We start from the raw sequence: 55,534 nt of genomic DNA on the forward strand, positions 1-55,534 counted from the left end.
TGAGCACCGCGGCACCGGCTATTTCATCAGCCGGGGGGCCCTGTCGGCGCGGCGCGCCGAGGGCCTCTGGGACTGGCCGCTGCAGATGGCGGAAAAGAGCTGGTGCCGTCCGAGCCTGTTCCGCGACGCGTTCCTGAATGCCCTGCAGCTTTTCGGGATCGCCCGCGATGCCGGCCTGACCCGCTCCTTCGCCCTGGGCTACGGCATCCGGGCGGTTGAAGCGCCGGTCGCGGAGACGTTCGTCACCCTGGCCGATGTGCTCAAGCCCCGCGCCGTCCCCGAGACGGTCCGCGTCGCCGTCCCGCGCCCGGCACGGGCGCTCGCTGCGGCCGGCGCCTGAGGCGTCCGGTCATTTGACCGCGCCTGTCTTCGCCGGATAGCCCTCTTCGCGAGATTGCGGGAGAGATGATCATGGCGAATGCTGATAATGCCGGGCTCGACGGCCTGATCACGTCACCGCTTTCGCGGCGCGGCTTCGTGATGACCAGCCTGATCAGCGGCCTGACCGTCGCGACCACGCGCGTCGAGGCGCAGGTGATCCACACCGATGCGTCCGGGATCGAGGCCGGGGAGGTCAAGATCCCCGCCGCCGACGGTCCGATGCCGGCCTACCGGGCTGTGCCGGAAGGCGCAGGTCCGTTCCCGATCGTGCTGGTGATCGAGGAGATCTTCGGGGTCCACGAGTACATCAAGGACATCTGCCGGCGGCTCGCCAAGGCCGGCTACTGCGCGGTCGCGCCCGAGCTCTACGCGCGGCAGGGCGATCTCTCGACCATGACCGATCCCAAGGTCATCATCCGGGACGTCATCTCCAAGACACCCGACGCCCAGTGGATCGGCGACCTCGACGCCACCGCCGCCTGGGCGGCTTCGGCCGCGAAGGGCGATTCCGGCCGGCTCGGCGTGATGGGCTGGTGCCGGGGCGGGCGGGACGCGTGGCTCTACGCGGCGCATCGTCGCGACCTGAAGGCGGCCGTGGCCTGGTACGGGCCGCTCGGCGGCGAGCGGAGCGACATCCAGCCCCGCACCGCCGGGGATGTGGCGGGTGAGATCCACGCGCCCCTGCTCGCCCTCTATGGGGGCGCCGATGCCGGCATCTCGCCAGCGACCGTCGAAGAGGCCCGGGACAAGGCGAAGGAAGCCGGCAAGAGCGTCGAACTGGTGATCTACCCCGAGGCGCCGCATGGTTTCCACGCGGATTACCGGCCGAGCTATCGCAAGGACGCGGCCGAGGACGGCTGGAACCGGGCACTTGCCTTCCTGAAAGCCCACGGCGTCGGCTGAACCGAGGGGTTTCCCGGGTCTTGGTCGGATGTTCCTCGGTCGCTGTGCTTCCCGGGACACGGCCACAACTTGCTGAATATGCCAGGGTCGCGGGAGGATCTGTGCCTGCGCGGGTCCGGCCGACCGCGGCGATCGGGCTGTTGAACCGATCGTCGCGACCGCCGTTCAGCCCCTGTAGAGTGTCCCGGCCCATGAGCGACTCGGTACAGCCCGGACAGAAGCCCGTCATCCTCGTCGTGGAGGACCAACCCGACGAGCGCTTCCTCGCGGCCACGCTGCTGGAGGATACCGGCTTCACCGTGATCGAGGCCGAGGCCGCCGACCGGGCGCTGGCGATCCTCAACGACCGGGCCGACGAGGTCAGCGTCGTCTTCTCCGATGTGCGCACGCCCGGGCCGATCGGCGGCTTCGAGCTGGCCCGGATCATCGGCGTGACCTGGCCGCGGGTGCGGGTGCTGCTCACTTCCGGCGATGCCGGCGACCAGCCGAGCGATCTGCGCATGTCGGCGACGTTCATTCCGAAGCCCTGGCGGGCCGAGGATATCCTGGCCTGGGTGGAGCAGGCCGCCGGGCGGCCATCGGGCGCGACCGGGCCTGCGGTGATCGGTCCGGGTGGTCAATTAATTACACCGGGCGTGGAAACCTGAGGCCAACTCCGGGTTGTACGCCACTCTCGGAGCGCGCCGCGCCCCGTCCCGTGTCACGCCGTCGGCCCCGACAACATCATGCGCATCGTCGCCATCAACCATGCCGAGTCGCTCTGGCGCCGTCCCTGGGACGACACGCCCGACACGCAGGTCGTCGATACGCTGAGCGACGAGCTGCGGGCCCATTACGGCCCGGCGGCCGACGAGGTCCCGGCCGAGATCCTGGCGCTGGCCCTGCGCCTCGACGGGATGGATTCCGAACGGGTCTTCGCCGCCTGACGCCGCCCCTGAGTCGCCAAGGCGGGGGAATCTGCTATTCAGCGGGCTCTGACCTGCCGGCGCATCGCGTCTCTCAGTCGAGCCCCTCATGCGTCTCACCGTTCTTCGCGGATCGCTTGCCGTTGGCCTGATCCTGGCGCTCGCCGGATTCCAGACCGCGCAGGCCGCCGCGCCCCCGCCGCAGCCCGCGGATGGCCCCGGCGGCGTCGGTGACCGCAAGGCCACGATCGTGAAGCGCCTGGTCGGCCGCGGGACGGGCAGCCTGTTCGCATTCCATGCGGCCGGCGCGGCGCCGGAAGCCGGCCGGCCCGTGGCCGTGTTCCTGCACGGGTGGGGCGTGGTCAATCCGCAGAGCTACGGCGGCTGGATCGACCACCTGACCCGCCAGGGCTGGCTCGTGCTCTACCCCCGTTTCCAGGACGTGAACCGGACGCGTCCGGCCGACGCCCCTGGCATCGCCGAGACTCTGGTCAAGGCCGCGCTCGCCGACCTTGCCTCCGATGCCGACGCCAAGCCCGATCTCGGCCGTGTGGCGCTGATCGGGCATCTGGCGGGCGCGCCCATCGCCTTCGACATGGCCGCCGACGCCAAGCAGCAGGGCCTGCCGGTGCCGAAGCTGATCTTCGCCGCGGCGCCGGGCGGCATTGCCAGCGGGCCGAAATCCCGCGGCATCGCGCTGACCGAGCTGTCCGGGATCGACCCGTCGACGCTGCTGATCGCCATGGTCGGGGACAAGGACACGCGCGCGGCCGACCTCGCGGCCAAGCGCCTGCTGCGCGAGGCCAGCGCCGTGCCGATCGAGCGCAAGCTGTTCGTGCGCGCCCTCTCGGACGATCACGGTTTCCCGGCCCTGACCGCGACGCTCGCGGCCCCGGCCGGCCTCGACAGCGCCTATGATGGCGGGGCGATCAAGCCGGGACCGGAGCCGAAGGACGCGGCCAAGGACGCTCCGAAGCCGCCGCCGTTCCGCTGGTCCGCCGACATGGCGCTCACTGGCGAGCAGCAGACGCTGGTGTCCCAGATCAATATCGCCCGGGTCGATGCGCTGGATTACCTCGGCTTCTGGAAGACGTTCGACATCGCCGCCGCGGCAGCCTTCGCCGGCTCGGACGCGAACGCCATGAAGGGCAACCCCCGGCTCGCCGACATGGAGCGCTGGAGCGACGGCTGGCCGGTCAAGCGGCTCGCCGTCGAGACACCGCGCCTGGCGCCCCCCGTCCAGGCCGCCCAGCCCGCTGTGGCCGCCCGCAAGCGCTGATCGCCCCGCGCGGCGGGCTTCCCCTTGGCGCAGCGCTTGCTAGTCTCCCTGTGTTCGACACGGGGGATGATGCCATGCCCGAGTTCGTCGCCAGCCTGCTCGCCGCAGCGGCCTTCTGCCTGACCCTGCTCGCGCTGAATGCGCTGACGCGCCTGCTGATCCAGGCACATGGGGCGCCGCCGGATCTGGGTGAATCCGGCTTCCTGCAGATCGGCGGCGCCCTGGTGGCCGCCCGGGTGGCCTACCGCCGGGCGCCGCATCGGCAGATGGACTGAGCGTCAGCGCAGAAAATCCCCAAAGGCCCGCGGGCCGTTGCCGGTGGGGATGGTCTTCAGCACCGTGAGCGAGCGTGCGTCGAGGACGCTGAGCGTGTTGTCGCCCCAGTTGGCGACGTAGAGCTGGCCGTCCGCATCGGCCGCGATCCCCTCCGGATGGTCGCCGACATCGATATCGGCGATCGGCTTGAGGGTCGCGAGGTCGAAGGCCGTGACGCTCCCGGCATATTGGTCGGTGACGAAGCCGCGTCCCGCCGACAGAGCGATCACGTAGGGCCGCCGTCCAGTGGGGATCCGGCTGATCTCGCGGCCTGCGGCGAGGTCGATCACCGAGACATCGTCGCTCGTGACGTTCGCCGTGTAGGCGCGCCCGGCGGCGGCGTCGAGGGTGATGCCGAACGGGTGCTGGCCGACCGGGATTGTCTTCGTTTCCGTGCGGGCCTTGGCATCGACCACAGAGACCGTGTCAGCCTCCCGGTTGGCGACGTAGAGGGTCGCCCCGTCGGGGGAGACGGCGATGCCGGAGGGCGAGGCGCCGACTGCGATCTCGCCGTCGGGAACCAGCGTGCCATCGCGCTCGGTCAGCACGAACAGCCGGTGGCCGTACCAATCCGCCACGTAGACCGTGCCACCCTTGGGATCGGCAGCGACGCCGAGCGGTCCGCCCGGCAGTGGTACCTCCGCCACGACACGCCCGGCATCGAGGTCGAGTACGGCCAGGCCGTGCCCCTCGGGCCGCGTGACGTAGGCCCGCTTGCGGTCCGGCGACAGGGCGATGCCGGCCGGCGCGCCGTCCACCGGGATGCTGCGCAGAACCTTGCCGGCGGCGAGATCGACCACCTCGACCACGCCGCCGAGCTGGGCCGTCACGATCGCTTCCCGCGCCGGTTCGGCGCGGGCGAGCGTGGCGGCGAGGACGAGGCCGGCGGCGAGTGCCGTCCGACCTCTGCCCACGTGAAGACGCAGGTTTGTGCCGCAGAACCGCGGGGCCATGCGGCGCAACCTGCGCGGGCTCACGAGCCCTTCTCGACCTTGGCCTTCAGGTTGGCGAGGCTCGCCTTGATCCAGTCGCCGACGCCCTTCTCGGAGGCTTCGTCGTTCAGCTCGGGCGGCGGATCGTTGTTCATGTAGCCGCGGTAGAACGCCGCCTTCCATTCGACCTTGGACTTGGCATCGCCCGCCGGCTCGACCGTGATCGAAGCGGAATAGTCGTTGGCCGGCAGGTCCTTCACGTCGACCTTGTCGATATAGTAGGAGAACAGCTTCTCGTCCGGCTTGAATTTGTTGCTGGTCTCCTGGATCTGATCGCCGTTCTTGAGCGTCAGGGTCCGCTTGAACTTGTTCGGGACGTCGCCGGTCACCTCGGTCTTGGTGACGTTCTGGATCCAGTCGGCATTCTTCACATCGCCGATGACGGCCCAGACCTTATCGGCCGGCGCGTTGATCTCGATCGACTCGGAAATCTTGCGCCGGGTCGGGCCGTGGGCCTGCGCGGTCGCCGCCACCAGGGCAGCCGTGGCCGCCAGGGCCAGGGTTATTTTCTTCATCGTGTCCTGCTCCTCCCGCCTCCAGGGCGCATTCCGGTGATGGGGATACCGGTTCCGCGCCGCAGAGCGTGTCACAAGTAAGTGTCAGATCCGCATCCGACGGAACGGATACGGATCTAGCGGTCGTCCCGATCGAGGATGCGCGCCTCGGGGCCGAGGGCCGCCGCGACCTTGTCCTCGATCCAGCCCCAGGCTTCGCGCTCGCGCGGGCCCGCGGTCTTGGCGATGGCGATGGCGAGGTAGGCCATCTCCGTCAACACCTTGTCCGGCTCAAGCATGTGGAGCCGGGTCGAAAGGATCGCCGCCTCCAGCACCGCGGCCTGGGCGCGATTGTAGCCGATGAACGGCGCGTGGGCGGCGGAATGGACCATGCGGCCGCGGAAGCGCGGCCTCGTCTCGTGATCGTCCACGGACGCGACCTCGAACTCCGCGTGGCCGAAACTGTCGGCGAGCCGCCGGCCGGGAATGGCCGCGCACGCCACGGTCGGCCATTCGCGCCGCCCCGTCACTGCGCCGGCGATCACCCGGATGTCCCGCGGGCTCGACGCCGCGAAGCACGGGTTGGCCTCGAGATTGGCGATGGTCGGCGAGGGCCGGAACGGCGCCAGCACGTAGCCGTCCGCCTCGCCGATCAGCCCGAAGGGGACGAGGTGCAGCTCGCCGGACGGCGCGAGCGTGGTGACGATCGTCTCAAGGATCAGCGGCATGGCTCAGGCCCTGTCCACCGGCACGAGCCGGCCGCAGACCAGCTTGGTCGCTGGCTGAGCGGGCTCGGGCATAACGTCGACCCGCGCCTCGGAATCCGAAATCGTCTCGGGCGCGTCGGCATCCGCCTCGGGCTTCACCAGCCGGGCGTCGCGGGTGCCGGGCGGCGGCGCATCGGGGCCGGAATGGCGGGTGTGCCCGGCCTTCTTGAAGGCCGTGGAATCCTCGACCTCGGCGTCGGCCGCGCAGCCCCAGTCGAGGGGCTCGTCCTGGACATAGCGCTTGCCGAGCCGCCAGGCGGTCTCGGCCTTGGCGAGCTCGGCCCCGAGATAGAAGGCGTGGGCGCCGTCGCTCGCCACGTCGAGATCGGGGAAGAAGGCCATCGCGTCGGTGCCGACCCTGTGGACGTCGCGGTTGTAGACATGGATCCCGTCCTCGGCGACGGCGATCCGGTAATTCGGGTCGCGGACCTCGGCGGCGGCCTGGGCGACTTCCGCGGCGGTCTGCACGAACGGGCGCTTGTCGTGAAGGGCGAGCAGCGCCCGGCCGTAACCCTTGGGCAGAGCGGAATCGGCCTTCGCCGCGTACATTACCCGCCGGGCGGCGTCGTGCTCCTCGACGGTGCGGCGCGTGTGGTTGGAGACCTGGACGATCAGCACATTGCCGATCGACAATTCCGAGCACATCCCGACCAGAAGGGCGGTGACGCCCAGCGAATCCGCCTCGGTCAGCTCCGTCAGGTTGCCGGTGCCCATCATCATCTGGATGTCGGGCCAGCGGGCGCGGGTGTCGCGGTAGCGGCTGATCGAATCGACGAAGCCGTGGTGGATCGGCTCCAGGATCGGATCCGCCAGGAACGGACGCCCGGCCTTCAGCATCCGCTCGATCGCCCGGTCGAGGGAGGGCAGGTCGTCCGGGCGCAGGGGCACCAGGATCGGTACGGCATCGGTCTCGAAGGCCAGATCCAGCGTGTCGACGTTCAGGCTGAGCAGGTAGTCGGCCCCGGCGCGGGCGCCCCGGGCCAGCTCGTCCTGGGAGAAGGAATCGACGCTGACCTTCAGGCCGGCGCCCTTCAGGGCCACCACCGACTCTTCCAGGTGCGGGAAGGTCGTGTCCGGCAGGCCGCCGAGATCGATCACGTCGGCGCCGCGGCGGGCGAGGTCGAGGCCCTTGGCCAGGATCTCGTCGGGGGTCATCTTCGAGGCGTCGACGATCTCGGAGAAGATCCGCAGGTCGTGCTTCGACAGATCGACCTTGCGGCCGGCAAGCCCCAGCCAGGCCGGCAGGTCGACCACCTCGTCGGGCCCACGCTCCACCGGCAGGTGGAAATGCTCGGCCAGGCGTCCGGTATCGGCCCGGCAGCGGCCGGGCAGGACGATCCGGGTCGCGCCCGCGGGCATCTCGACCCGGCGGCGGATGATCTCCTCGGTCATCAGCGCGGCGACCTTCACGCCGGCATCCGCGATGCTCCAGTGGATCGTCGCCGGCAGGCCGGCCGCGACCTTTTCGAGCCGCGCCCGGGCGAGGCGGCCGGTGACGAAGACGATGTGCTCGGGGGCGCTCACGCCGCCACCCGCTGCTGCTGCAGCGTGACGCGGCGGGTCGGCCCCCAGATCGCGATCGGGCCGCCGTAGCGTTGCGCGAAGGTTGGGAAGGCCGCATCCACCAGCTCGCGCCGGGCCAGGGCGTCGGGGGTTTCTTCCGATGCGGCGTCGGCCGACTTCACCAGCACGCAGCGGCGGGCGCGCAGGCGCGCGGCGAGCCAGAGCGCCAGGCTGTCGGAGGTGACGTCCCAGCTTTCGGGAATCTCGGGCTGGCCGGCGCGAAGACTCGCCGGGTCCCAGACGCTGGCCGTGGCCGTATCGGCCCAAGGCTCGACGCTGCGGACGAGCCGTGGCTCCAAGTCGCAAAAAAATGCGGCCATGCGGCCCATGGCGTCGAGGGCGCGGCGGTGGGCCTCCGCATCGTCGAAGCCGTCGCGGATCTGGGCGGCACGCACGGCTTCCGCGAAGGCGCCGCCGCCCGGCACGACGATGCAGCGCCCGTGGACACCCTGCGCCACCTCGGCGAGCAGGGCGCGCAGCCGTGCCCGGTCGGATTCCAGGCTGCCACCGATCTTGAGGATCGTCGTCACGCGGCATCCCGATGGTGAGGCCGCAAGGCGCGCACGGCTTCGGCGACCCGCAGGGGATCGATGCCGTTGCGCCGGTCGAAATCGCGGCACAGGCCGCCGCGGAAGCCGAAATAGTCCGGGCGATGGGGGCTCAACACCGGGATATCGGTGATCCGGAGCGAGCCGGCGAGCCCGCACATGAGCCCGTGGGTCCGGCACGCGGCCGTGAAGGCAGCCAGCGTATCCGGCTCGGCGAGATCGGTCAGCCGGGCGCCGGTCTTGCCGGCGGTGTCGATCATCACCCCCGCGAAACCCGCCCGCGCCAAAGCCGGGACCAGATCGGCCGCCGGTCCGTCCTCGGCGAACAGGACGGCGATCAAGCGGCCGGGGGCCGCCGCAACGAGGGAGGCAAGCGCGGCCGGATCGCGCCGCTGGCGGAGATCGAGCCCGGTCTTCACCCAGTCGATCCCGGTCGCCACCATCGCGGTGACGGATTCGGGCGTCGGGTCGGCCACCGCGCTCGTCACCGCGGCGCCCGCGACCCGCGCGACGATCGCCGCCACCAGCTGGGCTTCGAGGGCACCGAGCGCGCCGCGCTCCGGATCCTTGGCGTCGATCAGGTCGGCCCCGGCGAGCTGGGCGGCCTCGGCCTCGGCCGGATCGCGGACGCTGACGAGGAGGCGGGGCAGGGGGCCGGGCGGAACAGGGAACGCGGACACGGATCTCTCGAAGATGTGCGGCACGCAATCACGACTTGCCGGGCAGCGGCTCGGCGAGCAGGCGGTTCTTCACGACCCAGCGCATGGCATGCGCCCAGGTGTCGTCGGTATCGGCCCGGATCGTCACCTGGCCGCCGCGCACCATCTTGCCGGTCTCGGCCTCGGCGATGGTGACGTTCAGGTTGAAGATCTGGCCGGATCCCTTCTCCACATAGCCGGTCACGACGAGATCCGCACCCAGGCTCTTGCCGATGTCGGCCGCGCAGCCGTTGCACTTGTACAGCGGCCCTTCCTTGGCGACCACGTCGGCCTTCGGGGCGGTGTCGACGATCTCCAGCCCGGCCTGATTGTGCAGGGCGTTGCGCAATTCGTCGGTCACCAGCGCGAGCTTCTTCGTGTCCAGCGGCCGGACCCGGGTGCCGTAGGTGGCGCCTGGGTCGAACAGCTCGACGGGGAAGACAGCCGCCTTCTCGGCGGCCATGGCCGGGCCGGCGAGGAGACAGGCGGTCACCGCGCAGGTGAACAGGTGGCGCATCCTCGGGGCTCCCGCACGATGGTTGATGCCGTCTCGACCGGCACATTCGATCCTCTATAGCTCGGGCGAGGGGACAAATTGGCAATGTACATCGCCGCGCCGTTGGCTCACGACGCGAACGTGAACGCCCGACGGAGAAGCCGCGGTTGAGCGGCCGGATCGGAAGCTGCTAGAGGCCGCGCCTATGCACGATCCTGCACATGCCCCGGCCCAGCGCCCCCCCAAGCCTGCGCGATATCGGACCGGACTTCGTGTGGCCCTTGCGGCCGGCGCGCTGCTCGCGCCCATCGCCGCATCCGCGCAGCAACCTGCGCCGCAGCCGATCGACACCCATATCGGGCTGATCTACCGCCCCCAGCCGGCGCCATCCTCCTACGATGCCGAGGCTGCTCCGGAGGACGAGGGTCTGGCCGGTGCCAAGATGGCCATCGCCGACAACAACACCACCGGCCGCTTCACCAAGCAGACCTTCGCCCTGGACGCGGTCGCCCTCAGCGACGAGAAGCCCGACGCCGTGGCGGCCGCCAGGGAGCTGGTGGCCAAGGGCGTGAACTACCTTGTGCTCGCCCTGCCGGCCGACGCGGTGCTGGCGGTGGCCGATGCCGTGAAGGACAGCGGCGCGGTGGTGCTCAACGCCGGCGCCCCGGACGACCGCCTGCGCGGCGCCGATTGCCGGACCAACGTGTTCCACATCCTGCCGTCCCGGGCGATGCTCACCGACGCCATCGCGCAGTATCTGACGGTGATGCGCTGGCGAAAGATCTTTCTGATCACGGGCCCGACCGAGGCCGACAAGGCCTATGCCGAGGCGTTGCGCAACTCGGCCCGCAAGTTCGCCCTGAAGATCACCGCGGAAAAGCCCTGGACCTTCGGCCCTCTGGCCAAGGCGCGGGGCGATACCCCGACCCGGGCCGAGGCGATGGTCTTCACCCGGGGCCTCGACTACGACATGGCGATCGTGGCCGACGAGGAGGGCGACTGGGGCGATTACGTCTCCTACCGCACCGTCGATCCGCGGCCCGTGGGCGGCACCCAGGCGCTGACCTCGACCACGTGGTCGCCGGTGCTGGAGACCTGGGGCGCCGCGCAGGCGCAGAACCGCTTCCGGCGCCTCGCCTCCCGGTTGATGCGCCCGCTCGACTACCAGGCCTGGGCGGCGGTCCGGACGGTGGGCGAGGCCGTCACCGCCAAGAAGACGTCCGATCCCGCCGTGCTCGCCCCGTACCTGGTCGATCCGGCCTTCAGCCTGCCGGCCTACAAGGGCGTGTCCCTGAGCTTCCGCCCCTGGGATCACCAGCTGCGCCAGCCGGTGATCGTGGTGCAGCCCAAGGCCCTGGTCTCGGTGGCCCCCGAGCAGGGCTTCCTGCACCAGCGCACGCCCCTCGATACGCTGGGCGTCGACCTGCCGGAGACCACCTGCAAGTTCAAATGACCGGGTCTGCCTGGGCCCATCACGGCCGGCCCAGCTCCGCGGTGGACGTGCGCCGGGCGCTCGCTTGACGGTCGTCCGGCCCGGCGCGCGCCATGAACCGTCAGGCGACGTTGAGCCGTCGGCCGCGGTTCCAGGCCAGGAACGGCACTCCGGAGAGTAGCCCCGCCAGCGCCGCCCGCGATTGATGGCAGCCGTTGATCGAGACGCGCGGCAGGGCGTGCAGATGGCCGGCATGCTCCGCGAACAGATGCCCGGGCCGGGTCGTGACGGCCGTGGCGAATCCGTGCTCCTGCGCCAGCGTGAATTCCCGGGGGCCGGCCGAGGTCGGGTCGCCGACCGGATAGGAGAAATGGCGCACGGTGCCGCCGAGCTCGGCCTCGATGCGGGCGCGGCCCTCGGCGATCTCGCGCACGGCAATTGTCGCGTCGTGCTTGGCGAGCATCGGGTGGCTGACCGTGTGGGCGCCGATGGTCACCGCCGGATCCCGGGCCAGATTCCGCAGCTCGGTCCAGGACAGGCACAGCTCGGACGCGACGGAACCCGGCGCGAAGCCGGCCTGCCGGCACAGAGCGGCGATCCGGGCCAGCAGATCGGCCTCGGTGCGGCGGCGCAGGTCGCGATAGATGGCCTCGAAGGCCAAAGCCTTCTCCTGCGGGCTGCGGGTCGGCAGGTCGAGGCTGCCGGTGCCGATGGAAATCCGAACCCGGTCGAGTCGCGCGATCGCCCGTTCCAGCTCGATCCACCACAGGCGGCCGCCCTGATCGGCAAACCCGCTCGTGACGAACAGGGTCCAGGGGACGCCGTGGCGCTGCAGCACCGGGCGGGCATGCTCGACATTGTCGCGATAGCCGTCATCGAAGGTCAGGACCGCGAAAGGCGGCCCATAATCCGGCGCGGCAAGCCGCTCCGGCACGGCATCGAGCCCGATGATGTCGAAGCCGCGCGCGTCCAGCTCGCGCAGGGTCTGATCGAGGAAGTCCGGCGTGATGCTGAGCAGGCGGTTCGGCGCGAAGTCCGGCACGGGATCCGGGCTGACATGGTGGAAGGTCAGGATCACCCCGAGGCCGCGGGCGGCGGGCGCCAGCCAGCGATCGGCGCCGAGCGCCTGGATCGCGCGGAAGCCGGACGCGAACACCCGATGCTTGGCACGCGAGGAGATCATGGATCGAGCCTGATCGGGCCGCACGGCCCGGACAGACCAGCCATCACCCGCCGGAGTAAAGAAACCCGAAAGCCGAACGCCGACGGAAAACAGGCGGGAAGATTGTATTAGCCAAGGTCGCAATTGGCCGGGTCTTGCCCGCACGCCCGATCGCCGAAGTCACCGGCCATTCAGAGCGTGGCCCGCAAGGTCGGCCCTTGGCTTCGGGCGGCGCCCGGCGCAGCGGGAGACTTGGTATGGCGACCGGCGTCCAAGTGGCGGGAACGGACATGATCGGTGCGCGTGCGTCCGCAACGCTGACCGCGGAGGTGTACTCCGATCTCGCGGCGGTCGAGGCGCTGTGGCGGCGGCTCGAATCCGATCCGGCCAGCCTGCACACGCCCTATCAGCGGTTCGACTGGGTCGGCGCCTATCTCCGGGCGACCGGCACGGAGGCGGATGCCCGGATCGTCGTCCTGCGGGATGCGGAGGGTCGCGCCCGGATTCTGCTGCCGCTGGTGCTGTCGCGGATCCTCGGGCTCACCGTGGCGCGGGTCGTGGGCGATACGCATGCGAATTATCACATGCCGCTCTTCGCCACCCGGGATGCGGCCGCGATCTCGCCGGGCGAAGTCACCGCCGCCCTGATCCGCGCCGGCCGGCCGGCCGGTATCGATGTCTACGCGCTGCAGCATCAGCCCCTCATGTGGGAGGGCGCGGCCAACCCACTTTCCGATGCGGGCGAGCCCGAAGCCAGCGATGCCTACGGACTGATGCTCGGTCCCGATTCCGAAGCGACGGTGCGGCGGGTGTTCAGCGCCGACGCCCGCAAGAAGCTGCGCTCGAAGGAGAAGCGCCTGATCGAGGCCAAGGGCGCCCTGGCGTATCGCCGGGCTGAGACACCCGAGGACGCAGCGCGGTATCTGACGGCGTTCTTCGACCACAAGGCGGTCCGGTTCGCCGGGATGGGCGTCCCCGACCCCTATGCCGCCGAGCCGATCCGCCGGTTTCTGACCGCGGCGGCATCCGGCGCCGATCCGGCGGTCGAGATCCACGCGCTGTGCCTTGCCGAAAGCGGTCGCGTCCTCGCCACCTTCGGGGGGGCCGTCAGCGACCAGCGCTTTAGCGGCATGATGACGGCGTTCGATCCCGATCCGGAGGTGGCCCGGTTCAGCCCGGGCGATCTGCTGCTGCAGCATCTCGTCGCCGACCAGACGGCCCGGGGTCGGCAAGGCTTCGATCTCGGGGTCGGCGAGGCGCGCTACAAGGCGAGCATCTGTGACGAGACGATCGGACTGGTCGAGACGATCGTGCCGGTCTCCTTGCGGGGCCGCGCCTACGGGCTGGCGCAGCTGGGTCTGACCCGGACGAAGCGGCGGATCAAGCGCGATCCGCGCCTCTACGCCGCCGCCGCGCGCCTGCGGAAGCTGACGCGGCGGTCGTGATCCGGGCCTCGCTCGCGTGGCGCGGCGTCCCACGAGGTGATGGGACGCGTCTGGCCGTCAGCAGCGGCGCCCCCACTCAATGCCCTCATCCTGAGGCGGCGCAGCGAAGCCGAGACCTCGAAGGAGGCCTCCCGCAAGCCGCGCGATCCCTTGCGGGCGCCTTCGAGGCCCGCTGGCGCGGGCATCGCAGGATGAGGGCGCGGGGGGGAGTGAGGCCGTGGCTTGACGCCTGCGAACGCTGACCCCGCGGTCTTGGTTCAAGCGGCGTTGAGCCGGAGGTCCGGAGTCGAGCGGTCAACCGTCGCGGCGTGATCTGCCCCGTGGTCCTGAGCGACCAGGATCTGCCCGGCGCCCGCGTCCTCCGCAATGGCGTAGAGGTCGGCCAGGGCCGGATCCTCGGCGGACGCGTTCGACGCGATGACGACGCTGTCCATGTAGCCGCCCGTCAGTTCGAGGAGGTCGACGGCGCCCGGAGCGGCGTGAAGCCGGCAGACGACCCAATCATAGGCCTCGGCGAGAGCCTCGAAGGTCAGGCTGAGGGCATCGGGCTCGTCGAACAGCGCTTCGGCTCCGGCGCGACCCACCCCGATCCGGTGCAGGCCGCTGCCAGCCGCCGGCTGGATCACGTCGAGGAAGGCTGCGTCGCCCGCCATGAGATCGGTGAAGCCCAGTTCGAGGCTTTCGCCATTCAGATCAATAGTGACGAGGCTGGCCTTACGGCCGAGCGCACGGACCAGCGCGTCGTGCAGGGCCTGGTCGCCGTGGGACACTTCCGTTTCCATCACCAGGACCCGACGGCCGGTGCGATCGCCGGGCTCCCGGGCGACGGCCGAGAGACGGGCGATCAGCGGCGCGAGGTCGTAGGCCTCCGCGGGCACCCGTGCGATGGCGGGCGGTGCGGCCGGGGCTTCGGCTGCCTCGGCACCTTCCGCCGTCTCGGACCACTGGGCCGGGGGCATCGCCTCCGGGAAGGCGAAACCCGGGCGCTCCAGCTCTGGTTCGCGGCGCGTGCGGCGGTCGGCGGAATTGAGATCGGCCTCGGCATCCTGTTCGCGGCGGCCGGATTCCGAGAGTAGCGCGCTGGCCAGAACGCCGCCGATGGCCAGCATCAGGGTCACCAGCGTCGCGAACCCGACGATCGGCAGCTTCTTGGGGAAGGACGGGACTTCCGGGGTCACGGCACGCGAGACGATGCGGGCATCGGCGGGCGTGGCGCTCTCGCCGTCGCGGGCGGGGGCCTCGCGGTAGCGGGACAGGTAGGATTCGAGCTGCTCGCGCTGCGCCTTGGCCTCACGCTCCAGCGCTCGAAGCTGGATCTCGCTGGCATTGCCCTTCACGACCACGTCCTGCTGGCCATCCACGGCGGCCTGAAGGCTGTCGACCCGGGAGCCCGCGATCTTGGCGTCGTTCTCCAGGGTGCGGACCACGCGCTCGGCGGAGGTCTTGATCTGGGCGTCGAGGTCCTCGAGCTGCGCGTGAAGCTCCTTGATCCGCGGATGGGCCGGCAGCAGCGTGCGCGATTCGAGCGCCAGCTGCGCCCGCACGGCGATGCGGTTGTCGACGATGCGCCGGATCACCTCGTTGTTGGCCACCTCGGTGATCTCGTAGGCGCGGCCGTCCTTGATCAGATCCTTGATCGCCTTCACCCGGCCGGCGAGGTCGGCCTTCAGGATCCGGGCCTGGGACAGTTGGCTCGACAGCTCGCCGAGCTGCTGCGTGGTCAGCGGCTGACCGGCGGCGCCGCCGCTGCCGACCAGGCCGTTCTTGGCCCGGAACGCCTCGACCTTCGCCTCGGCCTCGGCGACGCGCTTGCGCAACCCGTCGATATTGCCGCCCAGCCAGGAGGACGCGTAGCGCGCGGTGTCGACCTTGTCGGCCTCCAGCGACGAAATATAGAGCTGCGCGATCGTGTTCGCGCCGTCGGCCGCCAGCTTGGCGTCCTTGGCGCGGAACTCGATCGTCAGGATGCGCGACTTGCCGGCCGGATAGACCAGCAGGTGCTCGAAATAGGCATCGAGCACCCGGTCCTCGGCCGGGCGGTCGAGGGGATTGGCGCCGATACCGAGCATCATCATCACGCGCTGCACCGGGCCGATGCTGCCCGAGCCCGGATCGAATTCCGGATTGCCCACGAGCTTGAGCCGGCGGATCGCCTCCCGGGCGAGGTCGCGCGACATCACCACCTGGACCTGGCTCGCCACCGCCTGCTCGTCGATCGGCGCGAGCTGGTCGGTGCGCTCCTGAGCCGTCCGGGCGAAGGCCGGATCGCGGCTCTCCAGGATCAGCTTCGCCTCGCCGGTGTAGCGCGGGCTCACCACGTTGACGAAGAGGCCAGCGCCCAGCGCCACCACGAGCGTCGGCCCGACGATCCAGCCGATCGACCGGCGCAGGATCTGCGGCACCTGTGCGAGGCCGACGCCTTCCCGGGTGTCGGACCGCACGGCGGGCACGGCGAGAGGCGAGCGCAAGCTGATACGAGACATGAGACGCTCTGAGCGCGAAGGCCGACCGGATGACAAGCATTGCCGTCCGGGCGCTATTAGAGGTCGTTAAGGTTGCTTGGACGTTAAGATGCGTGCCGTGCCGATCTGTTCGGAACTGGCAGGTGGAATCATCAAGATTCATTAACCTTAACGGCCTACACCACCCCGACTTGGAACCCATGACGGCGATGGTGATGAACCGGCGCGCTCTCCTTCTCGCTCTTGGATCGACTCTGGCGCTCGGCGGTTGCCTGCGTCCGACCTTCCGCACCGATCAGCTCGATGCCACCGGCACCGGCTCGATCGGCGCGCGCTACCCGCTCTCGGCGGGCGACAAGCTGCGGGTGATCGTGTTCGGGCAGGACAATCTGTCGAACATCTATGCGGTCGACGGCGCCGGCAAGATCGCGATGCCGTTGATCGGCACCGTGCAGGTCGGCGGCCAGACCACGGGTCAGGCGGCCCGGGCGATCGAGGCCAAGCTCGCCTCCGGTTTCGTGCGCGAGCCGCACGTGACGGTGGAGGTCGATACCTACCGACCGTTCTATATCCTGGGGGAGGTGACGACCTCGGGCCAGTACCCCTTCGTCAACGGCATGACCGTGGAGACCGCGGTGGCCATCGCCGCCGGCTTCGGGCCTCGGGCCGCCCGGGACTACGCCGTGCTGACCCGTGATACCGGCGGCGGCCTGGTGTCGGGAATCGTGCCGATGACTTATTCGGTCCGGCCGGGCGACACGATCGTGGTCAAGGAGCGGTTCTTCTGAGACCTCCTTCCGGGGGCTACGATGTTGACGGCCGCCGATCACGTCTGTGATGACGCCGGAACACCTTGGGCTGCTCGGCGCGCAGGGAACGTCGGGCCCGGCTCGGATGCGCCGCTTCCTGCGATCCGTTCGTGACGTTCACGATCGGCCCCGCGCTTCAGATCAGCGGCCGTCATCTCGCTTGAATACCGCGCATGGCGCGTCTGGGGCGTTGAACCCCCACTGCCTCCGCGGATGAGGCCGCGCATGGAGACACCTCGTTCGCCAGGATCTCCGGCTCCATCGCCCCCCTCACGACCGACAGCGCGCATCACGCTGGCGCAATCATACGCGCAGCCGACGACGCGCCCTTCACAGCGCCGACGTTCTAGGGATAAGCCTCGCTGTAGATCCCGGTGCGCGAGGTCTATCGGTCGCAGCCGCGAACGCCGCATCCCCTCGCAACCGGCCAAGATCGCACTACAGTTGGTGCCAGAGAGTGCCGACGAGGGCACCCAGGGAGGATTCGTATGCGCCGCCGCGTCGAGGCAGGTCTGAGTGGTATCGCCCTCGGAGCGTGGTTCGCCCTCGGCGGGCCGGCCCTGGCCTACACTGCCTACGTGACCAACGAGAAGGGCAACTCCGTCAGCGTCATCGACACGACCACGATGGCCGTGACCGCCACATGGAAGGTCGGGCGCCGGCCGCGCGGAATCACCGTGTCGAAGGACGGCAAGGAGGTGTTCGTCTGCGCCAGCGACGACGACCGGATCGACGTGCTGGATGCCAGCTCCGGCAAGGTCGTCCGCTCCCTGCGCTCTGGCCCGGATCCCGAGCAGTTCATCCTCGACGCCTCGGGCAACCCGCTCTACGTCGCCAACGAGGACGACAGCCAAGTCACGATCATCGACATCGAGAAGAACAAGGTCCTGGCCGAGGTCCCGGTCGGGGTCGAGCCGGAGGGGATGGGCCTGTCGCCGGACGGGAAGATCCTGGTCAACACCTCCGAAACCACGAACATGGCGCACTTCATCGACACCAAGACCTTTCAGGTGATCGACAACGTGCTCGTGGATGCGCGGCCGCGGTTTGCCGAGTTCACCGCCGACGGCAAGTTCCTGTGGGTCTCTTCCGAGGTCGGCGGCACGGTCAGCGTGATCGACGTAGCGCAGCGCCGGGTGGTGAAGAAGATCACCTTCAAGATCCCCAGCGTGAACGACGAGGCCATCCAGCCGGTCGGCATCCGCATCACCAAGGACGGCACCAAGGCGTTCGTGGCGTTGGGCCCGGCCAACCGGGTCGCGGTCATCGACGCCAAGACCTACGCGGTCGAGAAATATCTCCCGGTGGGCCAGCGCGTCTGGCAGCTCGCCTTCACGCCCGACCAGAAGATGCTGTTCACGACGAACGGCACCTCGAACGACGTTTCCGTGATCGACGTGGCCGCCGAGAAGGTGGTCAAGAGCATCCCGGTGGGCCTGCTGCCCTGGGGCGTGGCCATCTCCCCGAATTGATTCTTTGCGACTTGGCCGGTGCGCGGGGAAAGCGGCAGGGCCGGCCCGGCGCCCATGATGCGGAACAGGACCGCCGGACCGGCGGCATACGGGTAGGAACGACATGACGCCGACGTTTCGGATCGCAGCCCTCGCCCTGGCCGGCCTGTTCGCGGCCGGGCCGGCCAGGGCCCTCGACCTGACCAAGAAGCGGGAGAACCTGCCCGACCTCGTCCTCGGCGACGACCAGGGCAACGACTTCGCGGTCGAGAACCGGGACATCACCCTCGAATCCGGCAAGGCCTACCGGCTGCGCATCGTCGCCAAGGGTGGCCAGGAGTACAAGTTCTACGCGCCCGAATTCTTCCGCTACATCTGGCTCAACCAGATCGTCATCGAGCACAAGGAGATCCATGGCGGCGGCGCGCCCGATCACCTGGAGTTCGACGAGCCGGGCGAGATCGCCGTCGAGTTCGTCGCGATCAAGCCCGGTGCCTACAAGTGGGAGGCCCGTGGCCTCGAGGCGAAGGGCATGACCGGCACGTTGACGGTGAAGTGATGGGCGCCGGTTTCAGAATGTGGCGCGAGGCCACAAACGCATCTCCCTCCCCCTCTGCGGGGGAGGGTGGGCCGGCCGTCAGGCCGGGTCGGGAGAGGGGAGCGCGGCTTCCGGACAAGGCGGGTTCGGTATGAAGGCCACAGCCTTATCCTGCGCCGTCGCTCCCCTCTCCCGACCCCCTTCGGGGGCCACTCTCCCCCGCAGAGGGGGGAGGAGGTTCGCGCTCGTGCTGCTCAGCGGCCTTCTGACCACGCCCGCCTTCGCGGCCGATGACGCCGCCTCCTGTGCCGCGGGCATCACGATGATCCGTGATGCGCTGGCCGCGAACCAATCCGAGGCCGCGCTGCCCAAACTGAAAAAAGCCCTCCGCGTCGCCGAGCGCGAGCAGAAGGAAGGCGAATTCGACGAGTGCCTCGACGCCGTCGCGGATGCTCGCAAGGCGCTTGGCCGATGAGCGAGACGGCCCTGCTGGTCGAGCATGTCGGCCATCGGTTCGGGGCGCGCGCGGCCCTCGACGACGTGTCGCTGACGGTCGAGCGGGGGCGGTTCGCGGCCCTGCTGGGGCCCAACGGCGCCGGCAAGACGACTTTGTTTTCCGTGATCACCCGGCTCTACAATAACCAGAGCGGCCGGGTCTCGATCTTCGGCCACGGGCTCGATCGCGAGCCGTCCCGGGCTCTGGCCCGGCTGGGCGTGGTGTTCCAGGCCCGGACGCTGGATACCGATCTCACCGTCGAGCAGAACCTGCTCTATCACGCCAGCCTCCACGGTATCACCCGCACGGCGGGGAAGCTGCGGGTGTCCGAATTGCTCGACCGCGTGGGCCTGGCGGACCGGCGCCACGACAAGGTCCGCACCCTCTCGGGCGGCCAGTCGCGCCGGATCGAGATCGCCCGCTCGCTGATCCACCGGCCTGACCTGCTGCTGCTCGACGAGCCGACCGTCGGGCTCGATCTGGAATCCCGCGCCGACATCGTGGCGATCGTCCGCGCCCTCGTGCGGGAGGAGGGGCTGTCCGTCCTCTGGGCGACCCACATCTTCGAGGAGATTTCCGCGGACGACGAGGCCGTGGTGCTGCATCGCGGGCGTATCGTCGCCCGGGGCCGGGCCGGGGATATCGGTGCGCCGGGCGAAGGCTTGGCCGACGCATTCCGCCGGCTCGTCGCCGAACCGGGGAGGGCGGCGGCGTGATGGGCGACCGAACGATACGCGCGCGCTCCCTCCCCCCTCTGCGGGGGAGGGGGAGGTGCGTGTTTCCGGCCCTAGCCCTCGCTGCGAAATCAAAGGCGCGTCGTTCGACATGAGTCAGTTTACATGACGACGCCCCTCGCCACCGCGGTCCCGGCGCCGCCCTCCCAGAAAACCGCCCGCCAGGTGGGCCGGCTCGATGCGGTCGGCTACCTGATCTGCCTGGGCGGCATTGTCCGGCGGGAGTTGCTGCGCTTCTTCAATCAGAAGGAACGGTTCTTCTCCGCGCTGGTCCGGCCGCTGGTGTGGCTGTTCATCTTCGCCGCCGGGTTTCGGAACACGCTCGGCGTCTCCATCGAGCCGCCCTACCAGACCTACGTGCTGTACGAGGTCTACGTGGTGCCGGGGCTGGCGGTGATGATCCAGCTGTTCAACGGCATGCAATCGTCGCTGTCGATGGTTTACGACCGCGAGGTCGGCTCCATGAAGGTGCTGCTGACCTCACCCTATCCGCGCTGGCTGCTGCTGCTGGCCAAGCTGATCGCCGGCGTCTCGGTGTCGATCGTCCAGGCCTACGCGTTCCTGGCGGTGGCCTATTTCTGGGAGACCGACATTCCGGCTCTCGGATACCTCACGGCGCTGCCGGCCTTCCTGGCCTCCGGTCTCATGCTGGGGGCGATCGGCCTGTTCCTGTCGTCGCTGGTGCGCCAGCTCGAGAACTTCGCCAGCGTGATGAACTTCGTGATCTTCCCGATGTTCTTCGCCTCCTCGGCGCTCTACCCCCTGTGGCGGATCCGGGAATCCTCGGAAACGCTCTACTGGATTTGCGAGTTGAACCCGTTCAGCCACGCGGTCCAACTCGTCCGCTTCGCCCTCTATCTCCAGTTCGAGCCGGTCGCCTGCGCGGTCGTCATCGGCGTGACCTTGGCCTTCTTCGGCATGGCGGTCGTCGCCTACGATCCCGGTCGCGGCATCATGGCCCGGCGCGGCGGCCCGGCCGGCGAAACCAACTGACGGAACCCTTCGATGACCCGTATCGCCGCCCGCCTTCTCGCCTCTGCCCTCGGTCTCGTGCTCACGGCCGGACCTGTCCTCGCCCAGCCCCGGCAGGATCCGGACTGGCCCTGCGTCCAGCGCAAGGTCGCAACCTTGAGCCCGGGGCAGTTCTGGACCGGGCCCGATATCGCGGCGGCCGGCGATTGGGGCAGCGACAACGACGCGGCAGTGCTGGCGCAGAAGATCGCGTCCCGCCGCACCGAGCTGACGGAAGTGGCGCCGCTGCTCGACGGCTTCGTCGCGAAGCTCGGGGCCGACAAGGATGCGAAGGACAAGGCGCTGACGCATGTCTACGCCGGCGTCTTCGAAGTCATCAACGGCGAGCGCGACAAGGTGATGGGCGGGATCGCCCGCTATGCCCAGGGACAGCGCCGCATGGCCGAGCGGGTCCGCGATGAGGCCGACAAGATCAGCCAGACCAAGGACGCACCGAGCGCCACGGACGCGACCGAATTGCCGAAGGATCAGTCGGACCTCGAGACCAAGTTCGCCTGGGACCGACGCATCTTCCAGGAGCGCAGCCAGTCGCTCACCTATGTCTGCGAGGTGCCTCAGCTGCTGGAGCAGCGCCTCGGCGAGATCGCTCGACTGATTCAAGCCCGGCTCTAAAGCGAAGCTCAGAGACCGACGGGCGAGATTGCCAAAACATCCCGGGCGCCTTGCCGGATTATCCCTAAGCCTCTGAAATCGTTATAAAAACTGTTGCCGTTACATCACGTGCGTTGGCGTTCGAGTTCGGTATTTCCGAAAGGTTGCCGAAACACGGCGCACGTGGTTTCCAGTCAATTGTGTCCTTTTCCGTCCCCGGCCAAGAGTGATCACAAGCTCGACAGCAACGAGCGCGGGTTCACGGCAAGGGGATTGGAATGTCATTGAGGGCGCTTCGGAGCAGCCTCGTCGCGTCGGCGTCGGTTCTAGGCGGGGCGATGCTGCCCTGCGCCGAGCAGGCACAGAACGCCGTGACGCTGGGCGAAATCAGCGTCGTCTCCACCTCACCGGTCGGCTCGGGCGGCGGCAATTCGAGCCGCGTCCAGAACCTCAACGGCCCGGGTGGGTTGGAGCCCGCCGGCTCGGCGCTGCCGCCGATCGGCCCGGTGCGCCTGCGTGGCAGTGAGCAGCCCCTCTACAAGATCCCCAGCACGGTCGAGACCGTCACGGCCAGCGACATCACGGTCGACCGTGGCACCGACAACGTCGTGGCGACCCTCGCCCGGCGCACGCCGGGCCTCAACCTGTCGGACTCGCAGGGCAATTCGAACCGCCCCGACGTCACCTATCGCGGCTTCACCGCTTCGCCGGTCCAGGGCGTGCCGCAGGGCCTCGCCGTCTACCAGAACGGCGTGCGCATCAACGAAGCCTTCGGCGACATCGTCAATTTCGACCTGATTCCGCCGCAAGCCATCCAGCGGATCGACGTCGTCACCGGCAACCCGGTCTTCGGCCTCAACGCGCTCGGCGGCGCGATCAACATCCAGATGAAGAACGGCTTCACCTGGCAGGGCACCGAGATCACCGCGTTCGGCGGCTCGGACGCACGCACCGCGGGCTACATCGAATACGGCAAGGTTTCGGGCCCGTGGAGCGTCTACTTCACCGGCGACGGCCTGAATGACCGCGGCTGGCGCTACGAGAGCCCGAGCACGATCGGCCGGCTCTACGGCGATATCGGCTACCGCTCGCAGGATTCGGAATTCCACCTGATCGGGCTCGCCGCCCGCAGCTTCTTCGGCGCCGCCGCCGCGACTCCGGTGGACTTCACCCATCGCGACCCGCGGGCGATCTTCACCTACCCGCAGACCACCACCACCGAAGTCGGCACCATCCAGCTCACCGGCCGGGTCGACGTGTCACCGACCTGGGATCTCGCCGGCAACGCCTATTTCCGCCGCTTCAGCCAGACCTATGTCGACGGCAACGACGGCAACTTCGAGAATTGCAGCACCCGCTCCAGCTTCCGCGGCAACCTCTGCTTCGAGGATGACGGCTTCAGCCCGGGGGCCGGGCAATCGCAGCTGGCCTTCCGCAACCAGTTCCTCATCCTCGGCCAGCAGAACCAGCGCATCCCGTTCCGCGCCAACGTTCCGTACGGCACCCTCGACGTGACCAACACGGAGGCCACGGGCTTCGGCGGATCAATCCAGGCGGCCAACCGCGACCGGGTGTTCGGCCTGCCCAACACTTTCGTGGTCGGCGGCAGCATCGATGCGGCCAATTACTCGTTCAAGTCGTCCAGCACCCTGGGCGTGATCAACCCGAACCTGTCGATCACCACCGATCCGAGCAACCCGTTCTACGGCAACATCCCGGGCCTCGGCACGCCGCAGCTCCGGACCGCCGGGGCGCTCGGCATCGCGCCGAGCTCAGTCAACGGCTCGAACCTCTATATGGGCCTCTACACCCTCGACACCCTCGACGTGACCGACCGGCTGTCGCTCACCGCTGGCGCACGGCTCAACTTCGCCCGCATCCAGAGCGAGGATCTCACCGGCTTCTCGCCGGACGTGACCGGCACGCATTACTACAACAAGATCAATCCGGTGGCCGGCCTGACCTACCGCTTCACCGACGCGGTCAACCTCTACGGCAGCTACTCGGAATCGAACCGCGCGCCGACGCCGCTGGAACTGGCCTGCGCCAACCCGGACCGGCCGTGCCTGCTGCCGAACTCGCTGGTGGCCGATCCGCCGCTCAAGCAGGTGACCGGTCGGACCTACGAGGTCGGTTTCCGCGGCGCGCTGCCGAACACCTATGATGGCGGCGTCATCACCTACAAGATCGGCGCCTTCCGCACCGACCTGGCGAACGACATCCTGTCGCTCGCCACCCCGGGCAACACCGCCCGCGCCTACTTCGTGAACGTGCCCGCGACCCAGCGTCAGGGTATCGAGGTCGGCAGCGAATACACGGCCGATTACCTGCGGGTCTATGCCAACTACGCCCTGATCGACGCCACCTTCCAGTTCAACGGCACCCTGTCCTCGCCCAATAACCCGCTCGCGGATGACGGCGCGATCCAGGTCCGGAGGGGCAACGTCGTGCCGCTGGTGCCGACGCATCAGTTCAAGACCGGCTTCGACTACTTCATCACCCCGGCCTGGCAGGTCGGCCTCTACCTCCAGGCCTTCTCGTCGTCCTACTACCGCGGCGACGAGTCGAACCTGAACCGCAAGCTGCCGCCCTACTACGTGATGAACTTCCAGACGAAGTATCAGGTCACCAAGAACCTCGAGGTGTTCGGTCTGATCACGAACCTGACCAACAACCGCTACACCACCTTCGGCACGTTCGCCGAGCCGGGCGCGGTCGCCGGCAACCTGCGGATCAGCGATCCGCGGACCACGACCCTGGCGCAGCCGTTCTCGATCTACGGCGGCATCCGCTACGCCTTCGGCGCCGACCCGGTGCCGATGTCGCCCGAGCCCATCATCCGCAAGTACTGAGAGACATCACCGTCCTAGCAGGGCGCTCCGTGCGGTCTTCGGACCGGGCGGGGCGCCTTTCGCGTTTCCAGGCGCCACGGGACGGAACGCCGTGCGGCCTCACGTCTCAGGAACGGGGTTCGGCGCCCCGCGTCTCTTCCCGGAGCGACAGACGCTCCGGCCGGCCCCCGGCGATCCCCGCGGGTCGTGGCCGGTTGCGACCTGAACGACGTGGAGAAACGCCTCGATGATGATGAGATTCGCCTTCGCTGCCCTGGCGCTTGCCGCCGCCACCATGGCCGGGGCGACCCCGTGCGCCGACGAGGTGTCCACGCTGCAGAAGCGCCTGGACAGCGCGGGCGCCGCGTCGGTGACTGGCACGACGCCGCCCGGCGGTACGACCTCGTCGCATTCCGACAAGGCGCTCGCGACCCCGCCGGCCCTGACCAAGGGCGATGCCGCCGTGAAGCCGACCGCGTCGGGCGTCGAGGAGGCGAAGAAGCTCGTTGCGAAGGCCGCCGCCGAGGACAAGGCCGGCAACGCCGAGGCCTGCCGCAACACGATCATGCAGGCCAAGGAAAAGGCCGGCGCCCTGCCGTAGGGTCTGGATTCTTCCCACCCGGAGGCACGGCTTGGTGCATGGGGTTTGGTACCGGACCCGAAAGAGACTTGATCTCGCGCCCCGACACGCCTGCGCGACCCTGGGCATGCCCAGGGTCGCCGCGGGTGGGTCGGGTATCAATCGGCACCGGACACCGTGTGCGGCTCTCGTAGCCCGCAGAGACGAGCTGCACCGCAAGAGGGTAGCGCGATCACGCGGTCTGCCAGCGCGCTGTGTGGGGCGTCGCTTCGTCGAGGGACACGATCCGCCCTCGGCGCGGCCCGCCGACAGCCTCCGCACGCGCAGACCCGTGACCTAAGCTTTGCGCTGGGCGAACCTCAACGCCGCCGGCGATGCCGATAGCTCGTCGAGAACGAGGCGTATTGCCGACCGCCGCGCCGCGACCGGTAGCGGCCCCGGCGGCCGGTCGACGCCTCGACGGCCTCTTCCGCCTGCGGCAGCGCTTCGGCGAGCGCCGGAGCGGCGGCCGCGTCGGCAGAGGCGTAACCGCCCGCGACATTCCGGGCTGCCGGTCCGAACATCGCCAAGCATTGGTTGTACGCGAGGTCATTCTTCAGCCGCTCGCACTCCCCGATCGAACGCGGCGTACCTTGTGCGAGGACCGGACACGGCGCGAGCAGCACGGCAAGTGCGGCCAGATGCTTGAGGCGCAGGGGCAAGCGATACACGAACGGGGATCTCGACCTCGGATTCCAGGCTTCTGGCGCCCGAGTGCGGCAAAATCGAGGGTCGCCCCTAACGGTCCGGGCGCTCCATCCACCGGATCAGCGGCATCAGCGGGAAGATCCAGGCAATCCCGAGGATCGAGTAGAGCATGGCCTGGATCGCCGCCGGGGTCTCGGCGATGCGACTGTCGGCCAGGGCCATGGCCAGCGGCCCGTACAGGCAGACGAAGGCCAGCATCGTGACGGTGCCGATCAATGTGCGGGTGCGGCGACGCATCACGATTCCCACAGCCTCGTCTCCCCCTGAGGTGAAACGGCTATCGTCCGCGGCCCCGGTTGGCAACGCGCGCTCTGCCGCGGGCTGCGGCGCCACCGACATTGCCCGTCTTGCGCGCATCCCCTAACGCGTCGCCAGGGCCGGGACATCCCGGCAACCGCGGAAGGGATGAAGGTGATGAGAGTCTCGGGCGACCACCGATCGGGCGCCGTGCGGGCGTGGCTCTACCTGATCGCGGCGCCCGTGGTCGCCATGGTGGCGGTCGGCGGCGCGACGCGCCTGACCGGGTCCGGCCTGTCGATCACCGAGTGGCGCCCCGTGACCGGGATCGTGCCGCCCCTGTCGGACGCGGATTGGGCCACAGAATTCGCCAAATACAAGGACACGCCGCAATACGCCATTCTCAACCAGGGCATGGGTTTGGCGTCGTTCAAGGTCCTGTACGGCTGGGAATGGGGCCATCGCGTCCTCGGCCGGCTGATCGGCCTCGTCTTCTTCCTGCCGCTGGTGGTGTTCTGGTGGCGCGGCCTAATCAGCCGCCGCCTCGGACTCGGGCTTCTGAGCCTCGGCATCCTCGGCGGGCTCCAGGGGGCGATCGGCTGGATCATGGTCGCCTCCGGTCTCCAACCCGGCATGACCGCGGTGGCGCCGCTAAAGCTCGCCCTGCACCTGACGACCGCGAGCCTGATTCTCGCCGGGCTGGTGTGGCTGGCGGCCGGCCAGCGCAACGACACGGTCGATCCGGCACCGGATCGCATCCGCTGGGTCGCGTTCCTGCTGCCGGCGCTGGTTCTGGGACAGATCTTCCTCGGCGGGCTGGTCGCCGGGTCGCATGCGGGCCTCGTCTACAACACCTGGCCCAGCATGGATGGCGCCCTCGTCCCGCCGATGGACAGCCTGTTCGCGATCCAGCCCTGGATCGAGAACTTCGTCGACAACCACGCCCTGGTCCAGTTCGACCACCGGGTGACCGCCTACCTGCTCGTCGTCGTCGCACTGCTGCACGCGATCGATGCCCGGATGTCCGGTTCGTCCGGCGCGGCGGGTCGCGCCGGCGGCGTCGCGGCTCTGGCCTTGGCCCAGGCGGGGCTCGGCATCGCGACGCTGCTCCTCGCGGTCCCGCTCTGGGCGGCTCTGGCCCACCAGATTCTCGCGATGGCCGTGCTCACCATGGCGGTGGTGCATGCCCGGATCGGCGGCGGCATCATCGGCGTGCGGCGCGCCGCCCGGGAACCGGCACTCGGATTCGAAGGGCTCGCGCAGCACGGTGCTTAAGGCTTGGTGCGGCGACGCCGCCACGCACAGCAAGACTTTCACCACGCGGCAATAGAACCTTGGGATAAACCCGGCGTCAGCACTTTGCATAGGGAACGACTGAGCTCTCTTAAGCTTTAGGCTGCAGGCGTAGCAGGAGGCTCCATGATGTCTCTCGCGGAGGACGGTCGCCCGCTGACTCTGACGTGGCACTACACGCCGCGCGAGATCGTTGCGGATGGTGTGATCCATGGCCTCGGGGTCGTTCTCGGTCTCGCCGGCGCGGTGGCGCTGGTGGCCACGGCCCTCACCGCCCATCTCGGCTTCGGAGAGCGGGCCGCGATCGTCCTCTACGCCACCGCCCTGGTGCTGATGCTCGGCGTCTCCGCCGTGTACAATCTTTACCCGGTCAGCCCGCGGAAATGGCTCCTGCGCCGCGCCGACCACGCGCTGATCTACCTGATGATCGCGGGGACTTACACGCCGCTGGTGGCGCTCGTGGGCTCCGGCATCCGCGCCTACCTGCTGCTGGCGGTGATCTGGCTGGTCGCACTCGTGGGCATCGCGGTGAAACTGTTCCTGCCCGGCCGGTACGATCGTCTGTCCATCGGACTCTACCTGCTGCTCGGCTGGAGCGGCCTGCTGGCTTACGAATCGGTCATTGCCGCCCTGCAGCCGACGGCTCTCTGGCTCCTGGCGATCGGCGGTCTGCTCTATTCGGTGGGTGTGTTGTTCCACGTCTGGCGCACGCTGCCGTTCCAGAACGCGATCTGGCACGGATTCGTGCTGGCCGCGACGGCCTGCCATTACGGAACGATCTGGGCCAGCCTTAACGGCTTGCCACTGACGTGAATTGATCCACAGCAGTAAAACTCCGCTTACCTTCCCGCTGAAAAGGCCGATCAAGCGGGGGTCCGTTTAAGTTTACTGCGACCGTCACGGCACCACACTCTCGGGACTGTTATTCCCGGGAGCGATACCGTGGCGGCGAAGCCGAACGAGACCCGAAAAGCTCAGTGCCAGCGCATCCTGCACGTGTTCCGCGCGCCGGTCGGTGGCTTGTTCCGCCACGTCATGGACCTGGCCCGGCTGCAGGCCGAGGCGGGACACGCCGTCGGAATCGTCTGCGACGCGAGCACGGGCGGCGAGCGCGCCGCGAAGGCCCTGGCCGATGTGACACCGTCGCTCGAACTCGGCCTGATCCGGGTCCCGATGCGGCGCAACCCGCACCTGTCGGATTGGACCTGTCTTCGGACGATCACGCGCAGGGCCGAAGCGGTCGGCGCGACCGTGCTGCACGGACACGGGGCCAAGGGCGGCGCCTATGCCCGCCTCGCCTCATCACCGGCGATCCGTGCCTACACGCCCCATGGCGGCAGCTACAATTACAGGCCGGGCAGCGCCCTCCACCGGGCCTACATGGCCGCCGAGGCCGTGCTCGCCCGCCGGACCGACGCGTTCCTATTCGAGAGCGAGGGCGTCGCCGGGCGGCACCGGACCTTCGTGGGGGGCCCGGAGCAGGTGACCCGGATCGTCCACAACGGCATCGCCGATGCCGAATTCGCCCCGGTGCCCCAGGCGGCCGACGCCGCGGACCTGCTCTATGTCGGCGAGCTGCGTGAGGCGAAGGGCCTGCCCTACCTGCTTGAAGCGCTGGTCCGGCTCCGCGCCGAGGGCCGGCCGCTGCGGTTGCTGATGGTCGGGTCCGGCCCGGATGCCGACAGCCTGCGCAGCATGGTCCAGCGGCTCGGCCTCTCGGACGCGGCGTCCTTTGAGCCGCCACAGGCGATCCGGTCGGTGCTGGCACGGGGCCGGATCCTGGTCGTGCCGTCGCTGGCGGAATCTCTGCCTTACGTCGTCCTGGAGGCCGCGGCAGCATCGCAGCCGTTGGTCGCCACCCGCGTGGGCGGCATTCCGGAGATTTTCGGACCGATGGCGAGCGACCTCGTCCCGTCCCGTGATTCTGGAGCACTTGCCGGCGCGATCCGCCGGGTGCTCGACGAATCTCCGGACGCGCTCTCCACACGCGTGCGGGCGCTCAGCGCATCCATCCATCAGCGATTTTCCCTGGCGCGGATGGGGGCCGATGTCATCTCGGGCTATGCTGCCGCCTTCCAGGCTCGCGAGGAGCGCCTGAAGGTGGGCTCGGACAAGCTCGCTCAGGCACGCACAGCCTGAGAGCAAGGCTACGCGCATCTGACCCTGGCCGGGGGCCCACGCAGGTGGGCCCTCGATCCGGCGGGCCCGCGGTTAAGTTTCTTTACGATGCCTCGTGCAAGGGTCCCGATCCAGAGCATCACGCTGAAAAGCAGTTTCCGGGTCGCGGAAACAGTGGATGCAACGTGAGGACCGGCGCTTTGCCCGGGAGGAGCCGATCGATGAGCGCGTTCGACATCCGCGATCTTCTTGACGCCACCGGCCCACTCGACCGGCAGACCATGCGGACGCGCGGCAGCGACGGTCCGATGGCGGAGACGCTCGCTCCGGGGCCAGCTGCGCTCTCACCGGTTGTGATCGCAGGGTTGGTGCGGGCCCTCGAACTCACATTGATCTTCGGGCTCGGCGCGCTCCTGCACCTCCTGATGCTGCGCGGCCGGGTCCCCTTCGGTCTGACCTATACCGGTGTGATTGCGCTGATCGCTGCCTTTACGGTGGCGCTGATACAGGCCTCGGGTGGCTACCGGATTTCGGCCTTCCGGACTTTCGCCAAGTCGGCGATCCGGCTGATCGCCGCTTGGTCGATGACTTTCCTGATGGTCGCCGCCCTGTTGGTCCTCGGCAAGATTGCCGACCATTATTCGCGCCTGTGGCTCGCGACCTTCTACGGCGCCGGCCTTGCCGCTCTGCTCGCCGGGCGTTTCGCGCTCTCGCAGGTGATCGACGCGCAGACCCGGGCCGGCCGCTTCGACCGCCGCACGGCCATCGTCGGCGGCGGCAAGCCCGCCGAGGAGTTGATTGCGGCTCTCGAGAGCCAGAGCGACAGCGGCATCCGCATCGTCGGCGTGTTCGACGACCGCAACGCCGACCGCTCCTCCGACATGGTGGCCGGCCACAAGAAGCTTGGCAATGTCGACGACTTGGTCGCGTATGCCCGGCATGCCCGGCTCGACCTGATCGTGTTCACGATTCCGATCACCGCCGAGGCGCGGATCCTCCAGATGCTGGCCAAGCTCTGGGTCCTGCCGATCGACATCCGGCTTTCGGCCCACGCGGCCAAGCTGCGGCTGCGCCCGCGGAGCTACTCGTATCTCGGCTCGGTGCCGGTCCTCGACGTGTTCGACCGGCCGATCGCCGACTGGGACGTGGTGGTGAAGGCGGTGTTCGACCGCTGCGTCGGCCTGTTGATGCTGCTGGCTCTATCGCCGCTCATGATCGGCGTGGCGCTCGCCGTCCGCCTGACCTCGCGGGGGCCGGTGCTGTTCCGGCAGAAGCGCCACGGCTTTAACAACGAGCTGATCGAGGTGTTCAAGTTCCGCTCGATGTATGTCGATCAGTGCGATGCCGGTGCCGCCAGGATGGTCACGCGCGGCGATCCCCGGGTAACCCCGGTCGGGCGGTTCATCCGCAAGACCTCGCTGGACGAACTGCCCCAGCTCTTCAATGTCCTGAAGGGCGATCTCTCGCTGGTCGGGCCGCGCCCCCACGCGCTCCAGGCCAAGGCTGCCAACACCCTGTATGATCAGGTGGTCGACGGTTACTTCGCCCGCCACAAGGTCAAGCCCGGCATCACCGGCTGGGCGCAGGTCAATGGCTGGCGCGGTGAAACCGATACGTCGGAGAAGCTACAGCGGCGCGTCGAGCACGACCTGTTTTATATTGAGAACTGGTCGGTCGTACTCGACATGCAGATCCTGCTGACCACACCATTCGCGTTATTCAAGACCGAAAACGCGTATTGACGCTGTCCAATCGGAGAGGTCGCAAACAGGCATCCGGCTCGTGTCATGAACGATGCCGATGGCGATCGTGGCACCAGATGATCAGTCGTGTCCGTCAAGCAGAACTTGGCGGGTGAATCCGATACCGATTATGGCGCGGCGTTCCAGACATTGATCACACGCATGGCGGTCTGCTGCGACGGGATCGGGGTGGCGATCGGCAACGGGGATTGTGGTCCGCGCGCCACGACCCGGCGGGCCTCGTTCGTGGGCGATGCGCCGACAGGCGTGAAGAGTCCGGCCAGTTGCTTCCGGGTGCCCTTGCTGACGAAGCGCGAGGTCTGAACGGGTTCGAAGTCCCGCAACGCGTGCCGCGTGTCGAGATGGCCGGTAAAAACCTTGGCGCCCGTGTTCAGCACGACGATGTCGCCGGGCAGCAACGTCTCGTCCTTCAGAAGCGCCGCGGCGGCGCCAGACTTCATGTCGATCGCGACCTGACGCGGGCTGAGTTCCGTCTCCTTCACGCGGATCCGGACTGGCAGGGCGGCATATCGCGTCTGGAGGCGATGCCGGGCGCTGCCGAGCCGGGGCGTCGCGCGCCGGTAGACGGCACGGTCCTCGAGGGGGGCGGGGGCTTGGGGCTGTACCTGCTGGGGAGCGGGCCGCGCTCCGAACAGCATCTCGAGAAACCCGACTTCCGCCGCCTGTGCCTGGACAACGGTTCCGGCGAGGAGCCCGGCGGCAGTGATGACGGCCAACGTGCTGCCCGTACGAAACCTCATAACGTCCTCCGGAAACAGCGTCGCTTTCGTGCGCCCGACACTCAACCGCAAGCTGCGCGGGAGGGTTCCGGAATATTAAGAGTTTGACCACGGACTTTGGCGAAGAACCGCAAAGATCCGGTTTTCGAGGGTATCTGTGCAGGATCTATTGCGCAAAACCGTTCTCACGGCGCTCGTGCCGGATCAGGTGAATTGCGGACCGATCCAGGCGCCGGCAATCCACAGGGTAGCGGGCCCGGCAGCGCCCCGGCGAAGGGACCCTGCGCCCAGCGACACCGTTCAGGCCGGCGCGACCTGTTCGCCCTCGCCGATACAATCGAGGGCTCGCTCCACGGCGCTGACCGCGTCGAGGAGATTCTGAACCGTGCGCTCGACCTCGAGTGTCGGACGGCCCATCGCGGCGGCGCGGGCACTCACGTCCTCGAGCTGCTCGAGCAGGGCGAGGAGGTCGCCGGCCACGGTCACGACCTCGCAGCGGGCGAGGCGGGTGACGGTCGGGCGCGGCCGGAAGGGCAGGACGTTGCTCATCGCCGACGGTTCTGGCCCGAAGGACCCGGATTCGCCAGGGGGCGAGGCCGTACTTCCGGCAATTGCCGGCCCCTATCCGCCGCTAACGCGTGGAAAGGTAGATTTTCCGTGGCTGCCGCGCATCGGAGGCGGCAGAATCGGTTTACGTCTCGCCGCTGGTCTTGACGGACTTGGCGCCGCCCTGACCATGCCGCCTCCGACTTTTCAAACTGCGATTCGGCGGCGGATAGCAATCCCTCGCGCGGTTCGGCATCGCCCAGGATCAATCATGCGCTTTACCCTTCTCGCGGCATCGTTCCTGGCAGTCGGCGGCCTCTGCGCCTGCAACACCGACAGCCCGGACGGGCGCAGCGGCCTCGCCGAGAGCTTCCGGCTCGACAATTACCGGGCCTCGAACGACACCAACGGCACGCAGACTCGGCGCGACGTGAACCGCGCCTACACGCAGCCGACCCTGCCTTCGATCGGCAACCGCGGCTTCTGATTCGGGCGAATCAGCGTTTCGCGATCGCGTCCGCGAAGGTGGTGATGCGGTTGCGGGCGTAGACCGGCAGGCCGGCGCTGATCGAGTTGCCGGTGTTGAAGCTCGAATTGCCCATCAGCACCTGGGCGGGGAGCAGGTTCTTCAGCACCGGGACCCGGGCATATTCGGCCTTGCGGTCGAGGACATCCGCCTTGATCGCCAGCGCCATGTAGGTGGTCACCACGGTCTTGGTCGGATCGTTCGGCATCGGCTGGAACACGGCCAGGAACTTGCCGAAGCGCAGGATCTGGTTGACCCAGAAGATCGTCTGCTCCAGCCCGCCGGTGACGGCGGTGTCGATCTTGGTGAGCGCCTTGAGGGGCGCTCCCTGGTCGGGGCCGAGCACCCGCAGCTCGCTCTGGAACGAGACGTACTCGGCGATCTTCTTGGCCGAGCCCTCTTCGAGCTTGTTGGCGAGCTTCACCCCGAGCGGAAGCTTGCCTTCGAGATCGTAACGGGACTCGATGCAGGCGCCGGCCCCCTCGCACCAGGGGCGATCCGGGCGCTTGGCGAAAGCGGCGGCCGGGTCCTTGTTCGGCGTCACCTCACCGGTGGCGATCGCCTTGTGCTTGATCGCCGGGTCCATCTTCTGGACGAAGCCGAGATTGGCGAAGGCCTGGAGGTCGATCGCCTCGGGCGGCCGCGGCACAACGAACCGGCCTTCCGCCACGTAGACCTTCAGGGTCTCGTGCCGGGGCTTGGTCACGCCGTTCACCGTCACCGTGTAGTCGGGTTCCTTGTAGCCGGGGAAGGGCGCCAGCACCGCCGCCTCGTTCGGGCGGGCCTTCAGCCAGTCCAGGTACGGGATCAGGCCGTTCTCCGGCGCCGTGGGGTTGTCGCGGTGATCCGTGAACAGGATCTGCCCGGGCTTGATGGCTACCGGATCGAGGGCGGTGACCGAAGGCACCTCCTTGATCCGCTCCGAGCCCGGCACCGTGTTGGCGGCAGGCGTCTGTGCACAGACCGGGCTGGCAGCGGTCAGGGCGAGGGCGAGGGCGGCAGGAAGCTGCGTGCGCAACGGGTGTCTCATCGATCGAGGGGCGGTCAGTAGCCCGGGTCTTCGCCGAACAGGTAATCCGGGTCGCGGCGGCGGGGCCGGCGCGCGTCCTCGTCCCCGAAGGGCGAGCGCGCGGTCTGGCCGGGCCAGGGCCTGTAGGCGTCCTGGCCGTAGGAATCCAGATCGCCCTGCGCACGGCGGCTGCGCGGTCTCTGGCGCTCGCCGAACTGATCGAGGGGATCGGGCGCGGCACGCTCGCCGGTCATGGTGCCGTCGTAGTCGCCGGCGACGCTGGCCCCGTCCTCGGCGCCGTTGAGATCGCCGTCCTCGGCATCGGGCCGCATGGCGTAGAGGGTCTCGCGGGGCACCAGGCGGAACTGCGTGTCGGCCAGCTTTCCGTCGCCACTCGTGCGGAAATGCTCGATGAAGCCGCCGCCCGCGACCCGCTGGCCGCTATGCGGGTCGATCGGCAGGTCGGCGATGAACGGGCGCGCCTCGGAGGAGGGCCCGCGCAGCGGCGTCTTTGGGATGCCGTTCGCCCAGGCGGCCTGCAGGATCGTCGAGGCGATCGGCACCGAGACATGGCCGCCGGTCTGGCCGCGGCCCAGCGTCTTGCGGCTGCCGTCCGCGTTGTCGTAGCCGACCCAGACCACCACGGTGATCTCGTTGGTGAAGCCCGCGAACCAGGCGTCGTTCTCGTTCTCGGAAGTGCCGGTCTTGCCCGCGACATAGGCCGAGACTTTGGAGAGCGCGGCGGCGGTGCCGTGCTGGGTCACGCCCTGCAGCATGGTCTTGAGTTGGTAGAACGCGACCCGGTCGGCGGAGCCGATCCGCACCGGCTCGCGGGGGGCGTGGGTGTAGAGCGCCTTGCCGTCCCGCTCCACCGATTCGAGCGCGTAGGAGGCCGGGCGGGCGCCCTCGTTGGCCACCGCCGCGTAGAAGCCGGCCAGATCGAGCATCCGCACCGGCTGGGCGCCGAGCACGAACGGGTAATAGGGCTCGCACTCGGCGTAGATCTGCGCCTCGAGGGCGATGTCGCAGACCCGCTTCAGGCTGGCCGGCGCCTTCGGCGCGATGCCGCCCTGGAGCAGCCGGGCCGTGACGAGGTTCTTCGAGAATTCGAGACCCCTTCGCAGCGTCGTCGGCCCCGAGCCGCCGCCTTCGTAATTCTTCGGCGACCAGCTATCCCCGGCGCCGCCGATCGGCGGCAGGGTGACGGCCGAGTCCAGGACCAGGGTGTTGGGTTGGAGCCCCGCATTCAGCGCGGCCAAGTAGGTCAGCGGTTTCAGGGTCGAACCCGGCTGGCGCACCGCCTGGGTGACCCGGTTGAGCTGGCTCATCGGATAGGAGAAGCCACCGGCCATCGCCAGGATGCGGCCAGTCTGATTCTCCAGCACCAGAGCGGCGCCCTGGACGCTGGGCCGGACCCGCAGCTGCGCCCGCGCCGCGCCGCGCCCTTCCGTCAGCTTCACCCGCACCACGTCAAAGAGCTGCAGACGGTTGCGGGCGATGCCCGGGTCGAGGATAGCGGTCCGGCCATCGGCCAAGCCGACCTTCACCGGCCCACGGCCGGCGTCGAGCACCACGGCGACCGGCCAGTGCACGTCGTACAGGGTCGGCCGGGCGCTCTCCAAGGCGCGCAGCCAGACGGGCTTGGCCTGCGGAGCGGCGGCCACCTTGGTCCGGGGCGCCTTGGCACCGGGCTTCATGTCGGACTTGGGCGGCTCCTTGGCGGGCTCCGCCCGGGCGCCGGTCACTCCGGGCGCGGCCTGGACCGCGCCTTCCGGGGCGGGCGTGGCCGCCTGGATCCGGCGGATGCTGTCGGCGAGGTTGAGCTCCGGACCCGTATAGGTCTGCCGCCCGGTCCCGCGCTCGTAATTGGCGAGCCCGTCCTGCAACGCACCTTCCACGGCGCGCTGGAGCCCGGCATTGATGGTCGAGCGCACGGTGAACGAGCCGGCGGTCAAGGAATCGACGCCCGCGAAGGTGCGCGCCTCGCGGTTCAGGTAGTCGACGACGTAGAAGCCCGAATCGCGCCGGGTCGATTCGACCGGCTTCAATCCGAGATCGGCGTTCACCGCACTCGCCATCTCGGCGTCCGTGATCGTGCCCTCTTCCTTGAGACGGGCGAGCACGTAGGCGCGCCGCTCGCGCGCGCGCTCGGGATACTTGTCCGGGCTGTAGAAGTTCGGCCCCTTGGGCATGCCGGCCAGCAGGGCCGCCTCCGGCAGGGTCAGCTGCCCGACCGACTTCCCGAAATAGCTCTGGGCCGCCATCTCGATGCCGTAGGCACCGCGGCCCAGATAGATGCCGTTGAGGTAGAGCCCGAGGATCTGCGGCTTCGTCAGGATCCGCTCCAGGCGCGACGCGACGATCATCTCGCGGATCTTGCGCTCGTAGGTGACGTCGTCGCCCACCGAGAGGTTCTTGACCACCTGCTGGGTGATCGTCGAGCCGCCGGCCGGGCGCCCCGGCGAGGCGAGGTTGCCGATGAACGCGCGGATCACCCCGCGCTCGTCGATGCCGTGGTGGCTCTCGAAGCGCTTGTCCTCGGCGGCGATGAACGCCTTCTGCACCAGGTTCGGGACCGCGGTGATCGGCACCACCAGGCGGCGCCCATTCGGCTCGAAGGTCTCGGCGAAGGGCTTGCCCGAGCCGTCGAGGATGCGGGTCATGCCGGGCAGCACCTTGTCCCGGAGCGCCTCGGCGGTCGGCAGATCCTTGGTGGCGTTGTCGTAGAATTCGATGACTTCTCGGGCGTTGAACGGCGAGATCGCGGGATTCTCGCCCTTGCAGAATTGCTTGTAGCTGGTGTTCAGCTCGTCGAGGTTGAGCCCGTGCAGGATCTTGGGCGCCCCCGGCCCGGCGACGCTCGTCGGATCCTCCATGGCGGTGGTGATCAATTCATCGAGATCGATATCCTCGATGTCGAACGCCTTGCGCATGTGGGCGCAGCCGTCGCGCAGCAGGCGCACGACCTCGGCCTGGTCGGTGAACGGGTCGAACTGGGTCCGCACCGCGTCCGGCCGCGTGGTGACCTGGCTCAGCGTCAGGGCCGTCGCGAACAGCTTGATCAGGATGGCGTTCATGCGGTCCGGATTCGAGGGGGCGGCGGAGCGGGTGCGGACCTTCCGGGTACGCAGCTGAACTGGGCGTGCACAACGCGGCTGATTTAAGGAAACGCCAGCCGGCGTGCCGCCGCTCGCAAGCCTCGGCACAGGACGTATTGACATGATGTATTGACACTTGGGGGCGGCTGGCCATGTTCGAGTGGGACGAAGCCAAGCGCCGAACGAACTTGGCCAAGCATCGGCTCGACTTCCGGGATGCCGCCGCCCTGTTCGATGGCCGCCCGCGGCTTGAAGGTCCGGCGGCCTTCCGGGACGAGGCGCGCCACTTCACGGTCGGGGTTCTGGGTGAGGTGCACGTCACCGTGATCTGGACGTGGCGCGAGGGCAGGCGGCGGCTGATCTCGTTCAGGAGGGCGCGGCGTGAAGAAAGACAGGCGTACAGTCAGGCATTCGTCGGCGGACCTGACAGCGATGGTTGAGCGCGGCGCGAGCGAGAGCGACTGGGACGCCGTTAAGGCGCTGAGCGATGCCGATGTCGAAGCCGCCGTCGCGACCGATGCCGACGAGGCCGAGACGACGATCGACTGGAGCCAGGCCGTCTTCCACCCCGAGTCGCGCAAGAAGACGATGACGATGCGGCTTGATGCCGATGTTTTGGCCTTCTTTAAGGATCAGGGGCGCGGTTACCAAACAAAGATCAACGCCATTTTGCGCGCCTACATGGATCATTCGCGCAAGTAGCCGGCACGCACTGCATAACAAAACGGAACCAAATCCCGCGGGTCACCGTAGGGTCGCCGGCGCAGCCGGTCCTGACGGCCGAACGGCGCTTCTCGGGGCGCTTGGCGAGGACCGGCATGATCACCGATCTCTGGTACAAGAACGCGGTCATCTACTGCCTGTCGGTCGGCACCTTCATGGATGCCAACGGCGACGGCATCGGCGACTTCGCCGGGCTGGAACGGCGGCTCGACTACATCCAGGGCCTGGGCGCCACTGCGGTCTGGCTCATGCCGTTCCAGCCCTCGCCCAAGCGCGACGGCGGCTACGACATTGCGGACTATTACGGCGTCGATCCCGATTACGGCTCGCTCGGCGATTTCGTCGCTTTCGCCCACGCGGCGAAGCAGCGGGGCCTGCGGGTGCTGATCGACCTCGTAGTCAACCACACCTCGGACAAACACCGCTGGTTCCAGTCTGCCCGCTCGGACCCGAATTCACCCTATCGCGACTGGTACGTCTGGTCGAAGGAGCGGCCGGCCACCACCGACGAGGGCATGGTCTTCCCGGGCGTGCAGGAGACCACCTGGACCTACGACGAGAAGGCCGGCGCCTGGTACTTCCACCGGTTCTTCGACTTCCAGCCCGATCTCAACACCGCCAACCCCGAGGTGCTGGCCGAGATCCTGAAGATCATGGGCTTCTGGATCGAGCTCGGTGTCTCGGGCTTCCGCATGGATGCGGTGCCCTTCGTCATCGCCGAGAAAGGCGCCGATGTCGGCGGCAAGCCGCGGGAGCAGTTCGACATGCTGCGCGACTTTCGCGAGTTCCTGCAATGGCGCAAGGGCGACGCGATCATCCTGGCCGAGGCCAACGTCCTGCCGAAGCAGGATCTCGACTATTTCGGCGACGATGCCGACCGCATGCACATGATGTTCAACTTCCAGGTCAATCAATCGACCTTCTACGCCCTGGCCGCGCACGACGCCCGCCCGCTGGTGAAGGCGATCGAACGGACCAAGCCCCGTCCGCTCTCCTGCCAGTGGGGCATCTTCCTGCGCAACCACGACGAGCTGGATCTCGGCCGGCTCACCGAGACGCAGCGCGAGGCGGTGTTCGCCGCGTTCGGCCCTGAGAAGCGGATGCAGCTCTACGACCGAGGCATCCGCCGCCGCTTCGCGCCGATGCTGGCCGGCGATCCGCGCCGGATCCGGCTGGCCTATTCTTTGATGTTCACCCTGCCGGGGACGCCAGTGCTGCGTTACGGCGACGAGATCGGCATGGGCGACGACCTCGCCCTCAAGGAGCGGGACTGCGCCCGCACGCCGATGCAATGGACCGCCGAGCACCAAGGCGGCTTCTCCAAGGCCGAGCGCACGGTATTGCCGCCGATCGACCACGGCCCCTACGGCTACGCCCATGTGAACGTCGCCGACCAGCGCCACGACCCGGGCTCGCTGCTAAACTGGATGCAGAGCCTGATCCGCCAGCGCAAGGAAGCGCCGGAGATCGGCTGGGGCGACGTCACCGCGGTGCCGACCGGTAAGAACGCGATCCTGGCCCTGCGCTACGAATGGCGCGGGAACGCCGTTCTGTGCGTGCACAACCTCGCACCGGAGCCCGCGGAGGTCGCGCTCCGGACCGGCGAGACCGAGGCGGAGCACGATATCCTGGTCGACGTGCTCACCGGATCACGCAGTGAGGCCGGTCCCGAGGGCGAGCACTGCCTGTTCCTGGAGGGCTACGGCTACCATTGGTTCCGGGTCGGAGGCCTCGACGCCCTGCTGAAGCGGACTCCGGGCTGAAAGGGGGCGCCTCGCCCTCGCCCGGCCGGCGGGGTAAGACCCCGGCGAACAGAGGTGGCAGATGGCCCGGATCAAGCACTACCCCCCGGACGCGACGATCGCGGACGTCCTGCCGGCCCTGGAGGATGCCGAAGCCTATCTCCGGGAGGTGCTGGTGACCATGCGGATGTGCCAGAAGCATTACGGCGATGCCTGGGTCCGCATCGGCGTCACCGGCAAGGCAGCGGCGCCCTCCTATCGGATCGACCGGCCGGACGCGTCCCAGACGACATCGGAAGACGGCGCAACCGAGGCGGGTACGGCGATCTTCGGCGCCTATGGCGGCCGCTCCCACGACCGGTTCACCAAAGTGAACACCGCCGAGACCCGCTGCATCGGCCGGTCGCTCGGCATGGCCGAAATGCTGGCGCTCCACGACAGCCTGCGCCGGCCGAAGGACGGCACGGCCTGACCTGCTCCGACATGGTGCCGCGCGCCTGCTTCTGCGCTAGAACCGGACCAAGAGCGCCGACGGCGGTGCAGCTAACACGCGGAAACCCATGCCAGGAACGCCCCGCGCCGGGATCATCCCGGTCACGCCCTTCCAGCAGAACTGCACGCTGATCTGGGACGACACCACCAAGGTCGGCGCGGTCGTCGATCCCGGGGGCGATCTCGACCGGATCGAGGCCGCCATCCGGGAGCAGGGCGTGCGCGTGGAAAAGATCTTGCTCACCCACGGCCATGTCGACCACGCCGCCGGCGCCGACGAGCTGCGCGAGCGCCTCGGCGTGCCGATCGAGGGCCCGCACCTCGCCGACAAGTTCCTGCTCGATTCCCTGCCCGAGACGGCGGCCAATTACGGGATCGGCGAGGGCAGGGCCGTGACCCCCGACCGCTGGCTCGACGACGGCGACGCCGTGACGGTGGGCGAGCTCGGCTTCGACATCCTCCACTGCCCGGGCCACTCGCCCGGCAGCGTCGTGTTCGTCAGTCGGGATGCGCGTTTCGCGTTGGTCGGCGACGTCGTGTTCAAGGGCTCGGTCGGCCGCACCGACCTGCCGGGCGGCAACCACGAGCAGCTGATCCGGGCGATCAAGGAGAAGGTCCTGCCGCTGGGCGACGACATCTCCTTCATTCCCGGCCATGGCCCGACCGGCACGCTCGGCGAAGAGCGCGTCTCCAATCCCTTCCTCCAGGGCTGATCGCATGGACAAGCGACGTATCGGCCGCTCCGACCTCCGGGTCGCGCCCTTCTGCCTCGGCGGCAACGTCTTCGGCTGGACCGCCGGCGAGGCGACCTCCTTCGCGATCCTCGACCGGTTCGTGGAGCGCGGTTTCGACTTCGTCGACACCGCCGACGTCTATTCGCGCTGGGCGCCCGGCCACCAGGGCGGCGAATCCGAATCCGTGATCGGACGGTGGTTTTCCGCGCGCCCGGGTGTGCGGGACAGGATCGTGCTCGCCACCAAGGTCGGCATGGATATGGGTGAAGCCGGCAAGGGCTTGTCGGCGCGCCACATCGAGCAGGCCTGCGAGGCATCCCTGCGGCGGCTCCAGACCGACCGGATCGATCTCTATCAGTCGCATCTCGACGACGCGGAAGCGCCCCTGGAAGAGACGCTGCAGGCCTACGAGCGCCTGATCGCCGCCGGCAAGGTCCGGGCGATCGGTGCCTCGAACTACGATGCCAGGCGGCTCGCCGAAGCGCTCAAGGTTTCGGCGACCTCCGGCCTGCCGCGCTACGAGTGCCTCCAGCCGGATTACAGCCTCGCCGAACGCGGCTACGAGGCGGAGCTTGAACCCCTGTGCCGGGCCGAAGAGATCGGGGTGATCGGCTATTTCTCCCTGGCGGCCGGCTTCCTCACCGGCAAGTACCGATCCGCCCAGGATGCGGCGGGACGAGCTCGGGAGAACCGGGTCGCCAAGTATCTCACCCCGCGCGGGCTGGCGCTGCTCGACGTGCTCGATTCGGTCGCCCGGGACCACGGCGCGAGCCAGGCGCAGGTGGCGCTCGCCTGGATCATCGCCCGCCCGGGCATCACCGCGCCGATCGCCAGCGCGACTTCGGTGGCGCAGCTCGACGACCTGCTCGGCGCCGCCGGATTGAGCCTGTCGCCGGATGCGGTCGCCCGTTTGGACGCGGCCAGCGCGGGCGGCATCCAGGGCTAACGCGGCGTTAAGCGCGGGGCCTCAGAAAAGCGGGTGCACGGGTCCGGCGCGAGCCCGTAAAATCGTGCAATCTCAACGCGGAACCCCTATATCAGGCGGACCAAGCGAGAGCGCAGGCGTGGGCGCCCGACGGCGCGAGTCCCTCCGTCGCGAACTGGTCCGCCTGCCCGAGGAATTTCATGGCCGACATCCCCCCGAACGAGCCCGCCGAGTACGGCGCGGAATCGATCCGCGTGCTGAAGGGCCTCGACGCCGTCCGCAAGCGCCCCGGCATGTATATCGGCGACACCGACGACGGCTCGGGCCTGCACCACATGGTCTACGAGGTGGTGGACAACGCCATCGACGAGGCCCTGGCCGGCCATGCCGACCTCGTCACCGTGCAGCTCAACGCCGACGGCTCGGTGACGGTGTCCGACAACGGCCGCGGCATCCCCACCGACATCCACAAGGAAGAGGGCGTCTCGGCGGCCGAGGTCATCATGACCCAGCTGCACGCGGGCGGTAAGTTCGACCAGAATTCCTACAAGGTCTCCGGCGGGCTGCACGGCGTCGGCGTCTCCGTGGTGAACGCGCTGTCGTCCTGGCTGAAGCTCCGGATCTGGCGCAACGGCAAGGAGCACGCGATGGAGTTCCGTCACGGCGATGCCGTGGCGCCCCTCGAGATCGTCGCCCCGGGCGACGGCCGGCGCGGCACGGAAGTGACCTTCCTGCCCTCCACCGACACCTTCACCATGATCGAGTTCGATTACGGCACGCTGGAGAAGCGGCTGCGCGAGCTCGCCTTCCTCAATTCCGGCGTCCGCATCGTGCTGACCGACGCGCGCCATGCCGAGCACAAGCGCGAGGAGCTCTACTACGAGGGCGGGATCGAGGCGTTCGTCCGCTACCTCGATCGCTCGCGCAAGCCGATCGAGGGGATGGCGAGCCCCGTGGTGGTCCGCGCCGAACGCGACGGCATCCGGGTCGAAGTCGCCCTCTGGTGGAACGATTCGTTCAACGAGACGGTCCTGCCGTTCACCAACAACATTCCGCAGCGCGACGGCGGCACCCACATGGCCGGGTTCCGGGCGGCGCTGACCCGCCAGATCACCGGCTACGCCGATTCCTCGGGGGTCTCGAAGCGCGAGAAGATCTCCCTCACCGGCGAGGATTGCCGCGAGGGCCTGACCGCTGTCATCTCCGTGCAGGTGCCGGATCCGAAATTCTCGTCGCAGACCAAGGACAAGCTGGTCTCCTCCGAGGTCCGTCCGGCGGTGGAGAACGTGCTCAACGAGGGCCTTTCGACTTGGCTCGAGGAAAACCCGCAGCAGGCCCGCTCGGTGATGAGCAAGGTGGTGCTGGCGGCCTCCGCCCGCGAAGCCGCCCGCAAGGCCCGCGAGACCGTCACCCGCAAGGGTGCCCTCGATATCGCCTCGCTGCCGGGCAAGCTCGCCGATTGCCAGGAGCGCGACCCGTCGAAATGCGAGATCCTGCTGGTCGAGGGCGATTCCGCCGGCGGCTCGGCCAAGCAGGGCCGCGACCGGGCGTTCCAAGCGGTGCTGCCGCTGCGCGGCAAGATCCTCAACGTCGAGCGCGTGCGCGCCGACCGCATGCTGTCCTCGGCCGAGATCGGCACGCTCATCACGGCACTGGGCGCCGGGATCGGCCGCTCTTCGACGGACCGCGAGGGCTTCAATCCGGAGAAGCTGCGCTACCACCGCATCATCATCATGACCGATGCCGACGTGGACGGCTCACACATCCGGACCCTGCTGCTAACGTTCTTCTTCCGCCAGATGCCGGAGCTGATCGACCGCGGCCACCTCTACATCGCCCAGCCGCCGCTCTACAAAGCCGAGCGCGGCCGCAGGGCGATCTACCTCAAGGACGAGCGCGCCCTCGAGGATTACCTGATCGACCAGGGCACCGACGGCGCGATCTTGCGCCTCTCGACCGGCGCCGAATTCACCGGCCCGCAGCTTAAGAGCCTGGTCGAGGAGGCGCGGGGCTTCCGCAACGTGCTCCAGGGGCTGCACACCCGCTACGACCGCTCCGTGGTCGAGCAGGCGGTGCTGGCCGGCGCCTTCGACAACGAGGCATCCTCGCGGCCCGGCGAGGCCGAGGTCCTGGCGGACATGACCGCCCGCCGCCTGGATCTGATCGCCGACGAGATCGAGCAGGGCTGGCAGGGCGAATCCCATGAGGGCGGCTATCGCCTCACCCGGACCCTGCGGGGCGTCAAGCAGGTCGCCACCCTGGATGCGAGCCTGATCTCGTCCCAGGAAGCGCGCCGCCTGTCCGAGCGGGCCGACGCCTTCCGGGAAATCTACGGCGAGCCCGCCACGCTGATGCGCAAGACCGACGAGACCGTGCTGCACGGACCCGTCGCCCTGTTCGAGGCGGTGATGGCCTTCGGCCGCAAGGGCCTCCAGCTCCAGCGCTACAAGGGGCTGGGCGAGATGACCGCGCAGCAACTCTGGGAGACCACGCTGGATCGCGACGTGCGCTCGCTGCTGCAGGTAAAGGTCAAAGACACGACCGACGCCGACGACCTGTTCGTCAAGCTGATGGGCGACGTGGTCGAGCCCCGGCGCGAGTTCATCCAAGAGAACGCGCTGAGCGTCGCCAACCTGGACGTGTAGCGCGGGTCCATTGTCGGCTCGGCCCGGCGACCCAAGCCACCGCCGGGGCGGAGGCATCGAGTAACCGGGGACAGACGCGTTCACGCGCCGTAGGCGTGCCCATCAAGACCATGCGGCCGACCGGCCGCGAGCAGCGTCTCCCAGACAGGGGCCGGCAGCGGCACGCCTTCAGCCAGACGTTCCGCCTTCATGCGGCGCTCGGGCTCGCCCGGCAGGAGCGCCGTGCTGCCCGGCGCCGGCCGGGCGGACGTGAAGAAGTCGAGGTAGCTGCGTGCCTCGGCCGCGATTGCGTCTTCCGAGCCGAAGACCTTCGGCGTCATGTAGAGGGAGAGCATGCCGTTGCAGACCCGGCGCTGGCCGGGTCCCGCGGTGCCGGATCCGGTGAGCGCGCCGGCCAGGAGCTCGCACATCAGCGACAGGCCCGAGCCCTTGTGCTCGCCGAAGGCCCGGATCGCGCCGGCGCCCTTCTGGTTGTCGCGCTCCGGCCCGTCGAGCGGACCGAACAGCGTGGCCGGGTCGGCGCTGAGACGGCCGTCCGGCTCGATCAGCACGCCCTCGGGCAGGGGCTTCCCCCCCTGCGAGGCCACCAGCACCTTGCCCTCCGCCACCGCCGAGGTGGCGAAGTCGAGGACGATCGGGTCACGTCCCGGCATGGGGAAAGCGGCGGCGATGGGATTGGTGGAGAAGCGCCGGTCCACCGAGCCGAACGGTGCCACGAGCAGGCTCCCGGCGACATTGACGAAATGCACCGAGACGAGGCCGGCGGCGGCGGCGCGCTCGGCCCATTCGCCGATCCGCCCGAGATGCCCGGTATGCCGCAGGGCGATGACCGACACGCCATGCTCCCCGGCCTTGGCGATGCCGAGATCGGTGGCGAAGGGGCCGGCAGTCTGTCCGAATCCGTAATGGGCATCCACCAGCGCGAAGGCCCCGCCATCGACCAGCACCTCGGGGGTCTGGTCGGCTACGAGCTCGCCCGCACGCAGCCACGCCACGTAGCGCGGCACCCGAATAACCCCGTGGCTATCATGGCCGGTGAGGTTCGCGGCCACCAGGAACTGGCCGATCCGACCTGATTCCGCCTCCGAGCAGCCCTCTCGAACGAAGATATCGCGCACATAGGCGGTCAGTCCGGCGGCGTCGATCCGCATGATGGTTCATCTCCCGTCGCCGCGCCTCGTCGGGCGCGTTCGGGTAACGATCCTAGGCTTTCTTAACCCGCAAGGCGACTACTTCAGGCGACATGGGATAGACATTGAAGCGCCCCGCATGGCCCAATACTGACAACGTCGGGCGTGAGACCCGGCGACGGGACGGATACGCCAATGAAGACGACGCGCCGCGTTTTCTTGACGGGTGCCGCTTGCGCGGTTGCCAGCGGGCTCACCCCGGGGGTGATCCGGTCGAGCCGGGCGCAAGGCGCCGGCGCGACGATCCGGATCGGCATGGTCCTGCCGGTGACGGGCCCGGGCGCGGATGCGGGGCGCTTCGCCCTCAACGGCGCCAAGATCGCCCTGGAGGCGGTCAACAAGGCCGGCGGCGTGCTCGGCAAGCCGCTCGAGATCGTCACCGAGGACGACCAGACCACCAATCCCGGCGCGGTGCTGGCCTTCTCCAAGCTGGCCTCGCAGCCCGATCTCGTCGGCTTCCTGGGCTCGGTCCGCTCCACGCAGAATCACGCGATGGCGCCGGACATCCTCAAGACCGGCAAGCCGATGTGCTTCGGCGGCACCGATCCGGTGCTGACCCAGCTCGGCAATCCCTGGCTGTTCCGCTTCCGGCCCAATGACAGCTTCTCGGCCCGGGTGATCGCCGAGCATGGCGTCAACGGGCTCGGCAAGAAGAAATGGGCGATCATCCACTCCACCGACGCCTTCGGCACCAGCGGCGCCAAGGCGCTGACCGAGAGCCTCGGCAAGGCCGGCGCCACCGTCGTGCTCGACCAGGGCTACGCCAACCAGGGGCAGGACTTCACCCCCGTGGTGCTGGCGATCCGGCAGGCGGGGGCCGACGTGATCGGCTCGTACTTCACCTTCGAGAACGACCTCGGCATCTTCGCGCGCCAGCTGCGCCAGCTCGGCGTCACCGCCCCCTGGGTCGGCTCGCCCTCGATCACCAACGTCACAGCGCTGAAGCTCGCCGGGCCCTCGCTCTACGGCACCTACGGGGTGGCCGATTACGCGGAGGAATCGAGCGACGCGGCCCGGGCCTACGGCAAGGCCTACCGCGCCGCCACCAAGATTGCCCCCGACAACCAATCCTCCTGGACCTTCGACGCGGTGACGGTGCTGGCGCTGGCGATCAACAAGGCCGGCAAGACCGACCCGCAGGCGATCCGCGAGGCGCTGCTCGCGGTGCGCGGCCACGCAGGCGCCGAGGGCACCTACAACTTCGACAAGAACGGCGACGGCCTGCACGGCTACAACGTCGTGCGCAACGACAAGGGCACGATCACCTTCGACCGGCGCATCGACTTCTATCAGGGGTGAATCCGGGGCCGCGGACGGGGAACGGACGCAGACATGGACCTGATCCTCCAGCTCCTCTTCACCGGGATCGGCATCGGCTCGGTCTACGCCCTCGTGGCCCTCGGCTTCGTGCTGATCTTCCGCGCCACCAACGTGGTGAACTTCGCGCAGGGCGAGTTCTCGATGGTCGCGGCCTTCCTGATGGTGGTGTTCGCCGTCGACCTCGAATGGCCGTACTGGCTCTCGGTGCTGCTCACCATCGGCGGGATGGCCCTGCTCGGCGCCCTGTTCAACCTCGGCGTCTATTATCCCCTGCGCCACCGCACCTACCTGCCGGTGATCATCTCGACGATCGGCGCCTCGATCTTCCTGGCCAACACGACGCTGGCCCTCTACGGGCCGCAGCCGCAGGTCCTGCCGCCGGTGTTCGAGACCCAAGGCTTCCTGCTCGGGCCGGTCTTCCTCGACAGCCAGTACCTGCTGATCATCGCGGTGACCGCGGCGCTCGTGGCGTTCCAGTACTGGTTCTTCGAGCACACCCTGGTTGGCAAGAAGCTCCAGGCGACCTCGCAGGACAAGGAGATGGCTGCGCTCCTCGGCATCCCGGTCGCCGGCATGATCATGCTGACCTTCGTCTACAGCGCCGTGCTCGGCGGCATCGCCGGCATCCTGGTGGCGCCGGTCCTGTTCGTGTCGATCCAGATGGGCGCGACCATCGCGCTGAAGGCTTTCGCCGCGACGATCATCGGCGGGTTCGGCGACGTGACCGGCGCGATCATCGGCGGTCTGGCGCTCGGCATCATCGAGACCTTCGGAGCGGCCTACGTCTCGGTGCCGTACAAGGACGCCTTCGCCTTCATCGTCCTCGTGGTCTTCCTGGTCGTGCGCCCGCAGGGGCTGTTCGGCGAGCGCGTGGCGGAGAAAGCATGAGCGCCGATCCCGCGACGACCGCCGCCCCGGCCGCGCCGGCCGCCGCGCCTCGCTCGATCCCGCTCGGCAGCCTTGCCTATGCGGGCCTCGCCGCGGCTGCGGTTGCGCTCGCGGCCACGACGCCGTTCAGCGGCTACGTCCTCAACATCCTGATGCAGGCCGCGACCTACGCGATCGCGGTGATCGGGCTCACCGTCGTGCTCGGGCTGTGCGGCCAGATCAACCTGGCCCAGGCCGCCTTCTTCGGGATCGGCGCCTACGCGGTCGGCCTCGGCACGGTCGATCACGGCCTGAATTTCTGGCTGTGCCTGCCGATCGGGCTCGCGCTGGCGGTCGTGCTCGGCGCGATTCTCGGCGCCTCGACGCTGCGGCTCGGCGGCCACTACCTCGCCATGGTGACGATCTCGTTCCAGCAGATCCTCACCCTGGTCCTGACCAACTGGATCCCGGTCACCCACGGTCCGGACGGGGTGCCCAACATCCGCCGCCCCGCTTTGTTCGCGGACGGGCAGAGCTACCTCGCGCTGTGCGTGCTGGTTCTGGCGGTGGTCGGCTGGCTGGTCTGGCACCTGCCGCGGACCCGGCTCGGGCGCGCCATGCGGGCGGTGCGCGACAACGAGCTGGCCGCGGGCGTCAGCGGCATCGACGTCTACCGCACCAAGGTCGCGGCCTTCGCCATCGGGGCGCTGCTGGCGGGACTGGGCGGCGGGCTGTTTGCCGGCAGCTTCACGTATATCAGCCCGGACCAGTTCTCCTTCGCCGAGTCCATCGTCTTCCTGACCATGGCGCTCTTGGGCGGCGTCGGCTCGCCGGTCGGCGCCGTGATCGGCACGGGCCTGCTGATCCTGATCCCCGAATGGCTGCGCTTCCTCAAGGAGATCCCGGGCCTGTACCTGGCGATCTACGGGCTGGCGGTGATCCTGATCGTCGTGTTCATGCCCGACGGCATCTGGGGCTTCCTGGGCGATCAGGTCCGGCGGCTGCGGCCCGCCAAGCCTGCGCCTGCGCCCGCCCCGGAGCTGACCCTGAGCCAGGAGCGCGACGCCTCGGCGACGCTGCTGACGGTGTCGGGCCTGTCAAAGCATTTCGGCGGCCTCAAGGCCGTGGACGCGATCGACTTCACCGTCACCCGCGGCGGCATCCACGCGCTGATCGGCCCGAACGGCTCGGGCAAGACCACGACGCTCAACGTCCTGTCCGGCCTCTACACGCCGACCGGCGGCAGCATGCGCCTCCAGGACCAGGACATCACCCGGTTTCCCCCGCACCGGCGCGCGGCGGTCGGGATCGGGCGCACGTTCCAGAACATCCGCCTGTTCAGGTCGATGAGCGCCCTGGAGAACGTGGTGATCGGCGCCCTGCGCCCGAACAACCCGCTCGGCGCGCGCGACCGGCCGGCGCTGGAGGCCCGCGCGCGTTCGGCCCTGGCCTTCGTGGGGCTGGAAGCGCGGGCGCAGGAGCCGATCTCCGGCTTCTCCTACGGGCATCAGCGCCTGATCGAGATCGCCCGGGCGCTCGCCGGCAACCCGACGCTGCTGCTCCTCGACGAGCCGGCGGCCGGGCTCAATTCCAGCGAGAAGAACGCCCTGACGGTGCTGCTGCGCCGGATGGCGGCCAAGGGCCTGACTATCCTGATCATCGACCACGACATGACGCTGGTCAGCGACGTGGCGGGCCACGTCACCGTCCTGAATTTCGGCCGGCGCATCGCCGACGGGGTCACCGCCTCCGTGCTGCGCGAGCCCGCGGTGATCGAGGCCTATCTCGGCGAGGACGCCGCGACCGAGCCGGATGCGGGGCTCAAGACCGCGCTGAAGACCGATCTGGCCCCGGCCTGACCCCGAGGAGCGCCCCCGTGTCACAACCGGTCCTCGAAATCCGCGACCTCACCGTCCGCTACGGCGAGATCGAGGCGGTGCGTGGGCTGTCGTTCTTGGTCGGCACGGGCGAGGTCGTGACCCTGCTCGGCTCCAACGGCGCGGGCAAGTCGACCACCCTCAAGGCGATCTCCGGCCTCGTGAAGCCGGCGGGCGGCAGCATCCTGCTCGACGGAGAGCCGCTTACCGGCCTGAAGCCCGAGGCGATCGTGCGCCTCGGCGTCGCCCACGTGCCCGAGGGGCGCCGGGTCTTCCCGGGGCTCACCGTGCGGGAGAACATCATGCTCGGCGCCTCGAACCGGTCCGGTGTCCCGAAGCGCGCCTTGCGCGACGAGGTCGAGGCGATGTTCGAGCTGTTCCCCGACATCCGGCGCTTCGGCGACGCGCTCGGCTGGACCCTGTCGGGCGGCCAACTCCAGATGGTGGCGCTCGCCCGCGGCCTGATGGCCAAGCCGCGGCTCCTGCTGCTCGACGAGCCCTCGCTCGGCCTCGCCCCGGTGATCGTCCAGGCGGTGTTCGCGATCATCGCGGAGGTGCGCCGCCGCGGCACGACGGTGCTGCTGGTCGAGCAAAACGCCCGCATGGGGCTGTCGGTCGCCGACCGCGGCTACGTGCTGGAGACCGGTCGCCTCGTCCTCGAAGGCGACCCGCAGGCGCTCTGGGCCAACGACGACATCCGCGCCGCCTATCTCCGAGGCCGCGCAGCCTGACGCCGCCGCCGCACCCCGGAACCGCCCTGATCATGCCCGGTTGCCTCTTTTGATCCCCATGGGCGCGGTGAGGCCAATCGTGCGCAACCGCAAGCCAGAATCCCGGCGCCGCCTCCTGCAGGCGCGAGGCGCCGTCGCCGCGAGCGCGGTGCTCGGGATCGGAAGCGTTGCCGGCGCGGAGACCGGCCCCAGCGCGCCCGCCGAGACGGCGACGGGCCGCCGCTCGAAATCCCTCGATACCGAGTACTTCAAGGGCATGTACGCCACGGAATCGGACCCGTGGCGCTTCGCCTCCAGCCCCTACGAGCGCGACAAGTACGCGGCAACCCTTTCGGCGTTGCCGAGGGCACACTACGCTTCGGGTCTCGAGGTGGGTTGCTCGATCGGCGTGTTCACCCACGAGCTCTGCCCCCGCTGCGACACGCTTGTGGGGCTCGACGTGGTGCCGTCCGTCCTGGACGCCGCCCGGGCGCGGTGCGCCGATTGCCCGAACGCGCGCTTCGAACTCGCCGCCGTTCCAGGCGCCTGGCCGGAGGGCCGGTTCGACCTGATCGTGATCTCCGAGGTGGCCTATTATCTCGACCGCGCCGATCTCGCCCGCCTGGTCGCACGGGTCAGGGGCGCGGTGCTCCCGGAGGCGGACATCGTGCTGGTCCACTGGCTCGGCGTCACCCACTACCCCCTGTCCGGCGACGAGGCGGCCGAAGGCTTCATCGCGGGCGCGCAGGACTTCGCGCGGGTCCTCAAGCAATCGCGCACTGACAAGTATCGGCTCGACGTGTTGCGGTCGATCAAGACCGATGTGAAACCCGTTCCCTGACACGAGCGATGGTGGCAGTGTTATGGTAACCGGCTACGCGATTCGGACCCGACGATGAGGCTCACGATCACCGCGGTGGTGCCATGCGGACCTTCCTCCGCCCGCGCGCCGTCACGAGGCGGTACAGAACGAGACCGACCAGCATCAATAGCAGGCTCGCGAGGGACTGGAGCGGCCGGACGGTGACGAGGTGTACGAGCATGAACAGCGTGACCGCGAGGAAGATCAGAGGTGTGATCGGGTAGCCCCAGGTCCGGAACGGCCGCGGCTGGTCGGGGCGCGTGATCCGAAGCTTGATCAGCCCGATCACAGTCAGGAACGAGCACAGGATCAGGCCGAACTGGATGAAGTCGAGCACCGCCTCGAAGCTTTGCGTAAACAGCAAGACAGTCGCGACCCCGGCCTGGAGCAGCAGCGCGGCGACCGGCACGCCGCGCCGTGAGCGCCCGGCGAACAGGCGCAGCGCCGGCACATCCTCCCCCATCGCCACGGTCACCCGCGGGCCGATCCACATCATGGCGCTGATGGTCGGAAGCAGGCCGGCGCAGATCAGCCCGCCGACGATGCGGCCGCCTGCCTCGCCGAAGATGTGACGTCCGGCAATCACCGCGACCTCGATCTGGCCGGCGAGTTCGGCGAGAGGCGTCGTGACGAGGAACACTGCGTTCAACGCGATGGAGAGCACGACGACGATGCTGGTCCCGACGAGAAGCGCTCGCGGCAGGCTGCGCGGCGGGTCGGCGAGTTCACCGACGATGTAGGTCGCGGCGTTCCAGCCCGAATACGCGTACATCACGAAGACCAGGTTGATCGCGAAGCTGGCGCTGACGATCTGCGCCGGATCGAATGTGCCTGGGGCAAAACTGATCGCGGGGTCGCCGCCCCCGGCGAAGCCGACGCCGATGAAAGCTGCGATCAATGCAAGCTTCAGCAGCGTGAACCCGATCTGGAAAACGCTGCTGTGGCGCGTCCCCCGCAGGTGGACGAACGTCACGATCCAGATCGCCGCAAAGCCGAGCAGCAGCGGGGGCGCCCCGGGCAGGACCGCTTTACCGTACTGGCCGAGGGCCATGGCCGCGAGCGCCACCGGCGCGGCGAAACCCACGGTGGCCGAGAGCCACCCCGCGATGAATCCAATCGCCGGACTGTAGATCCGTGTGAGGAGATTGTACTCGCCGCTGGAACGGGGAAACATCGTGGCAAGCTCGGCGTAGCAGAGCGCGCCGCACAGCGCGACAACACCGCCGACGAGCCACAGCAGCAGCACCGTGAAGCCGGACGGAATGTCAGTCACTTGAAAACCGAGACTCGTGAAGACGCCGATGCCGATCATGTCGGCGACGACGATGGCCGTCGCCGCGAGGGGCGAGACCGCGGGTGCTGGTTCAGCAGTGGGGGATGCGCCGGTCATGACTCCTGTTCGCCATGGCCTGACACTGAAACGCGCGGGTCGACAGGAGCTGATGCAGCATTGCTCGCCTCCTGTTGGATCGCAGCAATCATGAGGCACGACTAGGTGACGGCGCGGCGTCCGTTTGCCGCGCACGGGCGGAGCGTTACGCCTGCAAGGCCGTAACTCATCCTCGTGCTGGCAGTCTGCGGCGGCGTGCCCGGCAGTGACCTGACCGGTTGGCTTTGGACCGGGCTGATTGAGAGGATCAGCCTGGACCAGCGGAGTTGGCAATGAAGCGAGGACAGAGGCCGAGCGCGGAGCAGGTCGTGCCGATGATGCCCCAGATCTGATCCTCCCCCCCTTCATGGACAGGGGTTTAGCACGCGTTCCGTTCGGCTTGCTCGGGCGTGATGTAGCTGAATGCCGAGTGGATGCGCTGCCGATTGTCGTAGCCTTCGATGTCGGCGAACAAGTCACGTCGGGCCTCGTCCCAGGTCGCCCATCGTCGCTGGTGGACGCGTTCGACCTTGAGGGTGTGGAAGAAGCTGTCCGTCGGGGCGTTATCGTGTCCCCCAGCCGGTCGAACTCATGGAGGCGATCGCCTTCATGCCGACGAACTGCGCTCTGTAGGCCTCGGCAGCGTATTGGCTGCCGCGATCCGAATGGCAGATGAAGCCAGCCCCCGGTCGTTGCTGTTGGTTGGTCATCATCAGAGCCGCCGACGTAAGGTCGGTCCGCATGTGTGCGCGCATCGACCAGCCGACGATCTTGCGGGTGGCGAGATCGAGGACGGCGGCCAGGTAGAGCCAACCCTCTCCGGTGGGCAGGGAGATGATATCTGCCAGCCAGACTGGGTTGGGCAACACCGCCGAGAACTGTTGCTTCCGAACACGGCGGCCGGAATCAAGGATCTGCGCAAGAAGAAGGGCGAGCCCGACGCGAATCGTCCCTGAACGGACGCGGAGCGCGAAGCCGTCCTGGCCGCCGCGCCGCCGCACATCCTCACGACGGTTGTGCTGATGATGTTCGCGGGGCTTGGGCCGAAGGAAGCCCTCACCCTCCCGGGGGAGGCGTTCCGAGATGGCGAGCTATCGACCAGCCGGGCCAAGACGGGCGAACGGGTGTTCTGGTCCGTCCCCTTGCCGCTCACGATGATCCTGGCCGTCGCCCCGGAGCACAGTAAGCGCTGTCCTCAGGCCACGGCTTTGAGGGCTGGCGTTGGCTGGTAAGCCCATGGCAGCAGATCATCGAGGTGCCGCTGCGGATGGCCCTCGACGATGCGGGTGATGACGTCGGCCAGGTAAGCCTGCGGCTCGACGCCGACGAGCTTGCAGGTCTCGACCAGCGAGGCGATCACCGCCCAGTGCTCGCCTCCGCCGTCCGAACCAGCAAACAGGGCATTCTTCCGGTTCAAAGCCAGAGGCCGGATCGCGCGCTCGACGGTGTTGGAGTCGATCTCCACGCGCCCATCATCAAGGAACAGGCTCAGCCCCGCCCAGCGGCTCAAGGCGTAGCGGATCGCCTCCGCGAGGTTGCTCTTGCGGCTCAGGAGGTCGAGCTTCTCCCGCAGCCACGGCTCCAGCGCTTCGACCACCGGCCGGCTTCGCTCCTGACGGGCCGCCCGTCGCTCCTCGGCCGGACGCCCGCGGATCTCGGCCTCGATCCGGTAGAGCGCGGCGATGCGCGACAGCGCCTCTGTGGCGATCGGCGAGGCCGCGGTAAGGTCATAGAATTGCCGACGCACATGGCTCCAGCAGTGGGCCAGCCGCACTGCGCCGCCCTTGGCCAGCGTCTCGTAGGCCGCGTAGCCGTCGACCTGCAGCACGCCTGCAAACCCGGAGAGATGCGCGATCGGTCGTCCAGCCGTGCGGTCGGGCGCGTACACGTAGGCGACGCCGGGTGGGTCCGTCCCACCCCAGGGCCGGTCGTCGCGCGCATACGCCCAAAGCTGGCCGGTCTTGGTGCGGCCGCGGCCCGGATCGAGTACCGGTGCCGTGGTCTCGTCGGCAAACAGCTTGCCCGAGCGCTTGAGCGTCTCCAGCAGCCCGTGCACGGGCCGGAGGAGGAAGGCGGCGCGCCCGACCCAGTCGGCCAGCGTCGAGCGGTCGAGGCTGACGCCCTGGCGGGCGAAGATCTGCGCCTGCCGGTAGAGCGGCAGGTGGTCGGCGTATTTGGAGACGAGCACCTGCGCGACGAGAGCGTCGGTCGGCAGGCCACCCTCGATCAGCCGCGCCGGCGCGGGTGCCTGCACGACCGCGTCCCCGCAGGCGCGGCAAGCGTAGCGCGGGCGGCGGATCACCAGCACCCGGAACTGCACCGGCACCACGTCGAGGCGCTCGGATACATCCTCGCCGATCCGATGCAGGTCACCCGAGCAGCACGGGTAGATGAGGCTGTCGACATCGACCACGTGCTCGACTCGCGGCAAATGGGCGGGCAGCGCCCCACGGTTCGTGCGCCGCTTGGCCCTCCGCGCCTCCTGCTTGGCCGGCTCATTCTCCTCGTCGGCAAAGCCCGCGGCCTCGACCTGCTCAGCCTCCTCCAGCCCGAGCAGAAGCTGATCCTCAGGCAGGCTCTCGGCGCGGCGGCCGAAGCGGTGGCGCTGCATGGCCAGGATGATCTGGCGCAGCCGCTCATTCTCGGCGCGCTCCTCGGCGAGCAGCGCCTTGAGCGTCTCGGGATCGTCGAACGAGGGCGAAGCAGGCGCGGCCACGAAGCAGATTAGATCAGATCCGCCAGTGACTTACCACCGCGATGAAGCCCGCTGGCCAGCCTTTTTGCTCAGCCGGCAACCGCCGGCACGCCCACGGCACGTGCCGCATGGACGCGCTTCCAGTCCAAACCTTCGACGAGCGCCGCGAGCTGCGCCGCACTCAGCCGGACCACGCCGTCCTCGATCTTCGGCCAGCAGAACTGACCAGCCTCCAGACGCTTGGTCGCGAGGACCAGCCCGCTTCCATCCCAGACCAGGAGCTTCACCCGATCAGCGCGCTTCGAGCGGAACACGTAGACCGTGCCGGAGAACGGATCCGCGCCCATCGCGTCCCGGACCAGAGCGGCCAGCCCGTCCATGCCCTTGCGGAAGTCCACCGGCCGGGTGGCCAGCATCACGCGC

Annotated in this window: 53 protein-coding genes and 1 pseudogene (2 of these 54 cut by a window edge); 34 read left to right on the top strand and 20 right to left on the bottom strand. The window is 68.7% G+C overall.

Annotated elements, in window-relative coordinates:
• The 6 genes from AO398_RS22800 to AO398_RS22825 form a co-directional block, all read left to right on the top strand.
• Positions 1-340, top strand: partial view of a hypothetical protein gene (locus AO398_RS22800; RefSeq protein WP_058194457.1) — the 3' portion only. The gene continues 65 nt to the left of window position 1, outside the view; the window shows 340 of its 405 coding nt (coding positions 66-405); its start codon lies beyond the left edge, outside the window; its stop codon occupies positions 338-340.
• 71 nt (positions 341-411) lie between these two features.
• A complete protein-coding gene (locus AO398_RS22805; RefSeq protein ID WP_058194520.1) occupies positions 412-1,284 on the top strand; it encodes a dienelactone hydrolase family protein in 873 nt (290 codons plus the stop codon).
• A gap of 191 nt (positions 1,285-1,475) precedes the next feature.
• Positions 1,476-1,931, top strand: a complete 456-nt coding sequence (locus tag AO398_RS22810) for a response regulator (protein WP_058194458.1) — start codon at positions 1,476-1,478, stop codon at positions 1,929-1,931.
• A 78-nt stretch (positions 1,932-2,009) separates the two neighbouring features.
• Entirely contained in the window at positions 2,010-2,210 is a 201-nt protein-coding gene (locus AO398_RS22815) for a hypothetical protein (protein ID WP_058194459.1), read from the top strand.
• Positions 2,211-2,298: 88 nt separating this feature from the next.
• Positions 2,299-3,468 carry a hypothetical protein gene (locus tag AO398_RS22820; RefSeq protein WP_058194460.1) on the top strand — a complete coding sequence of 390 codons (1,170 nt, stop codon included), beginning with the start codon at positions 2,299-2,301 and terminating at the stop codon, positions 3,466-3,468.
• 74 nt (positions 3,469-3,542) lie between these two features.
• Positions 3,543-3,743 (top strand): hypothetical protein, encoded by a 201-nt coding sequence (locus AO398_RS22825; protein ID WP_058194461.1) that lies wholly within the window; start codon positions 3,543-3,545, stop codon positions 3,741-3,743.
• Between the two features lie 3 nt (positions 3,744-3,746).
• Here the strand turns inward: AO398_RS22825 and AO398_RS22830 are convergent, their stop codons facing one another.
• The 7 genes from AO398_RS22830 to AO398_RS22860 form a co-directional block, all read right to left on the bottom strand.
• Positions 3,747-4,736: a YncE family protein gene (locus AO398_RS22830; RefSeq protein ID WP_058194462.1), complete on the bottom strand. Its 990-nt coding sequence runs from the start codon at positions 4,734-4,736 to the stop codon at positions 3,747-3,749.
• A gap of 20 nt (positions 4,737-4,756) precedes the next feature.
• A complete protein-coding gene (locus AO398_RS22835) occupies positions 4,757-5,290 on the bottom strand; it encodes an SRPBCC family protein (RefSeq protein ID WP_058194463.1) in 534 nt (177 codons plus the stop codon).
• A gap of 116 nt (positions 5,291-5,406) precedes the next feature.
• Positions 5,407-5,997 carry a DUF447 domain-containing protein gene (locus AO398_RS22840; protein ID WP_058194464.1) on the bottom strand — a complete coding sequence of 197 codons (591 nt, stop codon included), beginning with the start codon at positions 5,995-5,997 and terminating at the stop codon, positions 5,407-5,409.
• A 3-nt stretch (positions 5,998-6,000) separates the two neighbouring features.
• Positions 6,001-7,560 carry a DUF6513 domain-containing protein gene (locus AO398_RS22845; protein WP_058194465.1) on the bottom strand — a complete coding sequence of 520 codons (1,560 nt, stop codon included), beginning with the start codon at positions 7,558-7,560 and terminating at the stop codon, positions 6,001-6,003.
• Complete coding sequence (locus AO398_RS22850) at positions 7,557-8,129, bottom strand: uridylate kinase (RefSeq protein WP_058194466.1); 573 nt, start codon at positions 8,127-8,129, stop codon at positions 7,557-7,559. Before AO398_RS22850 ends, AO398_RS22845 begins: the two co-directional genes overlap by 4 nt.
• Positions 8,126-8,827, bottom strand: a complete 702-nt coding sequence (locus AO398_RS22855; RefSeq protein WP_058194521.1) for a (5-formylfuran-3-yl)methyl phosphate synthase — start codon at positions 8,825-8,827, stop codon at positions 8,126-8,128. Before AO398_RS22855 ends, AO398_RS22850 begins: the two co-directional genes overlap by 4 nt.
• Positions 8,828-8,855: 28 nt before the next feature.
• Positions 8,856-9,362: a DUF3280 domain-containing protein gene (locus tag AO398_RS22860; protein ID WP_058194467.1), complete on the bottom strand. Its 507-nt coding sequence runs from the start codon at positions 9,360-9,362 to the stop codon at positions 8,856-8,858.
• A gap of 253 nt (positions 9,363-9,615) precedes the next feature.
• On the opposite strand from AO398_RS22860, the gene AO398_RS22865 reads away from it, so the two are divergent.
• The gene (locus AO398_RS22865; protein WP_152997615.1) at positions 9,616-10,794 is read left to right on the top strand and encodes an ABC transporter substrate-binding protein; all 1,179 of its coding nucleotides are present in this window, start codon (positions 9,616-9,618) and stop codon (positions 10,792-10,794) included.
• A 100-nt stretch (positions 10,795-10,894) separates the two neighbouring features.
• Here AO398_RS22865 and AO398_RS22870 read toward each other — a convergent pair whose 3' ends face one another.
• Positions 10,895-11,956: a polysaccharide deacetylase family protein gene (locus AO398_RS22870; RefSeq protein WP_058194469.1), complete on the bottom strand. Its 1,062-nt coding sequence runs from the start codon at positions 11,954-11,956 to the stop codon at positions 10,895-10,897.
• A gap of 236 nt (positions 11,957-12,192) precedes the next feature.
• On the opposite strand from AO398_RS22870, the gene AO398_RS22875 reads away from it, so the two are divergent.
• On the top strand, positions 12,193-13,380 hold the full coding sequence (locus AO398_RS22875; protein ID WP_058194470.1) for a GNAT family N-acetyltransferase: 1,188 nt from the start codon (positions 12,193-12,195) through the stop codon (positions 13,378-13,380).
• Between the two features lie 257 nt (positions 13,381-13,637).
• Here the strand turns inward: AO398_RS22875 and AO398_RS22880 are convergent, their stop codons facing one another.
• Positions 13,638-15,863: a GumC family protein gene (locus AO398_RS22880; protein WP_058194471.1), complete on the bottom strand. Its 2,226-nt coding sequence runs from the start codon at positions 15,861-15,863 to the stop codon at positions 13,638-13,640.
• Positions 15,864-16,051: 188 nt separating this feature from the next.
• Between AO398_RS22880 and AO398_RS22885 the strand changes: the two genes are divergently transcribed.
• The 9 genes from AO398_RS22885 (at position 16,052) to AO398_RS22925 (ending at position 24,925) form a co-directional block, all read left to right on the top strand.
• On the top strand, positions 16,052-16,630 hold the full coding sequence (locus tag AO398_RS22885; RefSeq protein ID WP_058194522.1) for a polysaccharide biosynthesis/export family protein: 579 nt from the start codon (positions 16,052-16,054) through the stop codon (positions 16,628-16,630).
• 509 nt (positions 16,631-17,139) lie between these two features.
• On the top strand, positions 17,140-18,123 hold the full coding sequence (locus tag AO398_RS22890) for a YVTN family beta-propeller repeat protein (RefSeq protein WP_058194472.1): 984 nt from the start codon (positions 17,140-17,142) through the stop codon (positions 18,121-18,123).
• A gap of 103 nt (positions 18,124-18,226) precedes the next feature.
• The gene (locus tag AO398_RS22895; RefSeq protein WP_058194473.1) at positions 18,227-18,661 is read left to right on the top strand and encodes a hypothetical protein; all 435 of its coding nucleotides are present in this window, start codon (positions 18,227-18,229) and stop codon (positions 18,659-18,661) included.
• Between the two features lie 226 nt (positions 18,662-18,887).
• On the top strand, positions 18,888-19,115 hold the full coding sequence (locus AO398_RS22900) for a hypothetical protein (RefSeq protein WP_058194474.1): 228 nt from the start codon (positions 18,888-18,890) through the stop codon (positions 19,113-19,115).
• A complete protein-coding gene (locus AO398_RS22905; RefSeq protein WP_058194475.1) occupies positions 19,112-19,852 on the top strand; it encodes an ABC transporter ATP-binding protein in 741 nt (246 codons plus the stop codon). Before AO398_RS22900 ends, AO398_RS22905 begins: the two co-directional genes overlap by 4 nt.
• A 123-nt stretch (positions 19,853-19,975) precedes the next feature.
• Entirely contained in the window at positions 19,976-20,863 is an 888-nt protein-coding gene (locus tag AO398_RS22910) for an ABC transporter permease (protein WP_058194476.1), read from the top strand.
• Between the two features lie 12 nt (positions 20,864-20,875).
• A complete protein-coding gene (locus AO398_RS22915; protein ID WP_058194477.1) occupies positions 20,876-21,514 on the top strand; it encodes a hypothetical protein in 639 nt (212 codons plus the stop codon).
• Positions 21,515-21,771: 257 nt separating this feature from the next.
• Positions 21,772-24,345, top strand: coding sequence for a TonB-dependent receptor (locus AO398_RS22920; protein WP_058194478.1), 2,574 nt, complete (start codon positions 21,772-21,774; stop codon positions 24,343-24,345).
• Positions 24,346-24,571: 226 nt separating this feature from the next.
• Positions 24,572-24,925 (top strand): hypothetical protein, encoded by a 354-nt coding sequence (locus AO398_RS22925; protein WP_082643408.1) that lies wholly within the window; start codon positions 24,572-24,574, stop codon positions 24,923-24,925.
• A 338-nt stretch (positions 24,926-25,263) separates the two neighbouring features.
• On the opposite strand, the gene AO398_RS22930 is transcribed toward AO398_RS22925, so the two are convergent.
• On the bottom strand, positions 25,264-25,599 hold the full coding sequence (locus AO398_RS22930) for a hypothetical protein (protein WP_243958574.1): 336 nt from the start codon (positions 25,597-25,599) through the stop codon (positions 25,264-25,266).
• Between the two features lie 82 nt (positions 25,600-25,681).
• A complete protein-coding gene (locus AO398_RS22935) occupies positions 25,682-25,888 on the bottom strand; it encodes a DUF2842 domain-containing protein (protein ID WP_058194524.1) in 207 nt (68 codons plus the stop codon).
• A gap of 177 nt (positions 25,889-26,065) precedes the next feature.
• On the opposite strand from AO398_RS22935, the gene AO398_RS22940 reads away from it, so the two are divergent.
• From AO398_RS22940 to AO398_RS22955, 4 genes are all read left to right on the top strand, one after another.
• The gene (locus AO398_RS22940; RefSeq protein WP_082643412.1) at positions 26,066-27,163 is read left to right on the top strand and encodes a COX15/CtaA family protein; all 1,098 of its coding nucleotides are present in this window, start codon (positions 26,066-26,068) and stop codon (positions 27,161-27,163) included.
• Between the two features lie 147 nt (positions 27,164-27,310).
• The gene (locus AO398_RS22945) at positions 27,311-27,994 is read left to right on the top strand and encodes a hemolysin III family protein (protein ID WP_058194525.1); all 684 of its coding nucleotides are present in this window, start codon (positions 27,311-27,313) and stop codon (positions 27,992-27,994) included.
• A gap of 129 nt (positions 27,995-28,123) precedes the next feature.
• The gene (locus AO398_RS22950) at positions 28,124-29,320 is read left to right on the top strand and encodes a glycosyltransferase family 4 protein (RefSeq protein WP_058194481.1); all 1,197 of its coding nucleotides are present in this window, start codon (positions 28,124-28,126) and stop codon (positions 29,318-29,320) included.
• A gap of 200 nt (positions 29,321-29,520) precedes the next feature.
• A complete protein-coding gene (locus AO398_RS22955; RefSeq protein WP_058194482.1) occupies positions 29,521-31,041 on the top strand; it encodes an undecaprenyl-phosphate glucose phosphotransferase in 1,521 nt (506 codons plus the stop codon).
• A 128-nt stretch (positions 31,042-31,169) separates the two neighbouring features.
• Here the strand turns inward: AO398_RS22955 and AO398_RS22960 are convergent, their stop codons facing one another.
• A complete protein-coding gene (locus AO398_RS22960; protein ID WP_244498864.1) occupies positions 31,170-31,853 on the bottom strand; it encodes a hypothetical protein in 684 nt (227 codons plus the stop codon).
• A 228-nt stretch (positions 31,854-32,081) separates the two neighbouring features.
• Complete coding sequence (locus AO398_RS22965; protein ID WP_058194484.1) at positions 32,082-32,330, bottom strand: hypothetical protein; 249 nt, start codon at positions 32,328-32,330, stop codon at positions 32,082-32,084.
• Between the two features lie 268 nt (positions 32,331-32,598).
• On the opposite strand from AO398_RS22965, the gene AO398_RS22970 reads away from it, so the two are divergent.
• Complete coding sequence (locus AO398_RS22970) at positions 32,599-32,814, top strand: hypothetical protein (RefSeq protein ID WP_058194485.1); 216 nt, start codon at positions 32,599-32,601, stop codon at positions 32,812-32,814.
• Positions 32,815-32,824: 10 nt separating this feature from the next.
• Here AO398_RS22970 and AO398_RS22975 read toward each other — a convergent pair whose 3' ends face one another.
• Together AO398_RS22975 and AO398_RS22980 are read right to left on the bottom strand one after the other, a co-directional pair.
• Entirely contained in the window at positions 32,825-33,883 is a 1,059-nt protein-coding gene (locus tag AO398_RS22975) for a hypothetical protein (RefSeq protein WP_058194486.1), read from the bottom strand.
• A 14-nt stretch (positions 33,884-33,897) separates the two neighbouring features.
• Positions 33,898-36,939: a transglycosylase domain-containing protein gene (locus AO398_RS22980; RefSeq protein ID WP_058194487.1), complete on the bottom strand. Its 3,042-nt coding sequence runs from the start codon at positions 36,937-36,939 to the stop codon at positions 33,898-33,900.
• Between the two features lie 173 nt (positions 36,940-37,112).
• Between AO398_RS22980 and AO398_RS22985 the strand changes: the two genes are divergently transcribed.
• The 7 genes from AO398_RS22985 to gyrB all read left to right on the top strand — a co-directional run bounded on the left by AO398_RS22985 (position 37,113) and on the right by gyrB (position 44,221).
• Positions 37,113-37,400 carry a BrnT family toxin gene (locus AO398_RS22985; RefSeq protein WP_058194488.1) on the top strand — a complete coding sequence of 96 codons (288 nt, stop codon included), beginning with the start codon at positions 37,113-37,115 and terminating at the stop codon, positions 37,398-37,400.
• Positions 37,393-37,662: a BrnA antitoxin family protein gene (locus AO398_RS22990; RefSeq protein ID WP_058194489.1), complete on the top strand. Its 270-nt coding sequence runs from the start codon at positions 37,393-37,395 to the stop codon at positions 37,660-37,662. The genes AO398_RS22985 and AO398_RS22990 overlap by 8 nt, the downstream gene beginning before the upstream one ends.
• A 116-nt stretch (positions 37,663-37,778) precedes the next feature.
• The gene (locus tag AO398_RS22995) at positions 37,779-39,446 is read left to right on the top strand and encodes an alpha-amylase family protein (RefSeq protein ID WP_058194490.1); all 1,668 of its coding nucleotides are present in this window, start codon (positions 37,779-37,781) and stop codon (positions 39,444-39,446) included.
• 61 nt (positions 39,447-39,507) lie between these two features.
• Complete coding sequence (locus AO398_RS23000; protein ID WP_058194491.1) at positions 39,508-39,897, top strand: hypothetical protein; 390 nt, start codon at positions 39,508-39,510, stop codon at positions 39,895-39,897.
• 88 nt (positions 39,898-39,985) lie between these two features.
• On the top strand, positions 39,986-40,630 hold the full coding sequence (locus AO398_RS23005) for an MBL fold metallo-hydrolase (RefSeq protein WP_058194492.1): 645 nt from the start codon (positions 39,986-39,988) through the stop codon (positions 40,628-40,630).
• A 4-nt stretch (positions 40,631-40,634) separates the two neighbouring features.
• Positions 40,635-41,597, top strand: a complete 963-nt coding sequence (locus tag AO398_RS23010; RefSeq protein ID WP_058194493.1) for an aldo/keto reductase — start codon at positions 40,635-40,637, stop codon at positions 41,595-41,597.
• Positions 41,598-41,776: 179 nt separating this feature from the next.
• Positions 41,777-44,221: a DNA topoisomerase (ATP-hydrolyzing) subunit B gene (gene gyrB / locus AO398_RS23015; protein ID WP_058194494.1), complete on the top strand. Its 2,445-nt coding sequence runs from the start codon at positions 41,777-41,779 to the stop codon at positions 44,219-44,221.
• 80 nt (positions 44,222-44,301) lie between these two features.
• Here the strand turns inward: gyrB and AO398_RS23020 are convergent, their stop codons facing one another.
• On the bottom strand, positions 44,302-45,372 hold the full coding sequence (locus AO398_RS23020) for a malate/lactate/ureidoglycolate dehydrogenase (RefSeq protein WP_058194495.1): 1,071 nt from the start codon (positions 45,370-45,372) through the stop codon (positions 44,302-44,304).
• Between the two features lie 174 nt (positions 45,373-45,546).
• Between AO398_RS23020 and AO398_RS23025 the strand changes: the two genes are divergently transcribed.
• From AO398_RS23025 to AO398_RS23045, 5 genes are all read left to right on the top strand, one after another.
• A complete protein-coding gene (locus AO398_RS23025; RefSeq protein WP_058194496.1) occupies positions 45,547-46,710 on the top strand; it encodes an ABC transporter substrate-binding protein in 1,164 nt (387 codons plus the stop codon).
• 33 nt (positions 46,711-46,743) lie between these two features.
• A complete protein-coding gene (locus AO398_RS23030; protein ID WP_058194497.1) occupies positions 46,744-47,619 on the top strand; it encodes a branched-chain amino acid ABC transporter permease in 876 nt (291 codons plus the stop codon).
• A complete protein-coding gene (locus AO398_RS23035; protein ID WP_058194498.1) occupies positions 47,616-49,457 on the top strand; it encodes a branched-chain amino acid ABC transporter ATP-binding protein/permease in 1,842 nt (613 codons plus the stop codon). Before AO398_RS23030 ends, AO398_RS23035 begins: the two co-directional genes overlap by 4 nt.
• Before the next feature lie 17 nt (positions 49,458-49,474).
• On the top strand, positions 49,475-50,206 hold the full coding sequence (locus AO398_RS23040) for an ABC transporter ATP-binding protein (protein WP_058194499.1): 732 nt from the start codon (positions 49,475-49,477) through the stop codon (positions 50,204-50,206).
• A gap of 79 nt (positions 50,207-50,285) precedes the next feature.
• The gene (locus tag AO398_RS23045; RefSeq protein WP_244498866.1) at positions 50,286-51,026 is read left to right on the top strand and encodes an SAM-dependent methyltransferase; all 741 of its coding nucleotides are present in this window, start codon (positions 50,286-50,288) and stop codon (positions 51,024-51,026) included.
• 67 nt (positions 51,027-51,093) lie between these two features.
• Here AO398_RS23045 and AO398_RS23050 read toward each other — a convergent pair whose 3' ends face one another.
• From AO398_RS23050 to tnpB, 4 genes and pseudogenes are all read right to left on the bottom strand, one after another.
• Entirely contained in the window at positions 51,094-52,437 is a 1,344-nt protein-coding gene (locus tag AO398_RS23050) for an amino acid permease (RefSeq protein ID WP_058194500.1), read from the bottom strand.
• Between the two features lie 358 nt (positions 52,438-52,795).
• Positions 52,796-53,303, bottom strand: a pseudogene (locus tag AO398_RS23055) (IS3 family transposase); the annotation flags it as partial.
• A 308-nt stretch (positions 53,304-53,611) separates the two neighbouring features.
• A complete protein-coding gene (locus AO398_RS23065) occupies positions 53,612-55,132 on the bottom strand; it encodes an IS66 family transposase (protein ID WP_058194502.1) in 1,521 nt (506 codons plus the stop codon).
• A gap of 68 nt (positions 55,133-55,200) precedes the next feature.
• Positions 55,201-55,534, bottom strand: the 3' portion of a protein-coding gene (gene tnpB / locus AO398_RS23070) for an IS66 family insertion sequence element accessory protein TnpB (RefSeq protein WP_042671684.1). Its footprint extends 23 nt past the window's final position; 334 of the gene's 357 nt are visible here — the last part of the coding sequence; the start codon falls outside the window, past its right edge; the stop codon is at positions 55,201-55,203.

It is taken from the genome of Methylobacterium sp. GXS13 (assembly GCF_001455965.1).
Lineage (GTDB): Bacteria > Pseudomonadota > Alphaproteobacteria > Rhizobiales > Beijerinckiaceae > Methylobacterium.

What these genes read in the sequence shown, in the direction of transcription:
- AO398_RS22830 (WP_058194462.1), bottom strand. Translation starts at nt 4,736, where the DNA reads ATGGCCCCGCGGTTCTGCGGCACAAACCTGCGTCTTCACGTGGGCAGA.
- AO398_RS22980 (WP_058194487.1), bottom strand. Translation starts at nt 36,939, where the DNA reads ATGAACGCCATCCTGATCAAGCTGTTCGCGACGGCCCTGACGCTGAGC.
- AO398_RS22810 (WP_058194458.1), top strand. Translation starts at nt 1,476, where the DNA reads ATGAGCGACTCGGTACAGCCCGGACAGAAGCCCGTCATCCTCGTCGTG.
- AO398_RS23050 (WP_058194500.1), bottom strand. Translation starts at nt 52,437, where the DNA reads ATGACCGGCGCATCCCCCACTGCTGAACCAGCACCCGCGGTCTCGCCC.
- AO398_RS22905 (WP_058194475.1), top strand. Translation starts at nt 19,112, where the DNA reads ATGAGCGAGACGGCCCTGCTGGTCGAGCATGTCGGCCATCGGTTCGGG.
- AO398_RS22975 (WP_058194486.1), bottom strand. Translation starts at nt 33,883, where the DNA reads ATGAGACACCCGTTGCGCACGCAGCTTCCTGCCGCCCTCGCCCTCGCC.
- AO398_RS22815 (WP_058194459.1), top strand. Translation starts at nt 2,010, where the DNA reads ATGCGCATCGTCGCCATCAACCATGCCGAGTCGCTCTGGCGCCGTCCC.
- AO398_RS22875 (WP_058194470.1), top strand. Translation starts at nt 12,193, where the DNA reads ATGGCGACCGGCGTCCAAGTGGCGGGAACGGACATGATCGGTGCGCGT.
- gyrB (WP_058194494.1), top strand. Translation starts at nt 41,777, where the DNA reads ATGGCCGACATCCCCCCGAACGAGCCCGCCGAGTACGGCGCGGAATCG.
- AO398_RS22970 (WP_058194485.1), top strand. Translation starts at nt 32,599, where the DNA reads ATGCGCTTTACCCTTCTCGCGGCATCGTTCCTGGCAGTCGGCGGCCTC.
- AO398_RS22825 (WP_058194461.1), top strand. Translation starts at nt 3,543, where the DNA reads ATGCCCGAGTTCGTCGCCAGCCTGCTCGCCGCAGCGGCCTTCTGCCTG.
- AO398_RS22955 (WP_058194482.1), top strand. Translation starts at nt 29,521, where the DNA reads ATGAGCGCGTTCGACATCCGCGATCTTCTTGACGCCACCGGCCCACTC.
- AO398_RS23020 (WP_058194495.1), bottom strand. Translation starts at nt 45,372, where the DNA reads ATGCGGATCGACGCCGCCGGACTGACCGCCTATGTGCGCGATATCTTC.
- AO398_RS23005 (WP_058194492.1), top strand. Translation starts at nt 39,986, where the DNA reads ATGCCAGGAACGCCCCGCGCCGGGATCATCCCGGTCACGCCCTTCCAG.
- AO398_RS22965 (WP_058194484.1), bottom strand. Translation starts at nt 32,330, where the DNA reads ATGAGCAACGTCCTGCCCTTCCGGCCGCGCCCGACCGTCACCCGCCTC.
- AO398_RS22915 (WP_058194477.1), top strand. Translation starts at nt 20,876, where the DNA reads ATGACCCGTATCGCCGCCCGCCTTCTCGCCTCTGCCCTCGGTCTCGTG.
- AO398_RS22835 (WP_058194463.1), bottom strand. Translation starts at nt 5,290, where the DNA reads ATGAAGAAAATAACCCTGGCCCTGGCGGCCACGGCTGCCCTGGTGGCG.
- AO398_RS22840 (WP_058194464.1), bottom strand. Translation starts at nt 5,997, where the DNA reads ATGCCGCTGATCCTTGAGACGATCGTCACCACGCTCGCGCCGTCCGGC.
- AO398_RS22895 (WP_058194473.1), top strand. Translation starts at nt 18,227, where the DNA reads ATGACGCCGACGTTTCGGATCGCAGCCCTCGCCCTGGCCGGCCTGTTC.
- AO398_RS22985 (WP_058194488.1), top strand. Translation starts at nt 37,113, where the DNA reads ATGTTCGAGTGGGACGAAGCCAAGCGCCGAACGAACTTGGCCAAGCAT.
- AO398_RS22940 (WP_082643412.1), top strand. Translation starts at nt 26,066, where the DNA reads ATGAGAGTCTCGGGCGACCACCGATCGGGCGCCGTGCGGGCGTGGCTC.
- AO398_RS22935 (WP_058194524.1), bottom strand. Translation starts at nt 25,888, where the DNA reads ATGCGTCGCCGCACCCGCACATTGATCGGCACCGTCACGATGCTGGCC.
- AO398_RS22890 (WP_058194472.1), top strand. Translation starts at nt 17,140, where the DNA reads ATGCGCCGCCGCGTCGAGGCAGGTCTGAGTGGTATCGCCCTCGGAGCG.
- AO398_RS22910 (WP_058194476.1), top strand. Translation starts at nt 19,976, where the DNA reads ATGACGACGCCCCTCGCCACCGCGGTCCCGGCGCCGCCCTCCCAGAAA.
- AO398_RS22885 (WP_058194522.1), top strand. Translation starts at nt 16,052, where the DNA reads ATGGTGATGAACCGGCGCGCTCTCCTTCTCGCTCTTGGATCGACTCTG.
- AO398_RS23035 (WP_058194498.1), top strand. Translation starts at nt 47,616, where the DNA reads ATGAGCGCCGATCCCGCGACGACCGCCGCCCCGGCCGCGCCGGCCGCC.
- AO398_RS22990 (WP_058194489.1), top strand. Translation starts at nt 37,393, where the DNA reads ATGGTTGAGCGCGGCGCGAGCGAGAGCGACTGGGACGCCGTTAAGGCG.
- AO398_RS23010 (WP_058194493.1), top strand. Translation starts at nt 40,635, where the DNA reads ATGGACAAGCGACGTATCGGCCGCTCCGACCTCCGGGTCGCGCCCTTC.
- AO398_RS23030 (WP_058194497.1), top strand. Translation starts at nt 46,744, where the DNA reads ATGGACCTGATCCTCCAGCTCCTCTTCACCGGGATCGGCATCGGCTCG.
- AO398_RS23025 (WP_058194496.1), top strand. Translation starts at nt 45,547, where the DNA reads ATGAAGACGACGCGCCGCGTTTTCTTGACGGGTGCCGCTTGCGCGGTT.
- AO398_RS22995 (WP_058194490.1), top strand. Translation starts at nt 37,779, where the DNA reads ATGATCACCGATCTCTGGTACAAGAACGCGGTCATCTACTGCCTGTCG.
- AO398_RS22925 (WP_082643408.1), top strand. Translation starts at nt 24,572, where the DNA reads ATGATGATGAGATTCGCCTTCGCTGCCCTGGCGCTTGCCGCCGCCACC.
- AO398_RS22945 (WP_058194525.1), top strand. Translation starts at nt 27,311, where the DNA reads ATGTCTCTCGCGGAGGACGGTCGCCCGCTGACTCTGACGTGGCACTAC.
- AO398_RS22880 (WP_058194471.1), bottom strand. Translation starts at nt 15,863, where the DNA reads ATGTCTCGTATCAGCTTGCGCTCGCCTCTCGCCGTGCCCGCCGTGCGG.
- AO398_RS22820 (WP_058194460.1), top strand. Translation starts at nt 2,299, where the DNA reads ATGCGTCTCACCGTTCTTCGCGGATCGCTTGCCGTTGGCCTGATCCTG.
- AO398_RS22805 (WP_058194520.1), top strand. Translation starts at nt 412, where the DNA reads ATGGCGAATGCTGATAATGCCGGGCTCGACGGCCTGATCACGTCACCG.
- AO398_RS22860 (WP_058194467.1), bottom strand. Translation starts at nt 9,362, where the DNA reads ATGCGCCACCTGTTCACCTGCGCGGTGACCGCCTGTCTCCTCGCCGGC.
- AO398_RS22920 (WP_058194478.1), top strand. Translation starts at nt 21,772, where the DNA reads ATGTCATTGAGGGCGCTTCGGAGCAGCCTCGTCGCGTCGGCGTCGGTT.
- AO398_RS23000 (WP_058194491.1), top strand. Translation starts at nt 39,508, where the DNA reads ATGGCCCGGATCAAGCACTACCCCCCGGACGCGACGATCGCGGACGTC.
- AO398_RS22870 (WP_058194469.1), bottom strand. Translation starts at nt 11,956, where the DNA reads ATGATCTCCTCGCGTGCCAAGCATCGGGTGTTCGCGTCCGGCTTCCGC.